The sequence below is a fragment of the Ursidibacter maritimus genome (assembly GCF_009761395.1).
In the GTDB taxonomy this organism is placed as follows: domain Bacteria; phylum Pseudomonadota; class Gammaproteobacteria; order Enterobacterales; family Pasteurellaceae; genus Ursidibacter; species Ursidibacter maritimus.
Genome location: NZ_LEKN01000037.1, coordinates 1 through 56411 on the forward strand (window position 1 = coordinate 1; position 56411 = coordinate 56411).

Genomic DNA, 56411 nt, shown 5'->3' on the forward strand with positions numbered 1-56411 from the left:
CAAATTTTTCTTTAGACATTGCTAATGTTTCCTTTGTTGATATTCCGTAGTGCGAAATACACTACGGATTTTTATTTAACTAATAAATTATTTTTTACGTGCTTCAATTACTGCAGCAGCAACGCTTGATGGTGCTTCAGCATATTTCAATGGTTCCATTGAGTATGATGCACGACCTTGAGTTTGTGAACGAAGATCTGTTGCATAACCAAACATCTCTGAAAGTGGAACTTCCGCATTGATTTTAACAACAAATTCGTTTGCTTCTTGACCGTTTACCATAGCACGACGACGGCTTAAGTCACCGATTACATCACCAACATAGTCAGGTGGAGTTTCAACTTCTACCTTCATAATTGGCTCAAGTAGAACTGGGTTTGCTTTTGCGAACGCAGCTTTAAATGCTAAAGACGCTGCAAGTTTAAACGCTAATTCTGATGAGTCAACATCGTGGTATGAACCGAAGTGTAAACGTACACCTAAATCTACTACTGGGTAACCTGCTAATGGACCAGATTTAAGCTGTTCTTGGATACCTTTATCAACTGCTGGGATATATTCACCAGGAATTACACCACCTTTGATTTCGTTTACGAACTCATAGCCTGGGCCTTCAGCATCTAATGGGTATAAGTCGATAACAACGTGACCGTATTGACCACGACCACCAGATTGTTTTGCGTGTTTACCTTCAACATCATTAACACGAGTACGGATAGTTTCACGATAAGATACTTGTGGTTTACCGATGTTCGCTTCAACTTTGAATTCACGTTTCATACGGTCAACGATAATATCTAAGTGTAACTCACCCATACCTGAGATGATAGTTTCGCCTGACTCTTCATCTGTGTGAACACGGAATGAAGGGTCTTCTTGAGCAAGACGACCTAATGCAAGACCCATTTTCTCTTGGTCTGCTTTAGTTTTTGGTTCTACTGCAACAGAGATCACTGGCTCTGGGAATTCCATACGCTCAAGAATGATTGGTGCATCAATAGAACATAATGTATCACCTGTACCAACATCTTTTAAGCCGATTGCAGCTGCGATATCACCCGCACGAACTTCTTTGATCTCTTCACGTTTGTTTGCGTGCATTTGAACGATACGACCAAAACGCTCACGTTTTTGTTTCACAGAGTTCATTACTGTGTCACCAGAGTTAATTACACCTGAGTACACACGGAAGAAGGTTAAGTTACCTACGAATGGGTCTGTTGCAATTTTGAATGCTAAAGATGAGAATGGCTCTTCATCGCTTGCGTGACGCTCGCCTTCAGTTTCATCTAAGTTGATACCTTTAATTGCTGGGATATCTGTTGGTGCTGGTAAGTAATCAATTACCGCGTCAAGCATTGCTTGAACACCTTTGTTTTTAAATGCAGAACCACAGCAAACAGGAATTACTTCACCTGCTAATACACGCTGACGTAATGCAGATCTGATTTCTTCTTCGCTTAATTCTTCACCAGAGAAGAATTTTTCCATTAACTCTTCTGATGCTTCTGCTGCTGCTTCTACTAAGTTATTACGCCATTCTTCACACGCTTCTAACATATCTGCAGGAATATCTTCATAAGTGAAAGTCATACCTTGGTCTGCTTCATTCCAGTTGATTGCTTTCATTTTGATTAAATCAACTACACCTTTGAAGTTTTCTTCTGCACCGATAGGAAGTTGAAGAGGAACAGAGTTACCGCCTAAACGAGTTTTGATTTGCTCAACAACACGTAGGAAGTTAGCACCTGTACGGTCCATTTTGTTTACAAATGCAATACGAGGTACTTGGTATTTGTTTGCTTGACGCCATACTGTTTCTGATTGTGGTTGAACACCACCTACCGCACAGTAAACCATTACCGCACCATCAAGAACACGCATTGAACGTTCAACTTCGATTGTAAAGTCAACGTGTCCCGGAGTATCGATAACGTTGATACGGTGTTGTGGATATTGTTGTGACATACCAGACCAGAACGCTGTTGTTGCAGCTGAGGTGATTGTGATACCACGCTCTTGTTCTTGTTCCATCCAGTCCATCGTCGCTGCACCATCGTGTACTTCACCGATTTTGTGACTTACACCTGTGTAGAAAAGGATACGCTCAGAGGTAGTTGTTTTACCTGCGTCGATGTGAGCACTAATACCGATGTTACGATAGCGCTCAATAGGAGTTACACGAGCCATTATTATTACCTTATTTGGAATCTAATGTGAATTTATTTATATAGTAAGAGGCTTCATCACAAACTTTGAGATGAAGCCTACAAAATTACCAACGATAGTGAGCAAATGCTTTGTTAGCTTCAGCCATACGGTGAACATCTTCACGTTTTTTCACTGCTGAGCCTTTGTTATCTGCTGCATCTGAAAGTTCGTTAGCTAAACGAAGTGCCATTGATTTGTCACCACGCTTACGAGCAGCTTCGATAATCCAACGCATTGCTAACGCATTACGACGAGTTGGACGAACTTCTACTGGTACTTGGTAAGTAGAACCACCAACGCGGCGAGATTTAACCTCAACGGTTGGACGCACGTTTTCAAGTGCTGCATCAAATGCTTCTAATGCATCTTTACCTGAACGTTGTGCTAAAGTATCTAACGCAGCATAAACGATTGATTCTGCGATAGATTTTTTACCATCTACCATTAAAACATTAATGAATTTTGCAAGCAATTCTGATCCGAACTTTGGATCTGGGAGGATCTTGCGTTGACCTACATCACGACGACGTGGCATTTTAATTTCTCCGTATTATAAATCTTCAGGATATCCAAAACTCATCTTGCGTGATAATTATCACATTTGACTGGAGTTTATGGTTTAAATATTAAATTTAGACGTTTGGCCTTACTTAACGGAGAACCATTAAGATTTAGGACGTTTTACGCCGTATTTAGAACGACCTTGTTTACGGTCTTTTACGCCTGCACAGTCTAATGCACCGCGTACTGTGTGGTAACGCACACCTGGTAAGTCTTTAACACGACCACCACGAATCAATACAACACTGTGTTCTTGAAGGTTATGACCTTCACCACCGATATAAGAAGTAACCTCAAAACCATTCGTTAAACGAATACGGCATACTTTACGTAATGCTGAGTTTGGTTTTTTAGGAGTTGTAGTATATACACGAGTACATACACCACGTTTCTGCGGGCAAGCCTCTAATGCAGGAACGTTGCTTTTTACAACCTTTTTCACACGCGGTTTGCGTACTAGCTGGTTGATAGTTGCCATTAATTAAGCTCCAGTTAAAATTAAAAAATTACAAAAAAGCCTCTCGCCTTTATAGACAAAAGGACGCTAAATTATAAAGAAATTACGATTCCTAGTCAAGAATAAGAAAATTGATAAAGTCAATTACCTTCCTAATCAACAGGCAACAACTCATCTCTAAACTTATCATACCCCTCTGGTGGAGCAAATTTTCCCCTCATACTCTGCTTTTTCGGGGGCAAGCGTGTCAAGCTCAAGGATATTGATCACTACGATTAGGTCATAAAGTTAAGAAAATGCGATCTTCCCCTGATCAGTAAAAGAGATACCTAGACGTCTAGATTGCGATATAAGTCAGTTTTTATTAGAATACCGCCTAATTGTTATTTTAGATCGGGAATAGTGGGAAACTATGGCAGATTGGAACGGCGAATATATTAGCCCTTATGCAGAACACGGTAAGAAAAGTGAGCAAGTAAAGAAAATTACGGTATCTATTCCCGTAAAAGTATTGGAAATTTTAACCAATGAACGCACTCGCCGCCAAATTCGTAATTTGCGCCACGCAACAAATAGCGAATTATTGTGTGAAGCCTTTCTACACGCCTTTACTGGACAGCCTTTACCGACAGATGACGACTTAATGAAAGAACGTAGCGATGAGATCCCAGAAGAAGCAAAAGCCAAAATGCGAGAAATGGGGATTGATCCTGACAAATGGAGTTACTAAACAGTCTACCCCACGTATGTGGGGTATTTTTTTTAAGGAGAGAAAATGAAAAATATACAACAACAGATGGCTCGAGAAGTCCGTTGGGCCTTTTGGCTAACGTTGATTTATTTGGTTGGTTGGATTGTGTGTGCTTATTTTTCACCAAATGGTCGTGGTTGGCTTGGTTTTCCGCTTTGGTTTGAATTGGCTTGTGTTTATTTGCCGATAGCCTTTACTTTATTGGCTTATGGGGTCATTAAAAAAGTCTATAAAGAAATTGTGTTAGACGAAAAACAATAAGAGATGTTGTAATGAATATTGAAATTTTACTTCCGTTAATCGTTTATCTGTTATTTGTGTTCGGCGTGGCGTTTTACGCATATCGTAAACGTCAAAGCGGTAGTTTTCTGTCGGAATATTACGTTGGCGGCCGCTCAATGTCTGGTTTTGTATTAGCAATGACGATTGCGGCCACTTATGTTGGGGCAAGTAGTTTTATTGGCGGGCCTGGTGCAGCTTATAAATATGGGCTAGGTTGGGTATTGCTCGCGATGATCCAAGTGCCAACAGTGATTTTAACTCTCGGTGCATTGGGCAAAAAATTCGCTATGGTTGCCCGTCAAACAAAAAGTGTGACCGTCAATGATATGTTGATGGCTCGTTATAAAAGTCCTGTGGTTGTTTGGCTATCAAGTTTGGCTTTATTGCTCTCATTCTTTGCAATGATGGTGGTGCAATTTATTGGGGCGGGGCGTTTACTTGAAACAACCCTTGGTATTTCTTATACCACTTCTATTCTAATTTTTGCTTTGACCGTTGGTGTTTATACTTTTATCGGCGGTTTTAGAGCGGTGGTTCTTACCGATACAATTCAAGGTTTAGTGATGATGATCGGTACAGTATTATTATTAGGTGGGGTTCTTTATACGACTGGCGGAGTGAACAATGCCATTGATCGGCTTGCTACTATCAATCCACAGTTAATTGAACCTTACGGTATTGACGCACGTCCACTAGACTTTACTTTTATGGCATCTTTCTGGGTGCTTGTCTGTTTTGGTTTAATCGGATTGCCACAATTAGCAGTCAGGAGTATGGCATATCGTGATAGCAAAGCCTTGCATCAAGCAATGGTAATCGGCACTATCGTGCTCACTATCTTGATGTTTGGAATGCACTTAGCGGGTGCATTAGGCCCTGCGGTTACGCCAGATTTAAAAGTGGTTGATCAAGTTATTCCAAGTTTAATGTTACAAGTATTACCACCAGTTGTCGCAGGGATATTCCTAGCCGCACCAATGGCTGCGATTATGTCATCTATTGACTCAATGTTAATTCAAGCTTCTTCAACCATAATTAAAGATCTCTATTTGGCTCTTCGTCCAAATAAGGCGGTAAATGAACACAAGGTTAAGTGGCTCTCAACCGCAACCACCTTGTTACTAACTGTACTTGTGGTGGTTTCAGCAATCAATCCACCTGATATGTTGATTTGGTTAAACTTGCTTTCGCTTGGCGGGTTAGAAGCAACATTCCTTTGGGTAATGGTACTCGGTTTATACTGGGATAAAGCGAGCGCAATAGGGGCTATCTGCTCAATGGTTGCAGGGCTTGGTAGCTATGTGTTAATGACTACTTTCTCTATTAAAATTTTGAGTTTCCACGCTATTGTTCCATCGTTAATTATTGGGCTAGTTGCCTTCTTGATCGGTAATACATTCGGTGGCAAAAAAGCAACGAATGCTTAATTACCCCAATAAACAAGCGGTGAGATCTTTGCAAAACTTTGCAACAATCGCACCGCTTTTTATTTGCTTGCAGCTAGAAACTACCAAATCTGAATACGTTCATTGATTGGTTTAAACATGGCATCGCCTGCTTTTGTACCAAAGGTATTATGGAATCCATTGATATTGAGAACCGTAGCTAATGCTCGATACTCACTTGGTGCGTGCGGATCGCTTTTGACTTGGTGGGTGAGCGATTGTACGGTCGCTTTATTTCGCCACGAGCGAGTCCAGCTCATAAAGAAACGTTGATCGGAGCTTAAATTTTCAATCAGTGGGGCTTTTCCATTCTCTTTTTCATATAATTTTAAGGCATCGTAAGCAATACTTAGCCCACCCAAATCGGCAATGTTTTCACCTAAGGTAAAACGCCCGTTTACAAAGACATTTGGTGCGACTTCAAATTTATCAAACTGTGCCACAAGCTGATCGGCAAGGGCTTCAAATTTTTGACGATCTTCTTTTGTCCACCAATCTTGTAAATTTCCATCGCCATCAAATTTAGAACCACTATCATCGAAACCGTGTGTAATTTCGTGTCCAATAATAGCTCCGATTGCCCCAAAGTTTACCGCAGGGTCAGCGTGAATATCATAAAGTGGTGCTTGTAAAATACCCGCAGGAAAAACAATGCGGTTCATCAATGGGCTGTATGAAGCATTTACCACTTGTGGCAACATTCCCCATTCATTTAAATCAACAGGTTTGCCAATTTTATCAAGGGCTTCTTGGTAGTTCCACGCTGCGACTTTGCGTAAGTTGTCGTAGAGTGTTCCGCCTTCCGCAAGGGATTTCAGCTGTAGCTTGCTGTAATCTTTCCATTTATTTGGGTAGCCGACTTCGGTTATAAATTTATCTAATTTCACTTTGGCTTTCGCTTTGGTTTCAGGCGACATCCACGTTAGATTATCAATGCGATGGTGATAGGCTTTGACTAAATAGCTTGCCATTTCCAATAAGTCTTTTTTCGCACTGGTGGGGAAGAATTTTTCGACATAAAACTGGGCAAACTCTTGCCCGACTTGCCCATTGATTAAGCGTAATGCTCGCTTATCTAGTGGGCGTTGTTGTTTTTGCCCCACTAATTTGTGGCGATAAAACTCAAAATGAGCATCTTCCAAGGTCTTATTTAAGTAAGGTGCTGCATCTGACATCGTGCGGAAACGCAAGTAATCTTTAATTACTGATAAGTTTTGCGGGTTAATTAGGCGGTCAAATTGTTTTAAAAAATCAGGCTCCCAAACAATCACTTCATCGGTATTTACGCCAACAGCTTTAAGATAGTTCGCCAAATTGATATGGCGGCTTTGGTTGGCTAACTCACTGACTTTTATCGGGTTATAGCGTTTTTGAATATCTCTACGTTGCTCGTTAGTAAAGAGCGTTTGAGCAATAGACTTCTCAAAATTGACAATCTCTTTTGCTTTTTGCTTAGGATTTTTTACCTCTGCAAAGGCTAACATTTGGCTAATATAGTCTTGATAAAGTTGTAACGTTTTGCGGTTTTCTGGCGTGTCTTTTTGGAAATAATCGTTACTTAACCCTAAATCGGCGTTACTAAAATAGATCGCATTTTGGCGAGAATTTTTGAGATGAGCAAAAACAGACCAACCAAATAAAACGTCATTACCTTGTTGGGTTTCTGCAATTAGGTAACGTTCTAAATCTGTAAAATTTTGGATTTGATCGATTTTGGTTAAATCCGCTTGAATAGGGGCTAAACCTGATTTTTCTCTTGCAGATAAATCAGTGTAACTTTCATAAAGTGCTTTAAGGCGTTGAGCTTTTGGGTCATTTGCAAGTTTTGGATCGAAAATCACCGCTTGTAGCAATTCTACTGAGCGTTTCTCATTAAGTTCATTGAGTTCAGCTAAAGTCCCCCACGATGTTCTATCCGCAGGAATTTGAGCCGTCGCCAGCCATTTTCCGTTTACATAGCGATAGAAATCCTGTTGCGGTGCAACTTGTGGATCAACCCCTTCCATTAAAGTACTTTGATAGGTTTTCGGGCTACAAGCCGTCATCGCAACAGAAAGAGCGGTTACACTGAATAAAAATGGTTTTTTCATTCTTGATCTCCTTTAAAAAGAAAGCGGTAAGATTATCATTATATTTTGCAAAACAATTAGATAATCTCACCGCTTGATAGTTCAATATATTAGGGTATCGCTTATATACTCCAAATACCTAAATTTTACTTTCAATCAATTTAACCAACGCTTGAATATGATCGGCATTTGCATTAAGAGCAGGAATGTAGCGATAGCTTTCGCCGCCTGCGTTTTCAAAGTTTTCACGATTTTCTTCTGCGATTTCTTCTAAGGTTTCAAGGCAGTCAGCCGAAAAACCTGCACAAATTACCGCAACTTTTTTCACATTTTGGCTTGGGAAATTTGCTAAGGTTTCATCGGTGTAGGGTTGTAGCCACTCTTCATCGCCGAAACGAGATTGAAACGATAAAAACCACTGTTTTTCGGTTAAACCCAGTTTTTCTGCCACGAGTTTTGCTGTTTCTCGGCAGTGCGATGCGTAAAAATCCCCTTCGGTTTCATAACGTTTTGGAATACCGTGAAAAGAGAACAACAGTAATTCATCATCAGCTAATTCAATGCTATTGGCTAAGGCTTGGATATAGAGTGGATTATCGTGATAGCTATGAATAAACTCAAACGGCACTACTTTTTTATGGGCAGTTAATGCTTTTGCAAACGCATCAAACACTGATGCAGTAGTGCTTGAGCTATATTGTGGGTAAAGTGGCAGCACAATAATTTTCTCCACGCCTTGAGCAATTAGGTTATCTACCGCACTTTGCATACTTGGGTTACCGTAGCTCATTCCGAGTTCCACCACGATATTTTTGCCTTTTACATCAAAATATTTCTGAATAATACTCTGTTGCTGACGAGAAATTGCCAACAGGGGCGAGCCATTTTCCGTCCAAATAGATTGATAGGCGTGAGCCACTTTAGGCGAACGTTTTGGCAATACGATAAAGTTTAAAATGGGCAACCATTTCCAACGGGGTAAATCAATTACACGTGGGTCGCTTAAAAACTGTTTTAAATAGCGTTTTACCGCAGGCGTTGTGGGTTCATCTGGCGTACCTAAGTTGGCAAGTAATACCCCAATTTTGCTTGAATTCATTAACATTCTCCAAAAGAATAAGATAGCCTAGTGTAGCAAGCAAATTTAAGTATAAAAAGTGTTGTTTGGCTATTGCAAAAATTTAATTAAAACAGACCGCTTGCACACCATTGTGTAATGCACTATTTCAAATTTGTAAGTTTTTCAGCATTTCCTTGACTATCATTTTTTTACAATACGCAAGGTTTAGTTGGCTGTTTTATTATAAGAATAAGATGTGTCTATATACAGAATTAGAACGATATACAAGGCTTCCCACCACATTCAACAACTTTGGGATATGGATAAGGGTATTTTGGCAGTAAGGGCAATATTGGGGGCATTTTCAAAAACGTAGGTTAAGCATTTTAGTATAAGGCTTGACTACAATTTTCCCAGATTTTTTCCATTACACCTCCTTATATTGATAGAATAAAAAATAGCGTATAATCCATCGCCTATACGCTATTTTCATAATTGTTGTTTTTCAAAAATTTTATTTATTCTTCAATAGAGCGAAGTAGCTCATTGATACCTACTTTGCCACGTGTTTTTTCATCAACTTTCTTCACGATTACCGCACAATATAGGTTATATTTACCACATTTTGATGGTAAGCTCCCTGATACAACAACAGAACCAGCCGGTACACGTCCGTAGTGAATTTCACCTGTTTCACGATCGTAAATTTTTGTTGATTGACCAATAAATACGCCCATTGAAATTACGCAACCATCTTCAACGATAACACCTTCAACAACTTCAGAACGAGCACCAATAAAGCAGTTGTCGCCAATGATTGTTGGATTTGCTTGTAATGGCTCCAATACACCACCAATACCTACACCACCAGAAAGGTGAACATTCTTACCGATTTGTGCACAAGAACCTACGGTTGCCCAAGTATCTACCATTGTACCTTCACCAACATAGGCACCGATATTCACGTAAGACGGCATTAAAACGGTATTGTTAGCAATGTAAGCCCCTTTACGAACTGTTGCAGAAGGCACGACACGGAAACCTTCTTTTTGGAAACGTGCTTCGTCATATTCGGCAAATTTAAGTGGAACTTTGTCGTAATATTTTGTTTCTGCCCCATCAATAATTTGGTTATCGTTGATACGGAATGATAATAACACCGCTTTTTTCAACCATTGATGAGTTACCCAATCGCCATCAATTTTTTCTGCGACACGATATTTACCGCTATCTAACCCTTCAAGAACCTCTTCAACGGCAGCTTTTGTTTCTGCATCTACTGTACTTGGTGTAATTTCTGCACGACGTTCAAAAGCGGTCTCAATAATTGCTTGTAATGACATTTGCATTTCCTTTTTATAAGTAAACATAATGATGAACGACTTTTTAGCATATAAGCGGTGGGATTTCTACTAAATTTTACCTATTGCTTTATTTCTATTCAGGGCAACTTATATGTTGCCCATGTTTCAACCTATTATACCAAGCAATAGCTCATCTCTAAATTCATCCTCCCCTCCAATGTGAGCTTTCCTCCCATACTCTGCTTTTTTCAGTTCACTCGTGGCACCAATTTCCAAGATAATCTCTGTTACTAAATCCGTAGCCTCTGCACTTTACCTTGATAAAAATCAGTTAAGGTGCAGAGTTAGTATTTTTATAGTGATTACAACCACCCTTTCCGTTTAAAATAAAGATAAGGCGTGGCAGCAGCACAGATCATCAAGCCGATTGCCATTGGGTACCCATACTGGAAATGTAACTCAGGCATAAACTCAAAGTTCATCCCATAAGTCGATGCAACAAGTGTTGCGGGTAGGAACATAACGGAAACCAATGAGAAGAATTTCATTATTCGGTTCTGTTCAATGTTGATGAAACCCATTGCAGCTTGCATCAGAAAGTTTACCTTTTGGAATAATGATTCATTATGCGGTTGAAGGGATTCAATATCTCGCATAATATCACGTGCCTGTTCTAATTGGTTATTTGGCAAACGTGTTTTGCGTAATAAAAAGCTCAAGGCTCGTTGGGTATCCATCAAACATAAACGCACTTTAGAACTCATATCTTCTAATTCTGTTAAATCTGATAACGCATCATCAAATTCCGTTCCGTTTCTTTTTTCTTTTTCACTTTTATCTTGAGTGCTTAATACGACTCGACTCAGCTTTTCTAAATCTGCATAGATATTTTCAATAACATCCGCTAATTGCTCAATTTTGGTTTCAAATAAATCGAGTAATAATTCATAAGCGTTGCCATCCATCATTTTTTCTCGGCGTGAACGCATTCGGTATAAGCGAAAAGCAGGCAGATCTCGGTCTCGTAAAGTAAATAAACGCCCATCACGAATAGTAAAGCCAACAGTGGCAATATCTGCATAGTCTTCATCATCTAAGCAGTAAAAGAATGAGTGAAGGTGTAATCCATCTTCGTCTTCAAAAAAACGAGCGGAGGCTTCTAAATCTTCTAATTCACGTTCTTCGGCAAGGGTTTGATCTAAACGGTGTTCGAGAACTGTACGTTCATCATCACTAGGATCAATAAGATCGATCCAAATAGCATCGTTTAAGGTGTTTGGGTTGGTTTCATCAACGCTGATGATTAGGCGATCGTTATTTAACGAGAAAGCTCTGATCATTTCATACTCCTAATAAATGGTATGAGGCGATGAACACAAATGAACAAAAATAAGATACTGAACAGACCGACTCTCGTCGGCAAAGGAGTTTTGGACGAGGGGAAATTAACAAACTGATGAGTATCGACTGTGACTGTCCAAAATGCTGTATCCTCAAGGTAAAAAAACGGGCGAATGGTAACGATTTAGCTCTTATTCGTCAAGGAATTATCTGAGCAAGGGGTAGGATTTACTCTTTCATTGCGGTATTATTTATCTGTTTTTAGATAATTTCATTCTGCTCCCTCCAATTACTCTACATGGCTCTATAGTGAAGGGTAAATTTAACCGTTTTCATAATATACCATTTCACCAACATTAAATTGAATAAAATATGGTTACATATTGCCTTTCTTTTATACAACAAGTTATGCTAAAAAAGCAGTTTTAGGCAGAATTTGTTATGATTCTGCCATTTTTCACACAGGAGAACACAATGCAAAACCAACATTTCATCGGCTTAGGCGTTGCAGGCAACTTTGCGGGGCATTTAGAACAAGCAGGAGAAGCGGCTGATTTCTTACAAGTAAAAACAGCCGAAGCGATTCAGCCTAAAGCAATCTTTCCTTTTTATGTTCCTAGCAAAACATTATCTGAAACCTACCGCTTTCTTGCCACTTACCCACTATCAGCCGACACCATTACCTTTCCTAATGACGCAGATAATTTACAAATTGAACCTGAAGTGGCACTGATTTGCGATATTGAGTATTCAGATAAAAAGGTTATTGCCCTAACGCCAACGCATTTTGCTGCTTACAATGACTGCTCTATTCGCCGACCAAATGCTCGTAAAATTTGTGAGAAGAAAAATTGGGGAGAAAATTCTAAGGGGCTTTCCAACACCTTTATTGCATTAGATCATTTTAATCAAGGTGGGAATTTAGATAATTACAATATCGCTTGCTTTCATAAACGTAACGGCGAGCTAAATGAGTATGGCGTTGATAGCCAAACTGTTGGTTATAGTTACTTTCATCAAAAGTTATTAGATTGGATTGTCGATAGAATGAATAGTCAACCGGATGAAGGCCCAATGAACCATATTGCCGAACTGCTACAACAAGCAGATTATCCAACCAAAGCGGTTATTAGCATCGGAGCAACACGCTATACCGATTTTGGCGAACATAATTTCTTACAAAAAGGCGATACCAGTATTGTTGCAGTTTACCCTCGAGAGCGGTATTCACATCAACAAATTGTCGAAATGGCACAAAATGAGCAATTCGCTGAAAATATTTCTGCATTAATTCAGCAAGTAAAATAACAAGCGGTCAGTTTCAGCCAACTTTTTGCAAATTTTAGTATAAAGTGATGTAAAGAGTTGTGATGAAAGGTGAGATAGGCGACAATAACCGCCATTTTGAAACGAATTAGAGTATAACGAATGTCATTAAATGATTATCCACAAGAAGTGAATAAACGCAGAACGTTTGCGATTATTTCCCACCCCGATGCAGGTAAAACCACCATCACCGAAAAAGTATTACTTTACGGTAACGCCATTCAGAAAGCTGGCTCAGTCAAAGGAAAAGGCTCGGCACAGCACGCCAAATCCGACTGGATGGAAATGGAAAAACAACGTGGTATTTCAATTACCACCTCGGTGATGCAATTTCCTTATAATGATTGTCTAGTGAATTTACTGGATACCCCAGGACACGAAGACTTCTCGGAAGATACCTATCGAACATTAACTGCCGTTGATAGTTGCTTAATGGTTATTGATTCAGCAAAAGGGGTTGAAGAACGAACTATCAAATTGATGGAAGTTACCCGTCTGCGTGATACGCCAATTCTGACATTTATGAATAAACTTGACCGCGATATTCGTGATCCGATGGAATTGCTTGATGAAGTAGAAAGCGTATTAAAAATTAACTGTGCACCTATTACTTGGCCTATCGGTTGTGGAAAACTATTTAAAGGTGTTTACCATATCGCTAAAGATGAAACCTACCTTTACCAAACAGGGCAAGGACATACAATCCAAGATGTGCGTATCATCAAAGGATTAGACAACTCTGAATTAGACACTGCCGTAGGGGACGATTTGGCTCAACAGTTGCGTGATGAATTGGAGCTTGTTCAAGGTGCAAGCCACGAATTTGAGCTAGAAGCTTTCTTAAACGGTGAATTAACGCCAGTCTTCTTTGGTACAGCATTAGGCAATTTTGGTGTCGATCACTTCTTAGATGGTTTAACCGAATGGGCTCCAGCACCACAGCCTCGTCAATCTGATGAGCGTACTGTTGAAGCAAGTGAAGAAAAATTTAGTGGCTTCGTATTTAAAATCCAAGCCAATATGGATCCAAAACATCGTGACCGAGTTGCATTCTTACGTGTTGTCTCAGGAAAATATGAGAAAGGAATGAAGTTAAAACACGTTCGTATTGGTAAAGATGTCGTCATTTCTGATGCTTTAACCTTTATGGCTGGCGACCGTTCTCACGCAGAAGAAGCCTATGCAGGCGATATTATCGGCTTACATAATCACGGTACGATCCAAATTGGCGATACCTTCACACAAGGTGAAAATATCAAATTTACAGGCATTCCAAACTTTGCACCGGAATTATTCCGCCGTATCCGTTTACGCGACCCACTTAAACAGAAACAGCTACTCAAAGGATTAGTCCAACTTTCAGAAGAAGGGGCTGTGCAAGTATTCCGCCCACTAATGAATAATGATTTGATTGTTGGTGCTGTGGGGGTATTACAGTTTGATGTGGTTGTTTCTCGCTTAAAAACGGAATACAACGTAGAAGCCATTTATGAAACCGTAAATGTGGCAACAGCTCGTTGGGTTGAGTGCAAAGATGCCAAGAAATTTGAAGAATTTAAACGCAAAAATGAGCAGAATTTAGCCCTAGACGGTGGTGATAACCTAACCTATATTGCTCCGACAATGGTTAATCTCAACTTAGCACAAGAGCGTTACCCTGATGTTACGTTCTTCAAAACAAGAGAACACTAAAGATATCGTACGAGACATAACTTATGAGTGAACAAATTTACGGTATTCACGCCGTTAAAGCCTTCTTAGATAACGCGCCAGAGCGTTTAATTGAAGTCTATGTACTAAAAGGGCGTGAAGATAAACGTTTAAATCCACTATTAAACGAACTGCAACGCTTAGGAATTGCAATTCAGCAGCTCAATCGCCAAAGCCTAGATAACAAAGCTCAAGGTGAAGTGCATCAAGGGATCATTGCTAAAGTGAAACCTGCAAAAGAACTTAATGAACAAGATCTTGATCAGATCTTGGCGAGTAAAACTAATCCATTATTGTTGATCTTAGACGGCATTACTGATCCACATAATTTAGGAGCTTGTTTACGTACCGCAGATGCTGCTGGAGTTGATGTAGTGATTGTTCCAAAGGACAAATCTGCCCAGCTCACTTCTACTGCGCGTAAAGTAGCTTGCGGAGCGGCTGAAGTCATTCCATTAGTACGAGTCACTAACCTTGCCCGTACAATGCGAGAGTTGCAAGAAAAAAATGTCTGGATTATCGGCACTGCTGGTGAAGCAACAGAAAGTCTATATCAAGTAAAAATGACAGGAGCAATTGCGCTCGTAATGGGGGCTGAAGGCGATGGCATGCGTCGTTTAACGCGTGAACATTGCGATCAGCTTGTCAGTATTCCTATGGCTGGCTCTGTATCATCATTAAACGTTTCAGTTGCCACAGGCGTATGCCTATTTGAAATAGTCCGCCAAAAATTAGCTCAATAATCCTCAGATAAAAATGGGTCTTCCGCCCATTTTTATGTTCTGTATGAAAAACAACCTTGCCTTTTCCTCTTTTCCATACCTTGCCTAACTTATTGTTTTATTTGAATAAAATAGCGATAAAAAGATCTTATTTTAAGTTACACACGATCTTTTTTCAGATCTATAACAATTCTATCCACAGATCATGGGGATAATTCTATCCTTATGTGAATAATGTTGATCAATCTCACCGACAAGTTGATATTTATACCCATAATGATGCCTAATTCCACAAAATAATGTTCATAAACACAGCTCTTTTTTAGATAAAAGATCCCGATTATTTCACCCTATCTGGAATAATACCCCATTATTCCCTTGTTTTACCCAAAAAGTTATCAACAAATTTTCAACTTATCCACAGAGTTATACACAATTGGTAAAATATTGCAGATAACCGACCGCTTACTTTCGCTTTTGGTTGTTCAAAAGGCTGAATTATGAAACAATTCACCTATCTAACACTTTATAAAGAAGGCGGTCTAAATTGATCGATTTTGATGGTTACCGCCCAAATGTTGGTATCGTGATCTGCAATAAACAAGGACAAGTTCTTTGGGCAAAACGGTTTGGTCAAAACTCTTGGCAATTTCCACAAGGGGGAATTAATGAGGGTGAAAACATTGAAACAGCAATGTACCGTGAGCTCTATGAAGAAGTCGGTTTATCGAGAAAAGATGTACGAGTACTCTGGGCATCAAAATATTGGCTAAAATATAAACTTCCGAAACGGTTAGTGCGAATGGAAAATGCACAACCTGTGTGTATTGGACAAAAACAGCGTTGGTTTTTGTTACAGTTAGTTTCCGATGAAAGTTTAATCAATCTAAAAACATCCAAAACACCAGAATTTGATGGCTGGCGTTGGGTGAGTTTTTGGTATCCTGTGCGTCAAGTGGTTTCGTTCAAGCGAGATGTCTATCGCAAAGTAATGAAAGAATTTGCACAAATTCTAATAAATGAGAATGAGAAGGTATCATCTCAATCTGATAACAAAGAGCCTCGTGAACGACGAGAGTATCGTAAATCTTATCGCACCAATAACTATAAGGGGAAAAAACGTGATTGAGATCTTTTTAAGTTGCCTAGTATTAGGAGCTGTTGTTGGTTTTCTTGCAGGTTTATTTGGTATTGGGGGAGGATTAATTATTGTACCTTCGCTAGTATATCTGTTCTCTCTGATTGATATTCCTAATGAATACATTATGTCAATGGCACTTGGGACCTCATTTTCCACAATTATTGTGACGGCATTTTCAGCGGCACATCGCCACCATAAATTAGGTAATGTAGATTGGCAAGTCAGCAAATACTTTATTCCAGCTTTGATGATTTCAGTCTTTTTGGCAGGCTTTGCGGTTGTAGATATTCCTAAAACTATAATGTCTAAATTGTTTGCGGTGATTGTAATTTTCCTTGCGTTAAAAATGCTTTTTTCACTCAAGAAAAAAGAGAGCGTAGCCAAAACAATCACACCAAGTTCTACCTTAATTGCAGGCTCACTGATCGGCACGATTTCCAGCATGGCTGGAATTGCAGGAGGTGCTTTTATTGTTCCTTACCTCAATGGACGAGGCTTAGAGATGAAACGAGCAATTGGTACGTCATCTTTCTGCGGTGCGCTACTCGGGTTAGCCGCAACAATAAGCTTTATCACAAGCGGTTGGAATGTACCGAATTTACCCGAATATTCTCTCGGTTATGTTTACTTGCCCGCACTATGTGGCATTACATTAACATCATTTTTTACCTCCAAATTAGGTGCAAATGCAGCGAATGTTCTACCAGTACCCACATTAAAGAAAGCTTTTGCGGTACTGCTCGTCTACATTGCAATCAATATGTTTTTTAAATAGAGGCAATATGAACCAATCATTTTTTGTTTTCCCCAATATCGATCCAATTTTTTTACAATTAGGCCCAATTTCAGTGCATTGGTACGGCATTATGTACCTATTAGGTTTTGGTTTTGCCTATTGGCTTGGTGTAAGACGAGCAAAAAACTCCAATGATGTTTGGACACCTGAACAAGTCGATCAGCTACTCTTTAACGGTTTCTTTGGTGTTGTTCTAGGTGGACGCATTGGCGATGTTTTTTTCTATAATTTTGATCGCTTAATGATCGATCCGCTTTATCTTTTCCGTATTTGGGAAGGGGGAATGTCTTTTCACGGCGGACTTATTGGGGTCATTATCGCAATGATTTGGACATCTCACCGCCAACAACGTAGCTTTTGGCAAACAGCTGATTTTGTTGCACCGCTTATTCCATTTGGCTTAGGAATGGGACGTATCGGCAACTTTATCAACGGAGAATTATGGGGACGAGTAACAGATGTACCTTGGGCTATGATCTTCCCACACGTTGATTCACTACCACGCCACCCATCGCAAATTTATCAAGCCTTACTAGAAGGATTAGCACTATTTTTATTGCTAAATTTCTTTATCCGCAAACCTCGCCCAATGGGGTCGGTTGCAGGATTATTCTTAGTCGGTTACGGTATATTCCGCTTTATCGTTGAATATGTGCGAGAGATTGACCCTGGCGTCAATACCACAACGGATATGATTACTCGTGGGCAACTGCTTTCATTACCAATGGTGATCGGGGGCATTCTTATCATGTTAATCGCGTATAAAAAAGCAAAATAACTGCAAAATCTTACCGCTTATCAGGAGCTAAAATGACTAAAAAATTCAAACTTATCGGATTTGATTTAGATGGCACACTCGTAAATAGCCTACCAGATCTTGCACTCTCACTTAACTCAGCTTTTGCGGAAGTCGGCTTACCGCAAGCACCTGAAGAATTAGTACTAACGTGGATTGGCAATGGTGCCGATGTGCTATTTGCCAAAGGGCTAGAATGGACAGGGCGAGCTAACGAGTTTTCCGAAGAAGAATTAAAGCAGATTAAACGTCGTTTTGGACATTTCTATGGCGAAAACATTTGTAATATCAGCAAGTTATATCCCAATGTGAAGACGACATTAGAAACCTTAAAAGCACAAGGATATATCCTAGCGGTTGTGACCAACAAACCCACAAAACACGTTCAGCCTGTGTTAAAAGCCTTTGAAATAGACCATCTATTCAGCGAAGCATTAGGCGGGCAATCTTTACCTGAAATTAAACCACACCCAGCACCGCTTTATTACCTTTGCGGAAAATTTGGACTATATCCACAGGAATTATTATTTGTCGGTGATTCCAAAAACGATATTTTAGCCGCTCAAAATGCAGGTTGCCAAAGTGTCGGTTTAACTTACGGCTATAATTACAACATTCCGATTGGCGACTCTAACCCTGACTATGTATGTGATGACTTTGCTGAAATTTTAGAGATTGTGGCAAACAATGCGTCCCAAATTTCTTAAAACACTCTCTTTTAATTGGTTAAATACCAATATTATTGGGACACTACCGATCTTCTTTGCCACCAATTTGGCGGCATTAACAGTCTGGCAGTTGAATATTTCCGAGCATACTATGGCGTTAGTGCTTGGAATTATTGCTGGTGGGCTTTCGGATTTAGACAACCGCTTAACTGGGCGACTAAAAAATCTATTTTTTACGTTGATCGCTTTTGCGATTTCTTCACTCAGTTCACAATTAGCGTTAAGTTATGGCTGGCTGTTTATTCCCCTGATTACCATCATTACCTTTATCGTGATTATGCTTGGGGCAATCGGTCAGCGTTATAGCACGATTGCATTCGGTACATTATTAGTCGCTATTTACACCACATTGACATACACGCCACAATCAACTTGGTATGGCAATACCTTATTGATCTTATTCGGGACGTTAATTTATGGATTAGTGGCAGTTATTGTGTATCTCTGCTTTCCAAACCGAACGATGCAGGAAAATATTGCTCAGTATTTTGATGCTCTAAGCCACTATTTACAGATTAAAGCAGACTTTTTCGATCCTGACGATACGGAAAACTTACCCGCCAAACAACTTGCTCTCGCTAAAGCAAACATTGCAGTGATGAGCGCATTTGATAAAGCAAGGGTTTCCCTGTTTTATCGGCTACGAATGCAACATCGCCATTTGCGTACCCAAAAAATGCTACGCTACTATTTTACCGGGCAAGAGATTTGGGAACGAGCTAGTTCAAGCCATTCTCAATATGTCGCTTTATTTAATGAATTACAAAATACTGATTTAATTTTCCGTTTTCAGCGTTTGCTTGAATTACAAGCGATTGCTTGTCAGCAAGTCGCCACCGCTTTACGCCATAATGAACATTATCAGCACCCAAATCGTGGAGAAAGAGTCCTGTTAGGGCTAACACAATCTCTCGCCTTTCATCGTGAAAAAGGGATTAAACATTTCTCACAACTACACTCCATTGCGGATAATTTACGTAATATTGAAGGGCAATTAGCACAGCTGGCGGACAACCATTCCAATCAAGAAATTGGTAAAAAACCAGCAAAATCTGCCCGCTTGATCGCAGAAAATGTCTCAAATATTCGAGATATGATCCCAGCTATTCGCTCCCAATGTCATTTTGGTTCCCCACTTTTCCGCCATGCAGTGCGTTTATCTATTGTTGTCTTTGTGTGTAGCTTAATCGTGGAATGCTTTCAGGTTGAACAAGGTTATTGGATTTTACTGACCGCCATTTTAGTCTGCCAACCTAACTATTCTGCGACCAAAACACGTTTAGTCCAACGAGTTATCGGTACTATTTTAGGGGTTGTGGTTGGATTATCTTTTAACTATCTCTCCCCAACATTAGAAGCACAGTTAGGCTTAATTGTAGCATCTAGTAGCTTATTCTTTCTATTTAGGACGAATAATTACAGCTTCTCAACATTCTTTGTTACAATTCAAGTGTTAATCAGCTTTGATGTAGTGGGGGTTGGTGCAGATGTTGCAATGTTACCAAGAATTATTGATACCCTAATTGGGGCAAGTCTTGCTTGGTTAGCCGTGTCTTATTTATGGCCTGATTGGAAATACCTAAATTTACAGCAGAGTTTAAAAAATTCTATCAAAGAGAATGCCAACTATCTACTACATATTATTGCTCAATTACAGTTTGGTTATCGTGATCAATTCACTTACCGCATTGCAAGACGTTCGGCACAAAATGCACTGGCGACTTTAAGCATTACAGTTTCCAATATGCTGAGTGAACCGAAAAAATACCGAAGCACGACAAAATTTGCACCAAACTTATTGGGATTAAGCTACACCTTAATGAGCTATATTTCGGCATTAGGGGCACATCGTATTGCAAGTCACGAGCTAAATCACCATATCGAATTTGCAGCAATATTCTTCAAGCACGCCAAACAAGTTGCACAACTGTTGCAACAAATCGCATCAGGTAATTTCAATCCATCAAAAATCAATGAGATCGAGCAACAATTACAGCAATTTGAGCAACAATACCAAACAGAAATTGATGAAAAAAGCCTTGTTCTGTTACAACAACTACGTTTAATCATACAACTGTTGCCACAGTTAGAAGAATTTGTAGGAAAAGAGTAGCGTATTATCCCAGTGCTAAAACAGTTTAGATTGACTAATTAAGGATAACCGCTACAATCGGGCAATTTCTTATTTTAAAATTTTTATACAGTTAAAGGGCAACAAATGAACCTATACAACATCAAGCATCCAGAAGAACAAGTTAATTTTGCACAGGCGGTTCGCCAAGGTTTAGGTAAAGATCAGGGGCTATTTTTTCCTGAAACAATTCCAACATTAACCAACATTGATGAATTACTAGCATTACCTTTGGTGGAACGTAGCCAACAAATTCTTGCTGCATTGATTGGTGAAGAAATTCCCACAGAAACGTTAAATGCAATGGTAAAAAATGCCTTCACCTTTCCTGCACCGTTAGCAAAAGTGAATGATGCTATTTATGCATTAGAATTGTTTCATGGTCCAACTTTAGCATTTAAAGATTTCGGTGGGCGTTTTATGGCTCAGGCACTCGCTGCAGTGCGTGGAGAGGGAAAAATTACCATTCTTACCGCAACATCTGGAGATACTGGTGCAGCGGTTGCTCACGCATTTTACGGATTAGAAAATATCAATGTTGTGATTTTGTATCCAAAAGGCAAAATCAGCCCGCTTCAAGAAAAACTGTTCTGCACGCTTGGTGGCAACATTCGCACAGTAGCGATTGAATCTGACTTTGATGCGTGCCAGGCTCTTGTAAAACAAGCCTTTGATGATGAAGAACTTCGTCAAGCTATCGGCTTAAACTCTGCGAACTCGATCAATATCAGCCGTTTATTAGCACAAGTTTGCTACTATTTTGAAGCGGTTGCACAACTGCCGAAAGAAAAACGTGAAAATGTAGTGGTTTCTGTACCAAGCGGCAACTTCGGTAACTTAACTGCAGGCTTAATTGCCAAAACATTAGGTTTACCAATTAAACGTTTTATCGCTTCAACTAATGCTAATGACACCGTACCACGTTATTTACGTTCAGGTCAGTGGGAACCCAATGCAACCGTTGCAACACTCTCTAATGCAATGGACGTTAGTCGCCCTAACAACTGGCCACGAGTGGAAGAATTATTTAAACGAAATGGTTGGAATTTAGCCGATTTAGGTTCTGATGCCTTAAATGACGCAGAAACAGAACAAGCACTCCAAGCTCAAAATGACGAAGGCTATTTATGTGAACCACATGGAGCGATTGCTTACCAAGTATTAAAAGACCAACTTCAAGCAGGTGAAACAGGAATTTTCCTATGCACCGCCCACCCTGCGAAATTTAAAGAAAGTGTTGAACGTATTTTAGATATCGAATTACCATTACCTGAAGCTTTAGATAAACACAATAAACTACCGTTGTTATCTGATGTAATGGAAAATGATTTTGCCAAATTACGAGCGTACTTGTTGGCAAAATAAGAGTGAAAAATCAGCCTACCAAATAAGCGGGGCGATGTGATAAAAATTTTACAAACAGGCATTATCATAAAACTGATAATGCCTGTTTTATTCTATGGCAACTAATCCCGCCAAAACGTTGGGCTGAATATAACCAACAAGGTAAAGACTTCTAAACGTCCGCAGACCATTGCAAAAGTAAGCACCCATTTCGCACTATCTGGTACTTGAGTGAAGTTACTGCTGACAGAGCCGAGTGCAGGCCCTAAATTGTTCATACTTGCAATAACCGCATTGAGAGCATCAAAAGTTTCCATTCCGCAAGCAATCGTCACTAACCAACAGACGACAAACACGAAGAAATAAGCAGAGAAGAAAGCCCAAACACCTTCAACAATTCGTTCAGAAAGCACATACTTACCGAGCTTAATCGGCTGAATAACATTCGGGTGAATAAAGCGGTGGACTTCTCGTTTGCCTTGCAAATAGAGCAATAGCACACGAAACATTTTTAAACCGCCTCCCGTTGAACCAGCACATCCACCAATAAAAGAAGCAAGTACAAGTAATAAAGGCAGAAATGAAGGCCAGCTACTGAAATCATTGGTGGTAAAACCTGCTGTTGTCGAGATCGACACCGACTGAAAAAATGCCTGTGAGAGCGTGGTTTGGGTATTATCAAAATAGCTGTATGCCCACAGCACTAAGAAACAGATTAAAAAGAGAGAGAACTGTATCAAAATAAAGAAACGAAACTCATAATCTCGCCAATATAAACGCAAAAAACGATTGCGGGCTTGTCCTTTATATCTGCCGTGAAATTGGTCAAAAAAAGCGAAATGCAACGCAAAGTTGCAAGAAGAAATCAGTAAGAAAAAGACGGTAATGTAGTTAATTATCTCACTGTTAAAATAGCCGATACTTGCATCGTGAGTAGAAAAACCACCAATTGCTACTGTCGCAAAACTATGACAAATCGCATCAAAACCACTCATTCCAGCCAGCCAATAAGCCAATGCACATAAAATCGTTAATGAAAGGTAAATCAGCCATAAGGCTTTCGCGGTTTCCGCAATGCGTGGTCGCATTTTCTGCTCTTTTAATGGGCCAGGCATTTCAGCTCGATAGAGTTGCATTCCGCCAATTCCTAAGAGTGGAATAATCGCCACAGCAAGCACAATAATCCCCATTCCACCAAGCCATTGTAAAAATTGGCGATAAAATAAGATCGCTTTCGGCAAGCTGTCTAGCCCTGTAATAACGGTCGCTCCCGTTGTGGTTAGCCCTGAAAATGATTCAAAAATCGACTCGGAGAAATTCAAATCAGGCTGTTCAAGCAAAATAAAAGGCACAGCCCCAAGCGAGCCTAACACCACCCAAAACAGCACTACAATCAGAAAACCTTCTCGTGAACGTAATTCATATTTATGATGACGACAAAACCACCATAACAGTGTGCCGACACCAAAATTCAGTAAAAAGGCTTCTAAAAAAGCACGTCCGCCACCATCACCATAGAGCAACGCCACAAACGCAGGTACTAACATTGTGAACGAAAAACACATTACCAAAATGCCCACAATGCGAATAATCGAGAAAAATTGCACGTTAAATCCTTAAAATTCAATAGTTCGTAAATGGTACTCCGCTTTTGTGTACAGTCAAATTTTTTCTCTCGCACGGCTATCTGCTATAATGTGGCACTTTTACAACGACAAGCGGTAAGATTTTATGGAAAATTTGCAAAATGAACAGATAGACTGGAAACCGTCAGCACCTATTCAAAACCTACTGAAACGATCCAAAATTATGGGTGAAATTCGCCAGTTCTTTACAGAACGTGGTGTGCTTGAAGTAGAAACGCCTGCAATGAGTGAATTTTCAGTAACAGACATACATCTCTCCACCTTTAATACGCAATTCTTATCGCCTTTTGCAAGCCAAGCGAAAACCTTGCATTTAATCACTAGCCCTGAATACCATATGAAACGCTTGCTGGCGAGTGGAAGCGGTGCGATTTTCCAAATTTGTCGCGTATTTCGCAATGAAGAATCAGGCAAAAGACACAACCCTGAATTTACAATGTTGGAATGGTATCGTCCCCATTTTGATATGTATCGCTTAATCAATGAAGTTGATGATCTACTCCAACAAATTTTAGATTGTGAACCTGCGGAGTCGTTTAGTTATCAATTTGTATTTCAAACCTATGTCGGTTTAGACCCTCTTTCTGCCAGCAAAACACAACTTGTGGCGAAGGCGAAAGAATACGGATTGCAATGCGATGAAAATGAGCAACGAGATACCTTGTTGCAATTTTTATTTAGTGAAGTGGTAGAAGCCAATATCGGCAAAGAGCGTCCAACCGCCGTTTATCACTTCCCTGCAACGCAAGCGGCACTGGCACAAATCAGCACAGAAGATCATCGTGTCGCAGAACGCTTTGAGTTCTACTACAAGGGGTTAGAATTAGTCAATGGTTTTCACGAATTAAGTGATGCGAAAGAACAAATCCGCCGTTTTGAGCTGGATAATTTACAACGTAATGAAATGGGCTTACCGCCCCAACAGCTTGATTATCGTTTTTTAAATGCCCTCAAAGCAGGGATTCCCAATTGTTCTGGTGTTGCTTTGGGCGTTGATCGCCTGCTGATGATTGCAATGAATGCAGAGCGCATTGATGAAGTAATGGCTTTCGGGGTTGAAAGAGCTTAGAATTGCAAAACTTTTTACAAAAAAGAGCGCTTATTTGCGTTTATTTTAGGAAATTATGTCAAATAACTTATTTATTATTGATTCGCACTGTCACCTAGACAGTTTAGACTACGAAACTCGCCATAAAGATGTTGATGAAGTGATTGAAAATGCGAAAAGTCGTGGTGTGCAGCATATGATATCAATCTCTACGACCATTGGTCGCTTTGAGGCGATGAAACAGCTTACAGCACATCGTTCAGAAGTTTCACTTTCTTGTGGCCTTCACCCTCTAAATGTGGAAGATGAAGCTTTTGACTACGATAAATTACTGGCTTATGCACAAGATCCCCGCGTGGTTGCGATCGGCGAAACGGGCTTAGACTACCACTACACGCCTGAAACTAAACCGCTACAACAATCAGTCTTTGCACAACAAATTGAAATTGCCAACCAAGTCAAAAAACCGCTGGTTATTCATACTCGTTCAGCCAGAGAAGATACAATGCAACTGCTTGAAAAAGGTAATGCACAAAATTGTGGCGGCGTGCTACATTGCTTTACGGAAGATTGGAATATGGCAAAAAGAGCCTTAGACATTGGGTTTTATATCTCTATTTCGGGGATTATCACTTTCCGTAATGCAGACGAATTGCGAGATGTTGCTCAAAAAGTACCGCTTGATCGCTTATTGGTTGAAACCGATTCGCCTTATCTTGCCCCCATTCCATATCGTGGTAAACCTAACCAACCTGCTTATGTGCGAGAAGTGTGTGAATATTTAGCAACATTAAAAGGCGTTTCGATGGAACAAATGGCGGACATTACCACTCAAAACGTACAACGTTTATTTAATTTAAAATTATAGGAGCTGTTATGAAAGCAATCTTAAAATATTTCCTGATTTTAGTGATGTTATCGCTACATATTGTACTAGTTGGTGCGGTAAATTATGCCTTCCCAAGCTATGACCAAACTATCATCACTGGTATGGAAGTTCGCCGAGTGGACAAAGATGGTCCAATTAGTAAATCTAACCCACAAGATGGCCCAGTAAGAGACGTGTATTATATTTTTACTGAAGATCCAGCAAGCAAAAAAGTAATGACCTATCGCAATGAAGATACAGGTTGGGGCTTACCATTTTATTTTAAATTTGACTCTGCATTAACCCAAGCGAAAGCCCAAGCATTTGCAAATGAGAAAAAAGTTGTGCAAATTAAATACTATGGTTGGTATGTTAGTTGGTTAAATGAGTTTAGAAACGTTGTTTCGATCAAAGAATTAGCAGAAGGGGAAACAAAAGCGAATCCTTGGTTTAGCTATATTTTCTACGCATTCTTTGCATTAACCTTCTTCCTTTCGGTACAACTTGTACGCGGTTGGTTTGATAGTTCTAAATAATCACAATTCAGGGCGTCTAGCACGCCCTTTAATCTATTATGACCACATATTTTATTGCAGACTTGCATCTTAACGAGCATCAACCCGGCATCACTGACTTATTTTTGCAATTTATGTCAGAAAAAGCACCGCTTGCGGAGGCTGTTTATATCTTAGGCGATTTTTTCGACTTTTGGATTGGTGATGACGAAAATTCACCTTTAATTGAGCAAGTCAAACAAGCCATTCAGAATGTAACGCAACAAGGTATTCCTTGCTATTTCATCTGTGGTAATCGTGATTTCTTACTCGGCAAACGCTTTGCAAAAGAAACAGGGCTAATCTTATTGCCTGATTATCACAAAATCGATCTCTACGGGCATTCCACGCTACTCTGCCACGGCGATACACTCTGTACTGATGATGTGACATATCAACGTTTTCGCCAAAAAGTCCATCAAAAATGGCGACAAACACTCTTTCTCTTACTGCCACTCCGTTTGCGATTACATATCGCTCAAAAAATCCGAGCCAAAAGCCGACAAGATAAACGCACAAAACCGGCTGAAATTATGGACGTAAATCCACAATTTACCGCTCAAATTGCTGAACAATATCAAATTGAATGGCTAATTCACGGACATACTCACAAACAAGCGGTACATTCTTGCCAAAAATTTGCAACATCTGACCGCTTATTTACCCGCATCGTGCTTGGCGATTGGGGCAAAACAGCCTCTATCTTAGCCGTAGATAAGCAAGGCTTTCAGTTTAATTTGGAGCGTGAATGATTGATGTCATTATCCCCTGCTATAACGCAGAAAAAACCTTACAACGAGCAGTGCAAAGTGTATTAGATCAAGCAGAATTAGGTACATTATGGCTTGTTGATGACGCTTCAACAGATAACACTTTCGCACTTGCTCATCATTTTGCAAACCAAGTGCCGAATAAAATTCGAGTGGAGAAAATGCCACAAAATAGTGGTGTGGCAAAAGCAAGAAATTGGGGGGCATTGCAAAGTGACGCTGAATTTATTGCGTTTTTAGATGCTGATGATGCTTATGAACCACAAGCCTTGCAAGTGGCTCAAGCGATTTTTCAATTCCACCCTAAAACCGCACTCGTCCGTTTACGCTTAAAACCAGTGGATTTAGCAGAACGTTATGCAACTCATCCACAATTTGCTCACGCTTGGCAATATATGCAGATGACTTGTGGTGGCAATGTCGTTTTCCGCCGAGCGTTTTTCCTTGCCTGTGGCGGTTTTCCCCAACAAGCGTTATTTAGAACATTGGGGGGCGAAGATGGTGCTTTGGGCATCGCGACAACTAAAATAGCAAATGTGGCAACTGCATTTAATGACCCAGGGGTCTTGCACTTTTGCCGAGAAGGAATGCACGCCGAATATTTGCTTGATTCGGTATTATTCCAAAAGCCTCGACAAAATGTTGGAGAAGAAGAAATGGCACAAGCCAATGCTGCAACAGAAAAAATCTGTGACCAAGTTATTCAGTTGCAACAATGTTTAAATAGCACTAAAACAGGTGTTCACCCGATGAATTTGCAATGGGAGTAAATTACTTCTCGCTCGAACATTGAAAAATCACTCAAATCAGCATATTATCAGCCTTTGCGATTTATTCTCACTTGGTTTATGAAAGCGATTTATATTATTTTAGGTTTTATCAGCGTTGCGTTAGGTTTAGTCGGCGTTGTTGTACCTGGTTTACCCACTACCCCCTTTCTCTTATTAGCCCTTTACTGTTTTGGCAAAAGCTCTGAACGCTTAAAGCAATGGTTTATGGGAACAAAAATCTACCATAAATATCTTAAAGAATACGACCAAAAACGTGCAATGACGATGAAACAAAAAATCGCTATTCTCGCCTTTTCTGCTCCTTTCTGCATTTTTGCCTTTTTTACCTTACCGAACATTTGGGGGAAATTGGCGTTGGTGATCACAGTCATCGTTCAGTATTATTATTTCTTCTTTAAAATTAAAACGTTGGAAAAGTAGCCTTGCAAGGTTAGAATAACAGGCTGTTTAATTTTGTAAAAAAGTGAGAAGAAATGACCGCTTGTTTAAGTAAAGATACCCTAAAAATCGGTTTGGTTTCTATTTCCGACCGAGCATCTCAAGGTGTATATGTCGATCAAGGTATTCCAGCCCTACAAAAATGGTTAGAAACTGCACTTTGTGAGCCATTTGAAGTAGAAACTCGCCTTATTGCTGATGAGCAAGATGTCATTGAGCAAACGCTCATTGAATTAGTCGATCAACACGCTTGCCATTTGGTGCTAACTACTGGCGGAACAGGCCCTGCCAAACGTGATGTGACCCCAGATGCAACACTCGCGATTGCGCATCGTGAAATGCCCGGCTTTGGCGAACAGATGCGTCAAGTGAGTTTGCATTTTGTACCGACAGCCATTCTCTCACGTCAAGTGGGCGTTATTCGCCACAGCTCACTTATTTTAAATTTACCAGGACAACCCAAAGCCATTCAGGAAACTTTAGAAGGTGTTAAAGGTACTGATGGTGCTGTTATCGTGCGTGGTATTTTCAGTGCAGTCCCTTACTGCTTACAACTGCTAAGCGAAATTTATATTGAAACACGCCCTGAAATTTGTGAAAGTTTTAGACCCAAATCAGCAAGGCGTTAAGGAATAATTTATGCAAACCTACTTAAAAGATTTACGTTGGGGAAGATTTAATCTTATCCAGGGTGATATGATTAGTGAAATTGCTGCTCATTATGGCGAGTGGTCTGATGTTGAAGTCGCAATTTTCCATTCTCTATTAACTCCGAATGCTAATGCCATTGAAGTTGGCTCAAATATAGGTATGCACGCAGTGCCTATTGCCAAAGCGATCCCACAAGGGAAATTACTCTGTTTTGAACCACAACGGATTATTTTTCAACAACTTTGTTGTAATCTTTCGTTAAATAACCTAACAAACGTGGAAACCTATCGAATGGGCGTTTGTGATGTGTCCGAAAAACGTTGGATTGAAAGTTGTGATTATAGCCAACCTTGGAATTATGGTAGTTTTTCGCTAGATAAAGGGTTTAGTACTGAAGCACAATTTAATGGTTCATTTACACAAGAAGAAATTGAAACAGTACGTTTAGATGATTTTGCCCCAGCCCAACGCTTAGAGCAGTTAAGCTTGCTAAAAATTGATGCAGAAGGTTTTGATATTCCTGTACTAAAAGGTGCTACAAAACTTATTGAGCGATTAAAACCAGCCATTTTTATTGAAGTACATCCGCACTCTGTTGAAGATACCTTAGCAATTATTCATCAACTAAACTATGAAGCCTATTGGGTTGCATCGCAGCGTTATCAACAGAATAACTTTTATAATGCAGAAAAGTTAAATGATGGATACGATCTCAATTTAATCTGTTTTCCAAAGGATGATACTAGTACACAGAACAGAACAGCACAGCACAGCACAGCACAGCACAGCACAGCACAGCACAGCACAGCACAGCACAAGATATTTGCATTAAAACAATTATTGGTCAAAGCAATGTCACTAGAACAATTAACTAACGGTGAAGTACCATTTTTATTAAAGGAAGAAAAATGAAAAAAATTGAAGCCATTATTAAACCCTTCAAATTAGATGATGTGCGTGAAGCATTAACCGATGTTGGCATAACAGGGATGACCGTTACTGAAGTAAAAGGCTTTGGGCGTCAAAAAGGGCATACGGAGCTTTATCGTGGTGCGGAATATGCGATTGATTTTCTCCCGAAAGTCAAATTAGAGATTATCGTTACTGATGAACAAGTTGATGAATGTATTGAAACGATTATTGATACTGCACAAACAGGTAAAATCGGCGATGGAAAAATCTTTGTTTATGATGTTGAGCGTGTGATCCGAATCCGCACAGGCGAAGAAAACGAAGAAGCAATTTAATTCGGTAAACTACAAGGAAATTCAATGAAAAAAACAGGCCTAGTGTGGCTATGGGTTAGCTTAGTTACGCTCATTGTCGATTTATGGACAAAATATATTGTGGTAAAAAATTTTGAACTACACGAAAGTATCAATATTTTACCCGTATTTAACCTTACTTATGCCCGTAATTATGGCGCAGCTTTTAGTTTTTTAGCCGATCATTCCGGTTGGCAAAAATATTTCTTTTTAGGTTTAGCGATTGTGATCTCTAGCGCATTAGTGGTTATGCTTTATAAAAATAAAGCGGAACTCAAGCTACAAAACTGTGCTTATGCGTTAATTATTGGTGGTGCAATTGGTAATGCCATTGACAGAGCATATAACGGCTATGTCGTTGATTTTTTACATTTTTATTGGGATATTTATCATTATCCTGTGTTTAATGTTGCCGATATTGGCATTGTGGTCGGTGCAGGCTTATTGATTTTAGAGTCTATTTTAGAGCATCGAAAAACGAAAAAGAGTGATTAAATGAATATTATTTTAGCGAATCCTAGAGGATTTTGTGCTGGAGTTGATCGTGCGATTTCGATTGTCGAACTTGCCCTTGAAATTCATGGTGCACCGATTTATGTCCGCCACGAAGTTGTACATAACCGCTTTGTTGTCGATGGTTTAAAAGCCAAAGGGGCAATTTTTGTGGAAGAGTTAGATGAAGTACCCGATGGTGCAATAGTCATCTTCTCGGCTCATGGTGTTTCTCAAGCGGTACGCCACGAAGCCAAACGCCGCGAATTGAAAGTGTTTGATGCAACTTGTCCGCTTGTGACTAAAGTGCATATGCAGGTGGCTCGAGCCAGTAAAAAAGGCACGCAAGCCATTCTTATTGGACACGAAGGACACCCTGAAGTCGTAGGCACAATGGGGCAATATGACAACCCAGAAGGGGGGATTTTCTTAGTCGAAGATGTGGAAGATATTGCAAAATTAGGGCTAAAAGACGATCAAAATTTAACGTTTATGACCCAAACTACGCTCTCGATTGATGATACGAGTGATGTGATTGAAGCACTGAAACAGAAATATCCTGCAATCCAAGGGCCCCGTAAAAATGATATTTGTTATGCAACGACCAACCGCCAACAAGCCGTCAGAGAGTTAGCCAAACTGGCTCAATTAGTCCTTGTTGTTGGGTCTAAAAACTCATCAAATTCCAACCGTTTGGCTGAATTGGCATCACGCATCGGCACACCATCAAAATTGATTGATGGACCACAAGATATTGACCCAACGTGGTTAAATGGCGTAAAAACCATTGGTATTACTGCAGGTGCATCTGCTCCAGAAGTATTGGTTCAATCGGTAGTCGAGCATCTCAAAACCTTAGGCGTAACTGAAGTGAGTGAATTAGAAGGTTGCGAAGAAAACACCGTCTTTGAAGTGCCACGAGAATTACGCATTACGGAGGTGCAATAATGAACCGTTTTAAAATTGAGTGGGAATGTCGCCGTGGAATGCGTGAGTTAGACAAAATGATTATGCCATTCTACCAACAATATTTTGATGAACTCACGCCAACTCAACAACAAACATTTGTGGAAATGTTGGGATATAGCGATCCTGAGCTATTCCGTTGGTTTATGAACCAACTCCCTGCACCAACAGCCGAATTTCAAGCGATGGTAGATCTTATCCGCTCTAAACTTAGTTACTAGATTCCTTGGGGTAATGGACAAAATGGTTGCTGATTTATCCATTACTCCTATTTTTTAAGTTTCCTTTAACTACTCGCCCTAGCATATTCCGCCGCTTCAGCGATAAGTGCATCATCGGGGCGTTGTCCTGTATAAAGCTCAAATTGTTCAACCGCTTGTAACACAATTACTTCCGCACCTGAGATTACTTGCTTACCTTGATTGGTCGCATAGGTAATAAAAGGGGTATTAGCAGGCTGTGCCACGACATCAAAGCCGACTTTCGCTTGATCAATAAGTGATATTGGGAAAGCCATATCATCAGCCTCTTTTGCTCCTGCCATTCCGATTGGGGTAACATTGACAAGAATATCAGCGGTTAGATTTTCAAGTGTTGGGAAATAATCGAAACCATATAAATCCGCCAAATGTTTTCCTGTTTTAACATTGCGAGCAACCACTTTCACATTGTCAAACCCTGCATCACGAAAGGCTGCCACTACTGCTTTTGCCATTCCACCACTACCTTGTACGATAACAGAAGCGGTAGGATCAAGTTGATTTTTTGCAATCAGTTTAGCAATTGCAATGTAGTCAGTGTTATAGGCTTTGAGATAGCCATCGCTATTCATAATAGTATTAACCGACTGAATAACTTGAGCAGATGGTGCAATCTCATCTAAAAATGGCATACAACTCTCTTTAAAAGGCATTGAAACCGCACAGCCACGAATACCTAATGCTCGAACACCTTTTACTGCGTGTTCAATATCGTCTGTGGTAAATGCTTTGTAGATAAAATTTAAGTCTAGTTTTTGATATAGGTAGTTATGAAAACGTGTGCCGAAATTCCCAGGTCTGCCTGAAAGTGATATACAAAGTTGCGTATCTTTATTGATGAGCATAGTTCCTCCTTATTAGCAAGGAATGAAGTAAAGGGTTACTATCTTACTACAAACTTGTTACCAATGAATATATAGAGTAAAGTGGTTATAATTTGGTAGTTTTTATTATCGGAGTTTGTTATGCACGCATTTTCTCATTACCTTCCCGAATTTTTACAACACCAACTATTCTGGGTTCTTGCATTACTCGTTTTTTCCATTTGGCAATTTATGAGTAATAAGCTCAGAATGGATATTGTTGCTTTATTGGTGATTACATTCTTTAGCCTGAGCGGTATTTTAACCACAAAAGAAGTATTTGCTGGTTTAAGCGATCCCAATGTGGTGCTAATTGCCTTGCTCTTTATTGTGGGTGAAGGCTTAGTCAGAACAGGTATTGCTTACCAAGTTAGTGAATGGTTAATGCGAGTAGCTGGAGCAAGTGAAACGCGTGTATTGATTTTGCTAATGCTCTCTATTGCTGGGCTTGGCTCATTTATGAGTTCAACGGGGATTGTGGCTATTTTTATTCCTGTAGTTTTAGCAATCTGCTCTGGAATGGGGATATCGCCAAAAAGATTGATGATGCCATTAAGTGTTGCAGGTTTAATTAGTGGAATGATGACGCTAATTGCTACTCCACCAAATCTAGTGGCACATTCGGAATTAGTGAAAGCGGGTTTTGATGGCTTCGGTTTCTTTAGTTTTACGCCTGTGGGCGTTGCAGTGCTAGTGCTTGGGATTGGTTATATGTTAATTGCTCGCCATTGGCTAGATAATGGCGAGAATGTGAGTGCTGAACGTAATGCTCGTTCGTCAATGCATCAATTTATTGATGAATATCAGCTGACAGGGCGAGCCAAAATGGTTGTGATCACCGCTAATTCTCTTTTGGTTGGTAAGACTATCAATGAACTCAATCTACGCGATGAATATGGCTTAAATATTGTTGCCATTCAGCGAGTAAAACGTTTCCGCCGAATCACATTAAGTGCTTATGGCACAGTGACCCTGAAAGATAAAGATATTTTACTGCTTGATGTCGAAGTGGATAGCGAAACCTTTTTTCATCATTGTGAACAATTTGGGTTAAAAAATATTGAATTAAAAGGAGAATATCTTTCTGACCACGCTCGATCGGTCGGAATGGCAGAACTTTCCATTTTGCCAGAGACTGGCAGTATCGGTAAAAGTATTAATGAGTTACGTTTCCGTTCCACTTATGGATTAACCGTAGTGGGAATAAAACGTGATGGTGAAATTCTGCAAGATAATATAATCCATACACCATTAAAATTTGGTGATGTGTTATTAGTAATGGGCGTTTGGCAGCAAATTTTAGAAATGGATAAAGCCAGTCGCGATTTCTTTTTATTAAACACGCCTGAAGAGAGTAAAAAAGCCGCCCCTGCATTAAGCCAAGCTCCGCATGCACTTTTCTCGGTATTTACCATGGTGGCGTTGATGATCACAGGTATCGTACCAAACGTAATTGCCGCACTTATTGCTTGTTTGATGCTAGGAAAATTCCGCTGTATTGATATGAAAAGTGCTTATGAATCTATCCATTGGCCAAGCCTAATTTTGATTGTAGGAATGATGCCATTTTCTATCGCATTACAAAAAACAGGGGGAATTGATTTAATTGTCGGAATCTTGCTCAACCTAATGCAAGGAATGGACGTGCACTTTGTGCTTATTGTGCTATTTATCTTCACTGCCATTATCAGTGCCTTTATTTCTAATACCGCGACTGCGATTTTAGTGATGCCGATTGCGATTGCCATTGCTCAACAGCTCAATTATTCCGCTGCACCTTTTGTAATGATTGTGGCAATTTCAGCATCAGCTGCCTTTATGACACCGGTTTCTTCGCCTGTAAATACAATGGTGCTTGCACCTGGTGGGTATAAATTTATGGACTTTATTAAAGTTGGTGTGCCATTCACGATTTTAGTGATGCTATTGTCAGTATTCCTTGTGCCGATGTTATTTCCACTGTGATCCACTTGCCACTGGAATATGCAAGCGGTAAGATTTCGATAATATTTTACAAACTAAATTGGAGAACAATATGCGTTGGTTTATTCACGCTTTTAAAAATATTTTTAATTACAGAGGACGTGCAAGACGTGCAGAATATGGTTGGTTTATGTTGATAAACTTGCTCATACAGCTCGCGGGATTCTTAGTTTTTTGGGTCGTTATCGCAGGTCTATCTTTAAATACCACAGATATTAGTCTAGTCTTAGGTTCAATCGGCATAATTTATTATATCGCATCATTTATCTACAGTATTCTCGCCTTTTTTGTGAGCCTAAGTTTAACTACACGCCGTTTACACGATTTGGGCAGATCGGGTTGGTGGCAATTATTCATTTATCTATTGCCTTTATTCCTACTCGGTGCAACCTTTGTGTCTCTACCAATTTTAGAAGAAGGGACACCATCAACCCCGATTGTTGCCATAAATATAATGACCACCGTAGCTTCGCTGATTTATCTTATTTTTTTCTTAATACTTTTATTTAAAGATGGTCAGAAACAAACTAATAAATATGGTGAAAGCCCGAAATATCCAAGTCAAGTGGAACAGAATAGTAATGAGAGAATTGAACCTAGCTTATAAGCGGTAAGATTTTTGATATTTTTTGCAATTTATCGACAAAAATCCCAGTCAATGACTGGGATTTTTTATTCATTAAAGATCTCGGTCATCGACGCCTACAAGCAAATAGTTGCCATCAATGTCAGCTAGACTTCTAAAGCCGATATTATAAATATCACAGGATTTATTACGATTAAGCGAACTGTAATCAAAATTATCGTGATGATGCCCATGGAAGATTTTTTTTACGCCCATTTTGCGAGCAAGTTGATTTATCGTCGCAAATCCTTGTGGGTGAGGTTTTGGTGCTTCGTGAGTAATTAAAATATCCGCTTGTTGATTTTCCAACATTTCTACATCTGAAGGGAAAATGGAAGAACGGTGTCTTAATGGCACACCACCACGCCAAATACGCTCTTGTGGCGAGTATTGGCAATAATGAATGGGATCAAAAAACATTGGTCGATGTGGCGGCATCCAAATATGCCCACGGAATACCCCACCGAGTCCAGCAATTTTTACGCCTTCAATTTCTGCCACTCTACCATGAAGATTACGCTCTTTCCAAGCGCTACCCCAGATAGCATCAAAGGATGCTACTGTTTTGCTATCGTGATTGCCGTGAATAAACCAAATATCACAATAATGAGCAAGATTGTCTAACTCGGCTGTAGTTGTGAGCTGTAAATCGCCGAGAATGAGAAGTGAAACATTCTCTCGTTCTTTTACAAAAGGATAAAGATGGGCGTAACTTCCGTGTGGATCACCCGCAAAAAGTATTGTCATTTAATTCTCGTTATGTTTTTTTACCGTTAATCGGATAGGTTCTTCACTTAAAATTGCTTCGACCACTTCTTTGGTTTGGTTATAGCGATCTAAATAGCTTGGCGACTCAATTTCAATGTAAGGCACGTTATATTTTTCAAGGAGCTTTTTCAGAAGCTGTTGAAAACGCTGACGTTGTTTAGTTGAGCCTAAGCTACGTAAACCATCATCAACCCACTTAGTATTGTTAGATAACAATATGGTTACATCAAACGGGTATTCCTTTATCATTGAATCCAAAAACGGATGAGCTTTACCCTCATATTGAATACAAAATGCTTGTGTCGTGATGTAATCTGTATCAATAATGGCGACTTTATGAGCGTGTTTCATTGCATAATCGACATAACGTTTGTGTCCTAATGCAATTTGCGGATAGTCAGAATATTGCATCGCTTGCTCATTGCCACCCAACTGTTCAAAAACAAACTCTCGCCCATATTCCCACGCAGATGTGGTATTAAACACATTCGCTAACTTGCTCACAAGCACGCTTTTTCCGCTACTTTCTCCACCTAAAATCGCAATAGTTTTGACGAAGAAAGGACGCACTTCTTTTGGAATAAAACGCCAGTACTGGAATGGGTTATTACGAATTTTAGTTGCCGATACATTAAAAGAGTTACGTTCAGGATCAACCAGATGAACCTCTAAATTCAAATATTTTTCGTAAGGCTCTTTATCTTGTACTTCACTACTAAACACAATACTTGGCTGAATATTTTTCTCAACAAAGAGAGCTTTCACTCTTTCTGCCCAACCTTCCCAGCCATTTGGATAACTTGGGATACCATCTTCAATTAAGTGATGAATAAAAATCTGCTTTTGCTGATATTTAAAGATCTGTTGCATCCAACGCAGGCGATCTTCATTCGTTGGCATTCGCTTCATTTTACTATCGTTAAAAAGCTGAATATCTCGCTCGGTATCTGTACAGACAATCACGTGTAGCATATCTACCTTACTAAAGGCTTCATAAATCATATTGATATGCCCTGTATGCACAGGATAAAACTTACCAAAAATCACACCAATGCGTTGGTTTTGTTCTTCTACAATGCCTAACGCCTTATGTAGTGCTTTTAATTTTGCCGCACTCGGGTTTTTTATCTTCCCAGTTACTAACTGATTAAAGTAAGCTCGAGTTACATTAGCTTGTTCGCAGATATCATTGACTTTGAGTTTAAGCTGTTTGCGTTTTTGTTGAAGATAAGCAAAATTTGTCATCGGATGTCCCTCAAAATAGAGCCTGAATGATAGGGGAAATTCACTATTTTGTCATTGTTTTCGCTGAAAAAAGGCTCAAAATAGAATAAGAGTTGCTTGAGTAAGCGGCTACTTCTTTAGGATTTTTTGCAAAAAAAATGTATAGGGGCTTTCTACTTTTGCAGAGAAAGGTATAATCGCTCCCATTTTTATACATCAAGGGAAACAATGGCGTTACTGATCACTCACAAATGTACCAATTGCGATATGTGCGAGCCAGAATGTCCTAATCAGGCAATCTCAATGGGCGATGAAATTTATGTGATTGACCCCGATCTCTGCACAGAATGTGTAGGGCATTATGAAATCCCTACTTGCCAGAAAGTTTGCCCAATCAACAACTGCATTATTACCGACCCTGATCATATCGAAACCAATGAGCAACTTTGGGAGCGTTTCGTCATGATTCATCACGCAGATCAACTGTAAATAATCGCTCACCAAGGAGCGACATCAAATTTGAAAAATATCTGAAGAAAAATACCGCTTATTTGGTTGTTTTGTCGATTACTCAGCTAATGCTTGACGCTGTGCTACAAAAAGTTGCTCGCAACCGCCTTTAGCTAAATCAAGTAAAGTGAATAATTCCGTATGGTTAAATGGTTCACCTTCAGCTGTACCCTGTACTTCAACTAACCTACCATCTTCGACCATTACTACATTCATATCTGTTTCAGCATTTGAGTCTTCAACATACTCTAAATCACATACGGCTTCGCCTGCTACAATCCCTACTGAAATTGCAGAAACTAATCCTTTCAACGGGCTTTGTTTAAGAGTTCCGTCAGCTAGCAACTTATTGATAGCATCGTGTAATGCCACACAAGCCCCAGTAATAGAAGCTGTACGAGTGCCACCATCGGCTTGGATAACATCACAATCCACAGTAATTGTTCGCTCACCTAAGGCTTTTAAATCTACAATCGCACGCAAAGAGCGAGCAATTAAACGCTGAATTTCCATTGTACGCCCACCTTGCTTCCCTTTCGCCGCTTCTCGCTGAGTACGACTATGGGTTGCTCTCGGTAACATACCGTATTCTGCAGTTACCCAACCTTGCTGTTGCCCCTTCAAGAAACGAGGTACTGTATCTTCAATGGTTGCATTACACAGCACTTTTGTTTCTCCAAATTCAATTAGCACCGAACCTTCCGCATAGCGTGTGTAATGGCGAGTAATCTTAATTGGGCGAGTTTGCACATTAGGGCGATTATTTGGACGCATAATAATTCCTTTGTTAAGATAAAATTTTCCCTATTTTAACAGAATAACCAGTACAATATGGCAAATTTTACCAACCAAGAGAGATGTATATGATTTATAGTATGACCGCTTTTTCACATTTGGAGTTGAAAAAAGAGTGGGGAAATGCAGTATGGGAAATTCGTTCAGTTAATCAACGTTTCTTAGAAACCTATTTCCGTTTACCCGAAGCTTTTCGCAATCTAGAAATGACCTTAAGAGAACGTTTACGTTCGTCTTTAACACGTGGAAAAGTAGAATGTAGCTTGCGAATTGAGCTAAATAATAACCAAAACAATGGATTAGCTTTAAATCAAGAATATGCAAAACAAGTTATTAGCTCATTACAATGGCTTAAAGAGACTGCGAATGAGGGTGAAATTAACCTTGTAGATATTTTGCGTTTTCCCGGTGTAGTTGATGTGCAAAATCAAGATCTTGACCAAATTTCGCAGGACTTATTAGCTGGTTTTGAACAAATTTTAGCAGACTTTATTGCTATGCGGGGACGTGAGGGTGAAAACTTACAACAACTAATTCAACATCGTTTAGATGCGATTGCAGAAGAAGCAAGTAAAGTTCAAGCACAAATGCCAACTGTCCTACAATGGCAAAAAGAGCGTTTACAACAACGCTTTGACGAATTAAACCTACAAATTGATCCACAACGATTAGAACAAGAAATGGTTCTTCTTGCCCAACGAGTAGATGTTGCCGAAGAGCTTGATCGATTACAGCTACACGTTAAAGAAACGACATCTATTTTAAAGAAAGGTGGTGCAGTAGGGCGTAAACTTGATTTTATGATGCAAGAACTTAATCGTGAAGCAAATACATTGGCATCAAAATCAATTAATGCGGATGTGACTAACTCTGCCGTTGAGTTAAAAGTATTAATTGAGCAGATGCGTGAACAAATTCAAAATTTAGAATAGTCATTCACTAAAAAGACATACCAACACAAAATAATAAAAAAAGCCCGAAAATTCGGGCTTTTATATTTCATATTAAATTATTCTGCTGCTTCTTGAGCCGCTGCTTCAGGACGCTCAACAAGCTCAATGTAAGCCATTGGAGCATTATCGCCTGCACGGAAACCACATTTTAAAATACGAGTATAACCACCCGCACGTTGTGCAAAACGTGGACCTAATTCATTGAATAATTTAGCAACTGTTTCAATGTTGCGTGTACGAGCAAAAGCTAAACGACGATTAGCTACGCTATCAACTTTTGCTAAAGTAATTAACGGTTCAACTACACGACGTAACTCTTTCGCTTTTGGCAATGTAGTCTTGATAATTTCATGACTAATTAAAGCACTTGCCAAATTACGGAACATCGCTTGACGATGGCTACTGTTACGGTTTAATTGACGTCCACTCTTACGATGGCGCATAACCTATTCCTTCTAAGAAAATCTAAACCTAAAACTAGTCTTCAGCAATACTTGCTGGCGGCCAGTTCTCAAGGCGCATACCCAGTGATAAGCCACGAGAAGCGAGAACATCTTTAATCTCTGTAAGTGATTTCTTACCAAGATTTGGGGTTTTTAATAACTCAACTTCTGTACGTTGTACTAAATCACCGATATAGTGAATTGTCTCTGCTTTCAAACAGTTAGCAGAACGAACTGTCAACTCTAAGTCGTCTACTGGACGCAGAAGAATCGGATCAAATTCCGGTTTTTCTTCTTTAACTTCTGGCTGACGAACATCACGCAAATCAACGAATGCAGCTAACTGTTCTGCTAAAATCGTTGCAGCACGACGGATGGCTTCTTCAGGATCTAAAGTTCCATTCGTTTCCATCTCAATAACGAGCTTATCTAAGTCTGTACGCTGTTCCACACGCGCAGCTTCTACATTATATGCAATGCGGTCTACTGGGCTAAAACGAGCATCAACTAATAAGCGACCAATTGGACGATCATCATCTTGTAAATGTACTCGAGCAGATGCTGGTACATAACCACGACCACGCTGAACACGGATACGCATACTAATAGATGCGTTTTTATCCGTCAAATTACAAATAACGTGTTCTGGATTTACAATTTCTACATCACCATCGTGTGTAATGTCTGCTGCAGTTACAGGGCCAATTCCAGATTTAGTGAGAGTCAAAATAATATCATCTTTATTTTGAACTTTTACCGCTAGACCTTTAAGATTTAACAACACTTCAAGAATATCTTCTTGAACGCCTTCTTTGCTGCTGTATTCATGTAATACACCATCAATTTCTACTTCTGTAACTGCACAACCAGGCATAGACGAAAGTAAAATGCGACGAAGTGCGTTACCTAACGTGTGGCCAAAGCCACGCTCTAACGGCTCTAATGTCACTTTGGCGTGAGTTGAACTGATTTGTTCAATATTCACTAAATGTGGCTTTAAAAATTCTGTCACAGAACCCTGCATTTTATCCTCTCTTTGCTTTTAAGCGCTATTTATTATTTAGAATAGAGCTCAACGATCAGATGTTCATTAATATCTGCTGATAGATCAGAACGTTCAGGAGTACGTTTAAATACACCTTCCATCTTTGTAGCATCAACTTCTAACCAAGTTGGTTTCTCACGTTGAGTTGCTAATTCTAATGATGCTTTAATACGTGCTTGTTTTTTAGATTTCTCACGAACAGCAATAACATCATCAACAGAAACTTGATAAGAAGGGATGTTCACAACACGTCCGTTTACCACGATAGATTTATGGCTTACAAGCTGACGTGCTTCAGCACGAGTTGCAGCAAAACCCATACGATAAACAACGTTATCTAAACGGCCTTCTAACAATACTAATAAGTTCTCACCTGTATTGCCTTTTAAGCGGTTAGCTTCTTTATAGTAATTACGGAATTGACGTTCCAAAATACCATACATACGGCGAACTTTTTGTTTCTCGCGAAGCTGACTACCATAGTCAGATAGGCGAGGTTTACGAGCACCGTGTTGACCTGGTGCTGTATCAATTTTACATTTTGATTCGATCGCGCGAACACCTGATTTAAGGAATAAATCGGTACCTTCACGACGGCTTAGCTTGAGCTTTGGACCCAAATATCTTGCCATTTTCTTTCTCCAATTATTCTAACGTCAATTAAACACGACGTTTTTTCGGTGGACGACAACCATTATGAGGAATCGGAGTCACGTCAGTAATATTCGTGATACGGAAACCCGCTGCATTTAATGCACGGATTGTTGATTCACGACCTGGACCCGGTCCCTTAACCATAACTTCTAAATTCTTTAAACCAAACTCTTTTACAACTTCAGCACAACGTTCTGCTGCAACTTGAGCTGCAAATGGTGTTGATTTACGAGAACCACGGAAACCTGAGCCACCCGCAGTTGCCCAAGCTAGAGCATTACCTTGACGGTCAGTAATGGTTACGATTGTATTATTGAAAGATGCGTGGATATGCGCTACGCCATCTGCGATCTGTTTTTTTACACGTTTACGTGCACGAACTGGTGTTTTAGCCATTTTATTTATCTACTCCGATTATTTTTTGATCGGTTTGCGTGGACCCTTACGAGTACGCGCATTAGTCTTAGTACGTTGACCACGTACTGGTAAACTACGACGATGACGTAAACCACGGTAGCAACCTAGGTCTAAAAGACGTTTGATGCTTAAAGTTACTTCACGACGTAAATCACCTTCGACAGTAAATTTACCAACTTCTTCACGCAGTTTTTCAATCTGCTCTTCAGACAATTCTCTGATCTTCACATCTTCAGCAATACCCGTTGCAGCGCAAATCGCTTTTGCACGAGTTTTACCGATGCCATAAATAGCAGTTAGTGCGATTACGGTATGTTTTTGATCAGGAATGTTAATGCCTGCAATACGGGCCACTATGCACTCCTATTTAACTAAAGTTATTGATATGCTGATCTTGAAAAGCCCGTTTCAGGATACTCAAACAGCATATCAGGACGAAATGAGCTGAGCAGTATAACCGCTCAGCTGGTTCTTTGCAAGAAAGAATATCAATTAACCTTGACGTTGTTTATGTTTAGCGTCGCTACAAATTACGCGCACTACGCCTTCACGCTTAACAATTTTACAGTTACGACATAATTTCTTAACTGAAGCACGAACTTTCATTGCTTATCCTTTTTCTATCAAAGGGCTATTGCCCTAAGCCTTTCAAATTGGCTTTCTTCAACACAGAATCATATTGTAAAGACATTAAATGACTTTGAACCTGAGCGATGAAATCCATAATAACTACCACAACGATCAATAATGAAGTACCGCCTAATTGGAAAGATACTTTCCATACTGATGTAATGATATAAGGAACCAAACAAACAAAAGCAATATATAACGCACCAATTAAGGTTAAACGCGTCATTACTTTATCAATATAACGAGATGTTTGCTCGCCTGGTCGATAACCTGGTACAAACGCACCTGATTTTTTCAAATTATCCGCTGTATCACGAGGATTATACTGCATTCCAGTATAAAAGAATGCGAAGAAAATTACAGCAGCTGTAAATAAAATTATATATAAAGGCTGACCTGGTTGTAATAACTGAGATATATCAAATAACCATTCAAATTTTTCACTCTGCCCAACCCATTGACTAATACTCGCAGGGAACAAAATAATGCTAGAGGCAAAAATTGCTGGGATTACACCAGCCATATTAACTTTTAACGGTAAATGAGATGATCTTGCAGGTGCCATCATTCTTCCTTGTTGGCGACTTGCATAGTTTACAACAATTCTTCTTTGTCCTCGTTCAACAAATACAACAAAATATGTTACTGCGAACGCAATTACAGCAATTAGCAATAAAACAAGCGGTGAAATCTCTCCTTGACGTGCTTGTTCAATAGTTTGTCCTATTACTGACGGAAGGTCAGCAACAATTCCTGCAAAGATAATTAATGAGATACCATTCCCAATGCCACGTTCTGTGATTTGCTCACCTAACCACATCAAGAACATTGTACCTGTTACTAAACTAATTACAGAAGTTGTATAGAATAAGAAACCAGGATTAGGAACTAATCCTTGAACCATATTCGGTAGGGCAAATGAAATACCAAAAGACTGAATTAATGCTAGTCCTAAAGTTGCGTATCGCGTATATTTGCTAATTTTACGTCTGCCTGCCTCACCCTCTTTTTTGAGTTCCATTAAAGCCGGATGAATTGCTGTCAATAATTGAATAATAATTGACGCAGAAATATAAGGCATAATACCTAAAGCAAATATAGATGCTCTACTTAAAGCACCACCAGAGAACATATTAAACATATCAATGATGGTGCCTTGCTGCTGTCGAACCAGCTCGGATAATACAGAAGCATCAATACCAGGCACAGGAATAAAAGAACCGATACGGAAAACGATTAAAGCTCCTAAAACGAACAATAATCTAGATTTTAATTCACCAGTTCCTTTTTGAGTATTACCTTGATATCCTGGTTGTTTAGCCATTTACTATTCCTCGATAGAACCGCCAGCAGCTTCGATAGCAGCTTTTGCACCTTTAGTTACGCCTAAGCCTTTAATTACTACTGCTTTTTCAACTTTACCAGAAAGGATCACTTTAGCTGATAAAACATCTTTAGTAACTACATTAGCAGCTTTAAGAGCGTCTAAAGTAACAACATTACCATCTACTTTCGCTAAATCGTTTAAGCGAATCTCAGCCACGTGTAATGCTTTTAGAGAAGTAAAACCAAATTTTGGCAAACGACGGTATAAAGGCATTTGACCACCCTCGAAACCACGACGAACACCGCCGCCTGTACGAGATTTTTGACCTTTATGACCACGACCACCAGTTTTACCTAAACCAGAACCGATACCACGACCAAGACGTTTCTCACTATGCTTAGCGCCTTCAGCTGGGGATAGAGAATTTAAACGCATTCTATTACTCCTCAACTTTAACCATATATGAAACTTGATTGATCATACCACGTACTGCTGGTGTATCGATCAATTCTACTGTGTGTCGAATATGACGTAAGCCTAAGCCTTTTAACGTTGCTTTATGCTTCGGTAAACGAGCAATTGAGCTACGTGTTTGAGTTACTTTAATTGTTTTTGCCATATTCAATTACCCCAAAATTTCTTCAACGGTTTTACCACGTTTAGCAGCAACCATTTCTGGTGATTTCATATTAGCAAGTGCATCAATAGTAGCACGAACAACGTTAATTGGGTTTGTTGACCCATAAGCTTTTGATAATACGTTATGTACACCTGCAACTTCTAACACTGCACGCATTGCACCACCAGCGATGATACCAGTACCTTCGCTTGCTGGCTGCATAAATACGCGAGAACCAGTATGAGAACCTTTAACAGGGTGTTGTAATGTACCTTCATTTAAGGCTACATTAATCATATTGCGACGAGCTTTTTCCATCGCTTTTTGGATAGCTGCTGGAACTTCACGAGCTTTACCGTAACCAAAACCAACACGACCATTACCATCGCCCACTACTGTTAAAGCAGTGAAACTCATAATACGACCACCTTTTACGGTTTTAGACACACGGTTAACCGCGATTAGCTTTTCCTGCAGTTCACCAGCTTGTTTTTCGATGTTTGACATCTCAAATTCCTCTATTAGAACTGAAGACCAGCTTCACGAGCAGCATCTGCTAATGATTGTACACGACCATGGTATTTGAAACCTGAACGATCGAATGCAACCGCTTTAATACCTTTAGCTAAAGCGCGTTCTGCAACTAATTTTCCAACTACTGCAGCTGCGTCTTTATTACCAGTATATTTAACTTGCTCTTTAATTACTTTTTCAACAGTTGAAGCTGCTACTAGTACTTCTGAGCCATTAGGTGCAATAACCTGCGCATAAATATGACGAGGTGTGCGATGCACAACCAAACGGGTTGCACCTTGCTCTCTCATTAAATGACGTGCACGGCTTGCACGACGGATACGAGCTACTTTCTTATCCATAGTGTTACCTTACTTTACTTTTTCTTCGCTTCTTTTGTACGTACAACTTCATCAGAATAACGTACACCTTTACCTTTATAAGGCTCTGGACGGCGATATGCACGAATATCTGCTGCTACCTGACCAATTAACTGTTTGTCAGCACTCTTAAGAATAATTTCTGTTTGAGATGGACATTCACCAGTTACGCCAGCTGGCAACGTATGTTCAACTGGGTGTGAGAAACCTAAACTTAAAGCAACTACGTTACCTTTCATTTGTGCTCTATAACCAACACCAACTAATTGCAATTTCTTAGTAAAGCCTTCAGTAACACCAATAACCATAGCATTAACAAGTGCACGTGCAGTACCTGCTTGTGCATCTGCATTTACAACACCTGCTTTAGGTGCAAAAGTTAATACGTTAGCTTCGTAATTTACTTCAACTGCATTATGAATTTCACGAGATAACTCGCCGTTTTTACCTTTAACTGTTAATAGCTGACCGTTGAGTTTAACTTCAACACCGGCAGGAACATTAACAGGTGCTTTTGCAACACGAGACATTCTTCCTACCCCTCTATTATGCTACGTAACAGATAATTTCACCGCCTAGACCTGCTTGACGTGCAGCTCTATCGGTCATTACACCTTTAGATGTAGAAACAACTGCGATACCTAAACCACCCATTACTTTTGGTAATTCGTCTTTACGTTTGTAAATACGAAGACCTGGACGGCTTACGCGTTGGATACTTTCTACAACTGGTTTATTTTGGAAATATTTTAAAGTGATTTCCAATTCAGGTTTTGAACCTTCAACAACTTTGAAGCTCTCAACATAACCTTCTTCAGCTAAAACGCTTGCAATAGCAACTTTTAACTTAGATGAAGGCATACTGATTGCAACTTTATTCGCAGCTTGACCGTTACGAATACGGGTCAGCATATCTGCGATTGGATCTTGCATGCTCATGTATTTACTCCCATGATTCCAAATTAAAAGAGGTTATTACCAGCTTGCTTTCTTAAGGCCTGGAATTTCGCCACGCATTGCAGCTTCACGAACCTTAATACGGCTTAAGCCAAACTTACGAAGTACACCATGTGGACGACCAGTTTGACGGCAACGATTACGCTGACGACTTGGACTAGAATCACGTGGAAGTGTTTGTAATTTTAAAACAGCATCCCAACGCTCTTCGTCTGAAGAATTTACATCAGAAATAATTTTCTTTAATTCTTCACGTTTCGCGTAAAATTTATCAGCTAATTTCGCACGTTTTACATCACGTGCAATCATTGATTGTTTTGCCACGATAACCTACCTTATTTACGGAATGGGAAATTGAAAGCCGCTAATAAAGCTTGGCCTTCTTCATCAGTTTTCGCAGTTGTGGTAATAGTAATATCTAAACCACGAACACGATCTACTTTATCGTAGTCGATTTCTGGGAAAATGATTTGTTCACGAACACCCATACTGTAATTACCACGACCATCGAAAGACTTCGCATTTAAACCGCGGAAGTCACGGGTACGTGGAACAGCGATAGTAATCAATCTTTCAAAGAATTCCCACATACGTTCACCACGTAGGGTTACTTTGCATCCGATTGGATATCCCTGACGGATTTTAAAGCCTGCAACAGATTTGCGTGCTTTTGTAATTAAAGGTTTCTGACCGCTAATTGCTGCTAGATCTGCTACTGCATTATCTAACAATTTTTTATCGGTCAATGCTTCACCCACACCCATATTCAGGGTTATCTTTTCGATTCGTGGGACTTGCATGACAGATGAGTAGTTGAATTTAGTTTTTAATTCATTAACTACTGTATCTCTGTAGTAATCATGCAGTTTCGCCATCGCATTACTCCAGTTAATTAAATTGTTTTCTCGTTAGATTTGAAGAAACGCACTTTTTTACCTTCTTCGAATCTAAATCCTACACGGTCAGCTTTATTTGTTTCAGGGTTGAAAATTGCAACATTAGAAACATCAATCGCAGCTTCTTTTTTCACTAAACCACCTGGTTTACCTAAAGCAGGAACTGGTTTTTCGTGTTTAGTTACAATATTGATACCTTCAACAAAAACTTTACCGTTTGGTAACACTTTAGTTACCTTACCACGCTTACCTTTATCTTTACCGGTAAGAACAATAACTTCATCGTTTTGACGGATTTTTGCAGCCATTACATTCTCCTTACAGTACTTCTGGAGCTAAAGAAATGATCTTCATAAACTTCTCAGAACGAAGTTCACGCGTCACAGGTCCAAAAATACGAGTACCGATTGGTTGCTCTGTGTTATTGTTTAAAATTACACAAGCGTTGCCATCGAAACGAATAACCGCGCCATCTGGGCGACGAACACCCTTCTTGGTGCGCACAACAACTGCTTTTAACACATCACCTTTTTTAACTTTACCGCGTGGAATTGCTTCTTTTACAGTAACTTTGATGATATCGCCAATAGCAGCGTAACGACGGTGCGATCCACCTAGAACCTTGATACACATTACGCTACGAGCCCCTGAGTTATCAGCAACATCCAGCATAGTCTGTTCTTGGATCATATTAGTGCTCCGTTAAAATAAAAAACACCCTTTCGGGACGAACCTATTTGCCCTATGCAAATAGGTGGCGGATTATATCGCAAAGAGGATACTAAGATCAACCGAAATTTGAACATTTGAGTAGCCATACTGATTTGCAAAACTTTTCCAAAAAAAGACCGCTTGTATTGTGACAAGCGGTCAGTTTTCAATATAGATTTACTGCTTTAGTCATTGTTTAAAAAATAAATTATGATTTTTTAAACAACTCTTTTCCTTGCAACCATAGATAACAATCAATCTGTTTTAGGTCAAATTTTTCCAAGCCAAAATGTTTTTGAAAATCTAATAATACACTTTTAAAAGTTTGATAGTTTCTCAAGTCTGCTCTTTTAAAAGATGAAAATTGATATTCTTTATTGAGAGAACAGAGAAGTCTATCAACATAACTATCATAAATCGGAAATTCATTTGGATTATGGTGAGAACAATACTTTGTTGCAAAAGAATAAAAATTTTTCTTTTTGTCATTTATGATTACTCGCTGTATATCATCAACTAAAGTAACATCTCCCTTTGCTAGACGCTCATCAATCTTTAATGAATGAATATGTTTTGCCACCGAATACACAGAGAAAATATTGGTGCTATAAAAGTCATTTAGCGTTGATGCTTTTAATAAAACATCACTTAATAACTCATTCTTAGGCATAAGCTGACCAAAAAGTTTATTTAACGCTTCCTCTTGAGCAGTATAATTTTCAAGTGTTTTCCAGTAGTTAAGATATTTTTCTACTTCCACGACACTTGGTTTAGGAAGATTTTTTTCGCTGGAAATGGTTTTCATATATTCTCCATAGTTATTCCAACAAGCCGAACCTTTTTTAGTAGTTCGGCTGTTATTTATATTATGATAAATGTGAACCAGATTCTTCAAATAGTGCTTTTAATTTTGTGTATTCTTCACGTTCTTTAAGTTCATCACCCCAAGATGTAATACCTAAATATAAAGAATCTTTCTTAGCAAAGATCTCTAAGCAACCAAACTGCTCTACGGTAATATTATTTCCAGAGAGAGATAAGTGGCTTAGTTTAGGCAGTTGTGCTAATAAAGCCACCTCAGCCCAGCTAATATCAATAGATGTATTGATTAACCTAAGGCTCTCTAAACTTGGAAGTGTTGCAATTTTAGCTAAAGCTGCGGCACTTACAGGTCTATCGCTTAAGTCTAAAGAGCGAAGATTAACTAGTGCTTCACAATCAAATTGCTCAATAGCATTACTACCTTTTATACCATCTGAACCATTTAATTTTAGAGTTTCCAAACTTGAAATTTTAGCTATCTCAGCTAGTGAATTGACGGAAATATCTGCGTATTCTAAAGTCAGTTCTTTAAGATGAGTTAACTTACTCCATTTTGTTTCTTCGAAGTCTGATCTTATCTTTTCTCGATAATAACCACACCCATCTATAGTTAGCTTCTCTAAATTTGGAATAGTGACGATGGCTGATAATAATTCTACGCTTATAGATTTACCCTCTAGCACCAGCTCTTTTAGCGATGTGAACTGGCTTAAGTCTAAATCACGCTTCACCACTGCAACCTCATTACCAGATAAATCAAGCTTACGTAACTCAGTGCAAGAAGATAATGCCTTCAATAGATCATCTGTAATAGTCACACAATATCTAAGATTTAATTCAAGTAATTCGGGCAAACGACTTAATGGTGAAAAATCGTGACCATCCAATGCATTAAAAGATAAATCAAGATCCTCTAAACTCTCTATCTGAGCAATTTTTTCCAAGAAACCTTTAGCATTTTCACCAATGTTATTACTGGATAAGTCTAGTGTATTAAGCTGACTTAACTTAGTTAATGGCTCATAATCCTCTGCCGTCCCAGCCAACAGATTACTTGATAAATTAAGCACTTGTAAATTATTAGCCAAGGATGATAATTCACCTAATGTATCCGCTGTAATCTCGTTACGACTAAAATCAAAATCAGTAATGGTTGTCAGTTTTCCAACACACTCTGGAATCGACTCAATGTTCACATAACTGAAAGAAATCCCTTCTAAAAATTTTAAATGGGTCAATTTCTCAATACCACTGTAATCAAATACCTCATCAGGGAATGAAACACTTATCAGTATATCACTATGGTCAAGGTTACCTTCTTCGTCATAATAACCTGTGAAATTTGTCGCAACAAAATTACCCATTATGGATCTATCATTTAAATCAATTTCACAAGTTATCTCATCATCTACCAATGTTGGGAAATCTTCCTCAAACTCATCTTCAAATCTCCATTCTCCGTTGCTTTTGAGCAACATATATTTTAACGAATCAGACAAACTTACCCACCAGTTCCAATCCTCATCAGAAATCAGATTATTTTCATCAAATTCTTTTTTGGCAATATCTTTGTTAGATGATTTTACTTTTCTTGTGGTATCTCCCTCATTGATAAAGTTAATGACTTTGTTGCCTAAATATTGGGTATTCCAGTCTGATTCATACACCATTCCAATTTCACCAGAAATTTGGCGTAGTCCTTCTTTTGTGTTATCACAAGTAATAGAAATACTATTATTCTCGGCTTGCTCAATCACAAAATTACCGTATTTGGCGGATTTTTTCACCCCTTCAGCACCTTCCATTTGCACATTACGCGATACGCCATTGATATGGTTAATCAATTTGCTACCTAAAGATTGCGTATTCCAATCTGATTCATACTCCATTCCTAGCTTATCAGCAATCTCTCGCAGAGCTTGCTTCGTATTCTTAAGCGTAATAGAAATTTTGTTATCATTACCTTGTTCAATCACAAAGTTCTCATAACTTGCACTTTTTTTAATTTTTGACATAAATATCCCTTATTAATAAATAAAAAGAAATGTTGGGGGGGTATAAAAAAGGCAGTTCCTTTAAATAAGAACTGCCTTAGAAAGAAAATTAAACGTAGTGACTATCAACTTTAATCCCTTTTTCATTGTAAACATAAATCATAATCCCCTGTTTTATACTTACGCTCGTTGAAGTATACCCAACTAAAACTCCATTTGGTGCAAGTATCTGGAATAATTTTTTGCTACCATCATAAGCAACAAACGCCGAAGAACCTTGTTTAACAACTGTAGTAATAGCCATAATTAAATCCTCTAATGTAATTTTTTACCAAGATAAAGATGCCTTTATGGCAACATAAAGGCATAAGAAGGATATCATTCTTGCGAAAATAGATATTTAAACACGATAAATCACATAAGATGTGGGGGGGGATTAGCTAGAAAACCAAAGCGAAATAAATGGATATAGAGAAGAAATAAAAGCGGTGAGATTTTAGGAAAATTTTACAAAAAAATCCCCAGCATTGCTGCTAGGGATTTCTTATTTGAACTGAGTTAATTAAGCAACGATTGCTTTTTCAACTACACGAACTAAAGTGTGTGATTTAGTTTTAGAGAGTGGGCGACACTCTTTAACTTCTACTACATCGCCTAATTTAGCTTCGTTATTTTCATCGTGTACGTGAAGTTTAGTAGTACGACGGATAAACTTACCATAAATAGGGTGTTTAACTGTACGTTCAATAGCGATTACGAATGATTTATCCATTTTATCGCTAACTACTTTACCTTGTACTGTACGAATTTTATCAGTCATTACTCACCCGCCTTCTCGGTTAATACAGTTTTTACTTGTGCAATGCTACGACGCACTTGTTTTAACTGATGGGTTTGTTGAAGCTGACCGGTGGCTGCTTGCATACGCAACTTGAACTGCTCACCTAAAAGGTTTACTAATTCACCATTCAGCTCTTCAATACTTTTTGCACGTAATTCTTGAGCTTTCATTACATCACCGTCTTAGTTACAAATGTGGTTTTAAACGGAAGTTTAGCTGCTGCTAATGCAAATGCATTGCGTGCAACTTCTTCTGAAACACCATCCATTTCATAGAGAACTTTACCCGGTTGGATTAAGGCTACCCAGTACTCAACGTTACCTTTACCTTTACCCATACGGACTTCTAATGGTTTTTCTGTGATTGGTTTGTCTGGGAATACACGAATCCAGATTTTCCCTTGACGTTTTACCGCACGGCTCATCGCACGACGAGCTGCTTCAATTTGACGCGCAGTTAAACGGCCACGACCAACCGCTTTTAAACCGAATGAACCGAAGCTCACTTCTGTACCGCCAGCTAAACCGCGGTTACGACCTTTGTGAACTTTACGGAATTTTGTACGTTTTGGTTGTAACATTCAGTGATCTCCTTATTTACGACCTTTGCCACGTGGCGCCTTTTTAGGCTGTGCCGCTGGTTCTTTCTCAGATTCAATCACTGCAGCCATACCACCAAGAATTTCACCTTTGAAGATCCACACTTTAATACCGATTACACCGTATGTAGTGTGTGCTTCTGCAGTGTTATAATCGATGTCAGCACGAAGAGTATGTAGAGGTACACGACCTTCACGATACCATTCTGAACGTGCGATTTCTGCACCACCTAAACGACCGCTAACTTCAACTTTGATACCTTTAGCACCTAAACGCATTGCGTTTTGTACTGCACGTTTCATTGCGCGACGGAACATTACACGACGCTCAAGTTGAGATGCGATGCTATCTGCAACTAATTTTGCATCTAGCTCTGGTTTTTTCACTTCAGCAATGTTGATTTGAGCAGGAACGCCAGCAATTTTAGATACTGCGTTTCTTAATTTTTCAACATCTTCGCCTTTTTTACCGATTACGATACCTGGACGAGCTGTGTGAATAGTTACACGAATGCTTTTTGCTGGACGCTCAATAGTGATGCGTGAAACAGAAGCGTTCGCTAACTCTTTATTTAAAAATTGACGTACTTTGAAATCGCCTTCTAAATTGTCTGCGAAATCTTGTGTATTCGCGAACCAAGTAGAGCTCCAAGGTTTAACAATACCAAGGCGAATACCATGTGGATGTACTTTTTGACCCATTTGTTATTCTCCTACTGATTAACGATCTGACACAACCACAGTGATGTGGCTTGTACGTTTTAAAATACGATCTGCGCGACCTTTAGCACGTGGCATTACACGTTTCATGCTTGGACCTTCATCAACGAAAATCTTCGCAACTTTAAGATCATCGACATCTGCACCGTCATTGTGCTCTGCGTTTGCAATAGCTGACTCTAAAACTTTCTTAACTAAAGCTGCTGCTTTTTTGTTTGTGAAAGTTAAGATTTCTAATGCTTGCGCAACTTTTTTACCGCGAATTAAGTCAGCAACTAAGCGAGCTTTTTGTGCAGAAGTACGAGCGTAACGATGTTTTGCAATAGTTTCCATCTTTTACCTCTTATTTCTTAGCTTTCTTATCTGCGGCGTGACCGCGGTATGTACGAGTCGGTGCAAATTCACCTAATTTATGACCGATCATTTCATCAGAAACATAAACTGGAACATGCTGACGACCATTATGGACTGCGATGGTCAATCCGATCATTGATGGAATGATCATTGAACGACGGGACCAAGTTTTGATTGGTTTTTTATCCCCGCTTTCCACCGCCTTCTCTACCTTCTTCAACAAGTGTAGGTCAAGGAAAGGACCTTTCTTGAGAGAACGTGGCATGGCTTACCTCTTTTTAATGAATAAAATTATTTACCACGACGACGTACGATGAATTTATCAGTACGTTTGTTATGGCGAGTTTTCTTACCTTTGGTTTGAACGCCCCAAGGTGTAACAGGGTGTTTACCGAAGTTACGACCTTCACCACCACCGTGTGGGTGGTCAACTGGGTTCATCGCAGTACCACGAACTGTTGGACGAATACCTCTCCAACGGTTTGCACCTGCTTTACCAAGAACGCGAAGCATATGTTCTGAGTTACCTACTTCACCAATAGTTGCAGAACACTCAGCTAATACTTTACGCATTTCACCTGAGCGAAGACGTAAAGTTACATAGTTACCTTCACGAGCAATAATTTGCACATATGCACCAGCAGAACGAGCGATTTGACCGCCTTTACCTGGTTTTAATTCAACGTTATGAATTGTTGAACCAACTGGGATATTGCGCATTGGTAATGAGTTACCTACTTTAATTGGAGATGAAGCACCCGCTTGAATTTGATCACCAACAGATAAACCTTTTGGTGCAAGAATGTAGCGACGCTCACCATCTTTATAAAGTACTAATGCAATGTTTGCAGAACGGTTTGGATCGTATTCTAAACGCTCAACAACAGCTGGAATGTCTAATTTATTACGTTTGAAATCGATTAAACGATAGTGTTGTTTATGACCACCACCGATGTGGCGAGTGGTAATACGACCTAAGTTGTTACGACCACCAGTTCTAGATTTAGTATCTAAGAGTGCTGCAAAAGGTTTACCTTTGTGAAGCTCTGGATTAACAACTTTAACTACATGACGACGACCAGCGGAGGTCGGCTTACATTTAACGATAGCCATAGTTTTCTATTCCTCCGAATTACTCTGCCGCACCTTCAACAAAGTCAAGAGATTGACCTTCCTGAAGTGTCACGTACGCTTTTTTCCAATCACTACGACGACCTGATTTAGCACCGTGACGTTTAGTTTTACCTTTAACAACCACTGTACGAACAGAATCTACTTTAACTTCGAAAAGTTGCTCTACTGCATTTGCAATTTCTACTTTATTTGCATCTAAAGCGACTTTGAAAACGATAGTATTGCCTTTTTCTGCGTTATTTGTTGCTTTCTCAGAGATATGAGGTGCTTTAAGCACTTTTAGCAAACGTTCTTGTTGAATCATGCTAACATCTCCTCAATTTGTTTTACTGCATCTACAGTAACAACCACTTTATCGAAAGCGATTAAACTTACTGGATCAATTCCTTGAACATCACGCACATCTACTTTATATAAGTTGCGTGCTGCTAAGAATAGATTTTCATCTAAGCTCGCAGTAATGATAAGTGCGTCAGTTAACGCCATATCTTTTAATTTTTGTACTAAAACTTTAGTTTTTGGTGCGTCAATTTCAAATTTATCAACAACAACTAAACGATCTTGACGAACAAGTTCAGAAAGAATGCTTTTGATTGCACCACGGTACATTTTCTTGTTCACTTTTTGGCTGTGATCTTGTGGCTTAGCTGCGAAAGTTACACCACCAGAACGCCAGATTGGTGATTTAACATCACCTGAACGAGCACGACCAGTACCTTTTTGACGCCAAGGTTTTTTACCTGAACCAGACACTTCAGCACGAGTTTTTTGAGCACGACTTCCTTGACGAGCACCTGCTGCATACGCAACAACTACTTGGTGGATTAACGCTTCGTTAAACTCACGTCCGAAGGTAGTTTCAGAAACAGTTAGTGCGTTTGCACCTACAACTTGTAATTCCATCTCTATCTCCTAGACTTATGCTTTAACAGCTGGTTTTACGATAACATCACTATTAGTTGCACCAGGTACAGAACCTTTAACTAATAATAATTTACGCTCAGCATCTACACGAACAACTTCAAGTGATTGAACGGTTACACGCTCAGCACCTAAGTGTCCAGCCATTTTTTTACCTTTAAACACACGACCTGGAGTTTGGTTTTGACCAATAGAACCAAGTACACGGTGTGATAAAGAGTTACCGTGAGTAGCATCTTGAGTACGGAAGTTCCAGCGTTTAACACCGCCAGCAAAACCTTTACCTTTAGAAGTACCAGTAACATCTACTTTTTTAACATCTGTGAAGATGTCTACGTTGATTTCTTGACCTAAAGTGAATTCTTCACCTTCAGTACGAAATTCCCATAAACCGCGACCAGCTTCAACACCTGCTTTAACGAAATGACCTGCTTCAGGCTTAGTTACACGATTCGCTTTTTTCGAACCAGTTGTAACTTGAACTGCAGTATAGCCATCGTTTTCAAGAGTTTTAACTTGAGTCACACGGTTGGCTTCGATTTCGATTACGGTAACTGGAACTGACACGCCATCTTCTGTGAAGATACGGGTCATACCAACTTTACGACCGACTAAACCAATCATTGTAATAACCTCTTAATTAACCTAGGCTGATCTGCACGTCAACGCCGGCAGCCAAATCTAAACGCATTAATGCATCAACAGTTTTCTCTGTTGGCTCAACAATATCAACTAAACGTTTGTGAGTACGAATTTCATATTGGTCACGCGCATCTTTATTAACGTGTGG

The 56411-nt window shown here is 39.4% G+C and carries 71 protein-coding genes (1 of these 71 running past the window's edge); 28 read left to right on the forward strand and 43 right to left on the reverse strand.

Annotated elements, in window-relative coordinates:
- Positions 1–87 precede the first annotated feature (87 nt).
- From fusA to rpsL, 3 genes are all read right to left on the reverse strand, one after another.
- Entirely contained in the window at positions 88–2190 is a 2103-nt protein-coding gene (gene fusA / locus A1D26_RS08405; RefSeq protein WP_157403595.1) for an elongation factor G, read from the reverse strand.
- An 85-nt stretch (positions 2191–2275) separates the two neighbouring features.
- The gene (gene rpsG / locus A1D26_RS08410) at positions 2276–2746 is read right to left on the reverse strand and encodes a 30S ribosomal protein S7 (protein ID WP_157395264.1); all 471 of its coding nucleotides are present in this window, start codon (positions 2744–2746) and stop codon (positions 2276–2278) included.
- Between the two features lie 129 nt (positions 2747–2875).
- Positions 2876–3250, reverse strand: coding sequence for a 30S ribosomal protein S12 (rpsL, locus tag A1D26_RS08415; RefSeq protein WP_005708967.1), 375 nt, complete (start codon positions 3248–3250; stop codon positions 2876–2878).
- Between the two features lie 391 nt (positions 3251–3641).
- On the opposite strand from rpsL, the gene metJ reads away from it, so the two are divergent.
- From metJ to panF, 3 genes are read left to right on the forward strand one after another with little or no spacing between them, the layout of a single operon-like run.
- Positions 3642–3959, forward strand: coding sequence for a met regulon transcriptional regulator MetJ (gene metJ, locus A1D26_RS08420; protein WP_157403596.1), 318 nt, complete (start codon positions 3642–3644; stop codon positions 3957–3959).
- A 45-nt stretch (positions 3960–4004) separates the two neighbouring features.
- On the forward strand, positions 4005–4241 hold the full coding sequence (locus A1D26_RS08425) for a YhdT family protein (protein ID WP_198303151.1): 237 nt from the start codon (positions 4005–4007) through the stop codon (positions 4239–4241).
- Between the two features lie 11 nt (positions 4242–4252).
- Complete coding sequence (gene panF / locus A1D26_RS08430) at positions 4253–5689, forward strand: sodium/pantothenate symporter (RefSeq protein WP_157403597.1); 1437 nt, start codon at positions 4253–4255, stop codon at positions 5687–5689.
- A gap of 80 nt (positions 5690–5769) precedes the next feature.
- On the opposite strand, the gene A1D26_RS08435 is transcribed toward panF, so the two are convergent.
- The 4 genes from A1D26_RS08435 to corA form a co-directional block, all read right to left on the reverse strand.
- Positions 5770–7797: a M13 family metallopeptidase gene (locus A1D26_RS08435; RefSeq protein WP_157403598.1), complete on the reverse strand. Its 2028-nt coding sequence runs from the start codon at positions 7795–7797 to the stop codon at positions 5770–5772.
- A 118-nt stretch (positions 7798–7915) separates the two neighbouring features.
- A complete protein-coding gene (gene hemH / locus A1D26_RS08440) occupies positions 7916–8875 on the reverse strand; it encodes a ferrochelatase (RefSeq protein ID WP_157403599.1) in 960 nt (319 codons plus the stop codon).
- 479 nt (positions 8876–9354) lie between these two features.
- Positions 9355–10179 carry a 2,3,4,5-tetrahydropyridine-2,6-dicarboxylate N-succinyltransferase gene (dapD, locus tag A1D26_RS08445; RefSeq protein ID WP_157403600.1) on the reverse strand — a complete coding sequence of 275 codons (825 nt, stop codon included), beginning with the start codon at positions 10177–10179 and terminating at the stop codon, positions 9355–9357.
- A 323-nt stretch (positions 10180–10502) separates the two neighbouring features.
- The gene (gene corA, locus A1D26_RS08450) at positions 10503–11480 is read right to left on the reverse strand and encodes a magnesium/cobalt transporter CorA (protein WP_157403601.1); all 978 of its coding nucleotides are present in this window, start codon (positions 11478–11480) and stop codon (positions 10503–10505) included.
- A gap of 475 nt (positions 11481–11955) precedes the next feature.
- Here corA and A1D26_RS08455 point away from each other — a divergent pair, with 475 nt between their 5' ends.
- The 9 genes from A1D26_RS08455 (at position 11956) to thrC (ending at position 22196) form a co-directional block, all read left to right on the forward strand.
- Positions 11956–12789, forward strand: a complete 834-nt coding sequence (locus A1D26_RS08455; protein ID WP_157403602.1) for a DUF5718 family protein — start codon at positions 11956–11958, stop codon at positions 12787–12789.
- Between the two features lie 120 nt (positions 12790–12909).
- The gene (gene prfC, locus A1D26_RS08460) at positions 12910–14499 is read left to right on the forward strand and encodes a peptide chain release factor 3 (protein WP_157403603.1); all 1590 of its coding nucleotides are present in this window, start codon (positions 12910–12912) and stop codon (positions 14497–14499) included.
- Between the two features lie 23 nt (positions 14500–14522).
- Positions 14523–15260 (forward strand): 23S rRNA (guanosine(2251)-2'-O)-methyltransferase RlmB, encoded by a 738-nt coding sequence (rlmB, locus tag A1D26_RS08465; protein WP_157403604.1) that lies wholly within the window; start codon positions 14523–14525, stop codon positions 15258–15260.
- A gap of 526 nt (positions 15261–15786) precedes the next feature.
- Positions 15787–16368 carry an RNA pyrophosphohydrolase gene (rppH, locus tag A1D26_RS08470; protein ID WP_157403605.1) on the forward strand — a complete coding sequence of 194 codons (582 nt, stop codon included), beginning with the start codon at positions 15787–15789 and terminating at the stop codon, positions 16366–16368.
- Positions 16361–17155 (forward strand): sulfite exporter TauE/SafE family protein, encoded by a 795-nt coding sequence (locus A1D26_RS08475; RefSeq protein WP_157403606.1) that lies wholly within the window; start codon positions 16361–16363, stop codon positions 17153–17155. Before rppH ends, A1D26_RS08475 begins: the two co-directional genes overlap by 8 nt.
- Before the next feature lie 7 nt (positions 17156–17162).
- Entirely contained in the window at positions 17163–17954 is a 792-nt protein-coding gene (gene lgt, locus A1D26_RS08480; protein ID WP_157403607.1) for a prolipoprotein diacylglyceryl transferase, read from the forward strand.
- Positions 17955–17986: 32 nt separating this feature from the next.
- Positions 17987–18679: a phosphoglycolate phosphatase gene (locus tag A1D26_RS08485; protein WP_157403608.1), complete on the forward strand. Its 693-nt coding sequence runs from the start codon at positions 17987–17989 to the stop codon at positions 18677–18679.
- Positions 18660–20813 (forward strand): YccS family putative transporter, encoded by a 2154-nt coding sequence (gene yccS, locus A1D26_RS08490; protein WP_157403609.1) that lies wholly within the window; start codon positions 18660–18662, stop codon positions 20811–20813. The genes A1D26_RS08485 and yccS overlap by 20 nt, the downstream gene beginning before the upstream one ends.
- A 105-nt stretch (positions 20814–20918) precedes the next feature.
- Entirely contained in the window at positions 20919–22196 is a 1278-nt protein-coding gene (gene thrC, locus A1D26_RS08495; RefSeq protein ID WP_157403610.1) for a threonine synthase, read from the forward strand.
- Positions 22197–22297: 101 nt separating this feature from the next.
- Here thrC and A1D26_RS08500 read toward each other — a convergent pair whose 3' ends face one another.
- Complete coding sequence (locus A1D26_RS08500) at positions 22298–23782, reverse strand: TrkH family potassium uptake protein (RefSeq protein ID WP_157403611.1); 1485 nt, start codon at positions 23780–23782, stop codon at positions 22298–22300.
- A 124-nt stretch (positions 23783–23906) separates the two neighbouring features.
- On the opposite strand from A1D26_RS08500, the gene epmA reads away from it, so the two are divergent.
- From epmA to A1D26_RS08565, 12 genes are all read left to right on the forward strand, one after another.
- Positions 23907–24890, forward strand: coding sequence for an elongation factor P--(R)-beta-lysine ligase (gene epmA / locus A1D26_RS08505; protein WP_157403612.1), 984 nt, complete (start codon positions 23907–23909; stop codon positions 24888–24890).
- Positions 24891–24945: 55 nt separating this feature from the next.
- Complete coding sequence (locus A1D26_RS08510; RefSeq protein WP_157403613.1) at positions 24946–25737, forward strand: TatD family hydrolase; 792 nt, start codon at positions 24946–24948, stop codon at positions 25735–25737.
- Positions 25738–25745: 8 nt separating this feature from the next.
- Positions 25746–26273 carry a DUF1523 family protein gene (locus tag A1D26_RS08515; protein WP_157403614.1) on the forward strand — a complete coding sequence of 176 codons (528 nt, stop codon included), beginning with the start codon at positions 25746–25748 and terminating at the stop codon, positions 26271–26273.
- A gap of 38 nt (positions 26274–26311) precedes the next feature.
- Positions 26312–27043, forward strand: a complete 732-nt coding sequence (lpxH, locus tag A1D26_RS08520) for a UDP-2,3-diacylglucosamine diphosphatase (protein WP_157403615.1) — start codon at positions 26312–26314, stop codon at positions 27041–27043.
- Positions 27040–27831 (forward strand): glycosyltransferase family A protein, encoded by a 792-nt coding sequence (locus A1D26_RS08525; protein ID WP_157403616.1) that lies wholly within the window; start codon positions 27040–27042, stop codon positions 27829–27831. Before lpxH ends, A1D26_RS08525 begins: the two co-directional genes overlap by 4 nt.
- A gap of 78 nt (positions 27832–27909) precedes the next feature.
- Positions 27910–28272 (forward strand): YbaN family protein, encoded by a 363-nt coding sequence (locus A1D26_RS08530; protein WP_157403657.1) that lies wholly within the window; start codon positions 27910–27912, stop codon positions 28270–28272.
- Between the two features lie 53 nt (positions 28273–28325).
- Positions 28326–28919: a molybdopterin adenylyltransferase gene (mog, locus tag A1D26_RS08535; protein ID WP_157403617.1), complete on the forward strand. Its 594-nt coding sequence runs from the start codon at positions 28326–28328 to the stop codon at positions 28917–28919.
- A 10-nt stretch (positions 28920–28929) separates the two neighbouring features.
- Positions 28930–29853, forward strand: a complete 924-nt coding sequence (locus tag A1D26_RS09595; protein ID WP_198303152.1) for an FkbM family methyltransferase — start codon at positions 28930–28932, stop codon at positions 29851–29853.
- Complete coding sequence (gene glnB, locus A1D26_RS08550; protein WP_157403618.1) at positions 29850–30188, forward strand: nitrogen regulatory protein P-II; 339 nt, start codon at positions 29850–29852, stop codon at positions 30186–30188. Before A1D26_RS09595 ends, glnB begins: the two co-directional genes overlap by 4 nt.
- A 24-nt stretch (positions 30189–30212) precedes the next feature.
- On the forward strand, positions 30213–30701 hold the full coding sequence (gene lspA / locus A1D26_RS08555) for a signal peptidase II (RefSeq protein ID WP_157403619.1): 489 nt from the start codon (positions 30213–30215) through the stop codon (positions 30699–30701).
- Entirely contained in the window at positions 30702–31646 is a 945-nt protein-coding gene (gene ispH, locus A1D26_RS08560) for a 4-hydroxy-3-methylbut-2-enyl diphosphate reductase (RefSeq protein ID WP_157403620.1), read from the forward strand.
- Positions 31646–31885 carry an FAD assembly factor SdhE gene (locus tag A1D26_RS08565; RefSeq protein ID WP_157403621.1) on the forward strand — a complete coding sequence of 80 codons (240 nt, stop codon included), beginning with the start codon at positions 31646–31648 and terminating at the stop codon, positions 31883–31885. The genes ispH and A1D26_RS08565 overlap by 1 nt, the downstream gene beginning before the upstream one ends.
- A gap of 65 nt (positions 31886–31950) precedes the next feature.
- On the opposite strand, the gene A1D26_RS08570 is transcribed toward A1D26_RS08565, so the two are convergent.
- Entirely contained in the window at positions 31951–32769 is an 819-nt protein-coding gene (locus tag A1D26_RS08570) for a shikimate 5-dehydrogenase (protein WP_157403622.1), read from the reverse strand.
- A 120-nt stretch (positions 32770–32889) separates the two neighbouring features.
- Here A1D26_RS08570 and A1D26_RS08575 point away from each other — a divergent pair, with 120 nt between their 5' ends.
- Together A1D26_RS08575 and A1D26_RS08580 are read left to right on the forward strand one after the other, a co-directional pair.
- Entirely contained in the window at positions 32890–34752 is a 1863-nt protein-coding gene (locus A1D26_RS08575; RefSeq protein WP_157403623.1) for an SLC13 family permease, read from the forward strand.
- 70 nt (positions 34753–34822) lie between these two features.
- Positions 34823–35377, forward strand: coding sequence for a DUF805 domain-containing protein (locus tag A1D26_RS08580; protein WP_157403624.1), 555 nt, complete (start codon positions 34823–34825; stop codon positions 35375–35377).
- 72 nt (positions 35378–35449) lie between these two features.
- Here the strand turns inward: A1D26_RS08580 and A1D26_RS08585 are convergent, their stop codons facing one another.
- Together A1D26_RS08585 and nadR are read right to left on the reverse strand one after the other, a co-directional pair.
- Positions 35450–36142, reverse strand: coding sequence for a metallophosphoesterase family protein (locus A1D26_RS08585; RefSeq protein WP_157403625.1), 693 nt, complete (start codon positions 36140–36142; stop codon positions 35450–35452).
- Positions 36143–37408, reverse strand: a complete 1266-nt coding sequence (nadR, locus tag A1D26_RS08590; protein ID WP_157403626.1) for a multifunctional transcriptional regulator/nicotinamide-nucleotide adenylyltransferase/ribosylnicotinamide kinase NadR — start codon at positions 37406–37408, stop codon at positions 36143–36145.
- A 207-nt stretch (positions 37409–37615) separates the two neighbouring features.
- Between nadR and A1D26_RS08595 the strand changes: the two genes are divergently transcribed.
- Positions 37616–37876, forward strand: coding sequence for a YfhL family 4Fe-4S dicluster ferredoxin (locus A1D26_RS08595; RefSeq protein ID WP_157395293.1), 261 nt, complete (start codon positions 37616–37618; stop codon positions 37874–37876).
- 78 nt (positions 37877–37954) lie between these two features.
- Here A1D26_RS08595 and rph read toward each other — a convergent pair whose 3' ends face one another.
- Entirely contained in the window at positions 37955–38671 is a 717-nt protein-coding gene (gene rph, locus A1D26_RS08600) for a ribonuclease PH (protein WP_157403627.1), read from the reverse strand.
- A gap of 89 nt (positions 38672–38760) precedes the next feature.
- On the opposite strand from rph, the gene A1D26_RS08605 reads away from it, so the two are divergent.
- Complete coding sequence (locus tag A1D26_RS08605) at positions 38761–39624, forward strand: YicC/YloC family endoribonuclease (RefSeq protein ID WP_157403628.1); 864 nt, start codon at positions 38761–38763, stop codon at positions 39622–39624.
- 77 nt (positions 39625–39701) lie between these two features.
- On the opposite strand, the gene rplQ is transcribed toward A1D26_RS08605, so the two are convergent.
- The 31 genes from rplQ to rpsJ all read right to left on the reverse strand — a co-directional run.
- Complete coding sequence (rplQ, locus tag A1D26_RS08610; protein ID WP_157403629.1) at positions 39702–40088, reverse strand: 50S ribosomal protein L17; 387 nt, start codon at positions 40086–40088, stop codon at positions 39702–39704.
- Between the two features lie 34 nt (positions 40089–40122).
- On the reverse strand, positions 40123–41112 hold the full coding sequence (locus A1D26_RS08615) for a DNA-directed RNA polymerase subunit alpha (protein WP_157393729.1): 990 nt from the start codon (positions 41110–41112) through the stop codon (positions 40123–40125).
- Between the two features lie 32 nt (positions 41113–41144).
- Positions 41145–41765 carry a 30S ribosomal protein S4 gene (rpsD, locus tag A1D26_RS08620; RefSeq protein WP_123957321.1) on the reverse strand — a complete coding sequence of 207 codons (621 nt, stop codon included), beginning with the start codon at positions 41763–41765 and terminating at the stop codon, positions 41145–41147.
- 28 nt (positions 41766–41793) lie between these two features.
- Complete coding sequence (gene rpsK, locus A1D26_RS08625; protein ID WP_123957322.1) at positions 41794–42183, reverse strand: 30S ribosomal protein S11; 390 nt, start codon at positions 42181–42183, stop codon at positions 41794–41796.
- An 18-nt stretch (positions 42184–42201) separates the two neighbouring features.
- Positions 42202–42558 (reverse strand): 30S ribosomal protein S13, encoded by a 357-nt coding sequence (gene rpsM / locus A1D26_RS08630; protein WP_005599322.1) that lies wholly within the window; start codon positions 42556–42558, stop codon positions 42202–42204.
- Positions 42559–42696: 138 nt separating this feature from the next.
- Positions 42697–42810, reverse strand: a complete 114-nt coding sequence (gene rpmJ, locus A1D26_RS08635; protein ID WP_123957323.1) for a 50S ribosomal protein L36 — start codon at positions 42808–42810, stop codon at positions 42697–42699.
- A gap of 25 nt (positions 42811–42835) precedes the next feature.
- Complete coding sequence (gene secY, locus A1D26_RS08640) at positions 42836–44158, reverse strand: preprotein translocase subunit SecY (RefSeq protein ID WP_157393728.1); 1323 nt, start codon at positions 44156–44158, stop codon at positions 42836–42838.
- A gap of 3 nt (positions 44159–44161) precedes the next feature.
- Positions 44162–44596: a 50S ribosomal protein L15 gene (gene rplO, locus A1D26_RS08645; protein ID WP_157403630.1), complete on the reverse strand. Its 435-nt coding sequence runs from the start codon at positions 44594–44596 to the stop codon at positions 44162–44164.
- A 4-nt stretch (positions 44597–44600) separates the two neighbouring features.
- Positions 44601–44780 (reverse strand): 50S ribosomal protein L30, encoded by a 180-nt coding sequence (gene rpmD / locus A1D26_RS08650; protein ID WP_005599315.1) that lies wholly within the window; start codon positions 44778–44780, stop codon positions 44601–44603.
- Positions 44781–44786: 6 nt separating this feature from the next.
- Positions 44787–45287, reverse strand: a complete 501-nt coding sequence (gene rpsE, locus A1D26_RS08655; protein WP_005625147.1) for a 30S ribosomal protein S5 — start codon at positions 45285–45287, stop codon at positions 44787–44789.
- 14 nt (positions 45288–45301) lie between these two features.
- On the reverse strand, positions 45302–45655 hold the full coding sequence (rplR, locus tag A1D26_RS08660) for a 50S ribosomal protein L18 (protein WP_157393726.1): 354 nt from the start codon (positions 45653–45655) through the stop codon (positions 45302–45304).
- A 14-nt stretch (positions 45656–45669) separates the two neighbouring features.
- On the reverse strand, positions 45670–46203 hold the full coding sequence (gene rplF, locus A1D26_RS08665) for a 50S ribosomal protein L6 (RefSeq protein WP_157393725.1): 534 nt from the start codon (positions 46201–46203) through the stop codon (positions 45670–45672).
- Positions 46204–46219: 16 nt separating this feature from the next.
- Positions 46220–46612 (reverse strand): 30S ribosomal protein S8, encoded by a 393-nt coding sequence (gene rpsH, locus A1D26_RS08670; RefSeq protein WP_005705955.1) that lies wholly within the window; start codon positions 46610–46612, stop codon positions 46220–46222.
- 36 nt (positions 46613–46648) lie between these two features.
- The gene (gene rpsN, locus A1D26_RS08675) at positions 46649–46954 is read right to left on the reverse strand and encodes a 30S ribosomal protein S14 (protein ID WP_157393724.1); all 306 of its coding nucleotides are present in this window, start codon (positions 46952–46954) and stop codon (positions 46649–46651) included.
- A gap of 11 nt (positions 46955–46965) precedes the next feature.
- Positions 46966–47505: a 50S ribosomal protein L5 gene (rplE, locus tag A1D26_RS08680; protein ID WP_157393723.1), complete on the reverse strand. Its 540-nt coding sequence runs from the start codon at positions 47503–47505 to the stop codon at positions 46966–46968.
- 17 nt (positions 47506–47522) lie between these two features.
- Positions 47523–47834, reverse strand: coding sequence for a 50S ribosomal protein L24 (gene rplX / locus A1D26_RS08685; protein ID WP_157403631.1), 312 nt, complete (start codon positions 47832–47834; stop codon positions 47523–47525).
- Positions 47835–47844: 10 nt separating this feature from the next.
- Positions 47845–48216, reverse strand: coding sequence for a 50S ribosomal protein L14 (rplN, locus tag A1D26_RS08690; RefSeq protein WP_005711998.1), 372 nt, complete (start codon positions 48214–48216; stop codon positions 47845–47847).
- A gap of 229 nt (positions 48217–48445) precedes the next feature.
- Entirely contained in the window at positions 48446–49042 is a 597-nt protein-coding gene (locus tag A1D26_RS08695; protein WP_157403632.1) for a hypothetical protein, read from the reverse strand.
- 61 nt (positions 49043–49103) lie between these two features.
- The gene (locus A1D26_RS08700) at positions 49104–51074 is read right to left on the reverse strand and encodes a hypothetical protein (protein ID WP_157403633.1); all 1971 of its coding nucleotides are present in this window, start codon (positions 51072–51074) and stop codon (positions 49104–49106) included.
- Between the two features lie 88 nt (positions 51075–51162).
- Positions 51163–51357 (reverse strand): hypothetical protein, encoded by a 195-nt coding sequence (locus A1D26_RS08705; protein ID WP_157403634.1) that lies wholly within the window; start codon positions 51355–51357, stop codon positions 51163–51165.
- 258 nt (positions 51358–51615) lie between these two features.
- Complete coding sequence (rpsQ, locus tag A1D26_RS08710) at positions 51616–51873, reverse strand: 30S ribosomal protein S17 (RefSeq protein ID WP_157403635.1); 258 nt, start codon at positions 51871–51873, stop codon at positions 51616–51618.
- Positions 51873–52064 (reverse strand): 50S ribosomal protein L29, encoded by a 192-nt coding sequence (gene rpmC, locus A1D26_RS08715; protein ID WP_157394310.1) that lies wholly within the window; start codon positions 52062–52064, stop codon positions 51873–51875. The genes rpsQ and rpmC overlap by 1 nt, the downstream gene beginning before the upstream one ends.
- Positions 52064–52474 (reverse strand): 50S ribosomal protein L16, encoded by a 411-nt coding sequence (rplP, locus tag A1D26_RS08720; RefSeq protein WP_157394309.1) that lies wholly within the window; start codon positions 52472–52474, stop codon positions 52064–52066. Before rplP ends, rpmC begins: the two co-directional genes overlap by 1 nt.
- Before the next feature lie 12 nt (positions 52475–52486).
- Complete coding sequence (gene rpsC / locus A1D26_RS08725; RefSeq protein ID WP_157403636.1) at positions 52487–53194, reverse strand: 30S ribosomal protein S3; 708 nt, start codon at positions 53192–53194, stop codon at positions 52487–52489.
- Positions 53195–53212: 18 nt separating this feature from the next.
- Positions 53213–53545 (reverse strand): 50S ribosomal protein L22, encoded by a 333-nt coding sequence (rplV, locus tag A1D26_RS08730; RefSeq protein ID WP_005599292.1) that lies wholly within the window; start codon positions 53543–53545, stop codon positions 53213–53215.
- Positions 53546–53555: 10 nt separating this feature from the next.
- Entirely contained in the window at positions 53556–53831 is a 276-nt protein-coding gene (gene rpsS, locus A1D26_RS08735; RefSeq protein WP_005539416.1) for a 30S ribosomal protein S19, read from the reverse strand.
- A 26-nt stretch (positions 53832–53857) separates the two neighbouring features.
- Positions 53858–54679: a 50S ribosomal protein L2 gene (gene rplB, locus A1D26_RS08740; RefSeq protein WP_157394307.1), complete on the reverse strand. Its 822-nt coding sequence runs from the start codon at positions 54677–54679 to the stop codon at positions 53858–53860.
- A 19-nt stretch (positions 54680–54698) separates the two neighbouring features.
- The gene (gene rplW, locus A1D26_RS08745) at positions 54699–55004 is read right to left on the reverse strand and encodes a 50S ribosomal protein L23 (protein ID WP_005599290.1); all 306 of its coding nucleotides are present in this window, start codon (positions 55002–55004) and stop codon (positions 54699–54701) included.
- The gene (gene rplD, locus A1D26_RS08750) at positions 55001–55603 is read right to left on the reverse strand and encodes a 50S ribosomal protein L4 (protein WP_157394306.1); all 603 of its coding nucleotides are present in this window, start codon (positions 55601–55603) and stop codon (positions 55001–55003) included. Before rplD ends, rplW begins: the two co-directional genes overlap by 4 nt.
- A gap of 15 nt (positions 55604–55618) precedes the next feature.
- Positions 55619–56245: a 50S ribosomal protein L3 gene (gene rplC / locus A1D26_RS08755; protein ID WP_157394305.1), complete on the reverse strand. Its 627-nt coding sequence runs from the start codon at positions 56243–56245 to the stop codon at positions 55619–55621.
- A gap of 16 nt (positions 56246–56261) precedes the next feature.
- A protein-coding gene (rpsJ, locus tag A1D26_RS08760; protein WP_001181005.1) for a 30S ribosomal protein S10 crosses the window boundary here: on the reverse strand, positions 56262–56411 show its final stretch. 162 nt of this gene lie beyond the right edge of the window; only the last 150 of its 312 coding nucleotides appear in the window; its start codon lies off the right edge, out of view — the gene reads right to left on this strand; its stop codon occupies positions 56262–56264.

Coding starts and splice junctions, on each gene's coding strand:
- A1D26_RS08705 (WP_157403634.1), bottom strand. CDS start 51,357: ATGGCTATTACTACAGTTGTTAAACAAGGTTCTTCGGCGTTTGTTGCT.
- rpsG (WP_157395264.1), bottom strand. CDS start 2,746: ATGCCACGTCGTCGTGATGTAGGTCAACGCAAGATCCTCCCAGATCCA.
- panF (WP_157403597.1), top strand. CDS start 4,253: ATGAATATTGAAATTTTACTTCCGTTAATCGTTTATCTGTTATTTGTG.
- A1D26_RS08570 (WP_157403622.1), bottom strand. CDS start 32,769: ATGCTCATCAATAAAGATACGCAACTTTGTATATCACTTTCAGGCAGA.
- rpsE (WP_005625147.1), bottom strand. CDS start 45,287: ATGTCAAACATCGAAAAACAAGCTGGTGAACTGCAGGAAAAGCTAATC.
- rpsL (WP_005708967.1), bottom strand. CDS start 3,250: ATGGCAACTATCAACCAGCTAGTACGCAAACCGCGTGTGAAAAAGGTT.
- rplE (WP_157393723.1), bottom strand. CDS start 47,505: ATGGCGAAACTGCATGATTACTACAGAGATACAGTAGTTAATGAATTA.
- prfC (WP_157403603.1), top strand. CDS start 12,910: ATGTCATTAAATGATTATCCACAAGAAGTGAATAAACGCAGAACGTTT.
- rplD (WP_157394306.1), bottom strand. CDS start 55,603: ATGGAATTACAAGTTGTAGGTGCAAACGCACTAACTGTTTCTGAAACT.
- rplN (WP_005711998.1), bottom strand. CDS start 48,216: ATGATCCAAGAACAGACTATGCTGGATGTTGCTGATAACTCAGGGGCT.
- A1D26_RS08455 (WP_157403602.1), top strand. CDS start 11,956: ATGCAAAACCAACATTTCATCGGCTTAGGCGTTGCAGGCAACTTTGCG.
- A1D26_RS08605 (WP_157403628.1), top strand. CDS start 38,761: ATGATTTATAGTATGACCGCTTTTTCACATTTGGAGTTGAAAAAAGAG.
- A1D26_RS08530 (WP_157403657.1), top strand. CDS start 27,910: ATGAAAGCGATTTATATTATTTTAGGTTTTATCAGCGTTGCGTTAGGT.
- rplB (WP_157394307.1), bottom strand. CDS start 54,679: ATGGCTATCGTTAAATGTAAGCCGACCTCCGCTGGTCGTCGTCATGTA.
- A1D26_RS08485 (WP_157403608.1), top strand. CDS start 17,987: ATGACTAAAAAATTCAAACTTATCGGATTTGATTTAGATGGCACACTC.
- A1D26_RS08695 (WP_157403632.1), bottom strand. CDS start 49,042: ATGAAAACCATTTCCAGCGAAAAAAATCTTCCTAAACCAAGTGTCGTG.
- rplX (WP_157403631.1), bottom strand. CDS start 47,834: ATGGCTGCAAAAATCCGTCAAAACGATGAAGTTATTGTTCTTACCGGT.
- lspA (WP_157403619.1), top strand. CDS start 30,213: ATGAAAAAAACAGGCCTAGTGTGGCTATGGGTTAGCTTAGTTACGCTC.
- A1D26_RS08615 (WP_157393729.1), bottom strand. CDS start 41,112: ATGCAGGGTTCTGTGACAGAATTTTTAAAGCCACATTTAGTGAATATT.
- rlmB (WP_157403604.1), top strand. CDS start 14,523: ATGAGTGAACAAATTTACGGTATTCACGCCGTTAAAGCCTTCTTAGAT.
- A1D26_RS08435 (WP_157403598.1), bottom strand. CDS start 7,797: ATGAAAAAACCATTTTTATTCAGTGTAACCGCTCTTTCTGTTGCGATG.
- rplW (WP_005599290.1), bottom strand. CDS start 55,004: ATGATTCAACAAGAACGTTTGCTAAAAGTGCTTAAAGCACCTCATATC.
- rpmD (WP_005599315.1), bottom strand. CDS start 44,780: ATGGCAAAAACAATTAAAGTAACTCAAACACGTAGCTCAATTGCTCGT.
- A1D26_RS09595 (WP_198303152.1), top strand. CDS start 28,930: ATGCAAACCTACTTAAAAGATTTACGTTGGGGAAGATTTAATCTTATC.
- rpsQ (WP_157403635.1), bottom strand. CDS start 51,873: ATGACTGATAAAATTCGTACAGTACAAGGTAAAGTAGTTAGCGATAAA.
- hemH (WP_157403599.1), bottom strand. CDS start 8,875: ATGAATTCAAGCAAAATTGGGGTATTACTTGCCAACTTAGGTACGCCA.
- yccS (WP_157403609.1), top strand. CDS start 18,660: ATGCGTCCCAAATTTCTTAAAACACTCTCTTTTAATTGGTTAAATACC.
- rplP (WP_157394309.1), bottom strand. CDS start 52,474: ATGTTACAACCAAAACGTACAAAATTCCGTAAAGTTCACAAAGGTCGT.
- mog (WP_157403617.1), top strand. CDS start 28,326: ATGACCGCTTGTTTAAGTAAAGATACCCTAAAAATCGGTTTGGTTTCT.
- A1D26_RS08510 (WP_157403613.1), top strand. CDS start 24,946: ATGTCAAATAACTTATTTATTATTGATTCGCACTGTCACCTAGACAGT.
- fusA (WP_157403595.1), bottom strand. CDS start 2,190: ATGGCTCGTGTAACTCCTATTGAGCGCTATCGTAACATCGGTATTAGT.
- nadR (WP_157403626.1), bottom strand. CDS start 37,408: ATGACAAATTTTGCTTATCTTCAACAAAAACGCAAACAGCTTAAACTC.
- A1D26_RS08700 (WP_157403633.1), bottom strand. CDS start 51,074: ATGTCAAAAATTAAAAAAAGTGCAAGTTATGAGAACTTTGTGATTGAA.
- A1D26_RS08575 (WP_157403623.1), top strand. CDS start 32,890: ATGCACGCATTTTCTCATTACCTTCCCGAATTTTTACAACACCAACTA.
- A1D26_RS08595 (WP_157395293.1), top strand. CDS start 37,616: ATGGCGTTACTGATCACTCACAAATGTACCAATTGCGATATGTGCGAG.
- metJ (WP_157403596.1), top strand. CDS start 3,642: ATGGCAGATTGGAACGGCGAATATATTAGCCCTTATGCAGAACACGGT.
- thrC (WP_157403610.1), top strand. CDS start 20,919: ATGAACCTATACAACATCAAGCATCCAGAAGAACAAGTTAATTTTGCA.
- secY (WP_157393728.1), bottom strand. CDS start 44,158: ATGGCTAAACAACCAGGATATCAAGGTAATACTCAAAAAGGAACTGGT.
- rpsS (WP_005539416.1), bottom strand. CDS start 53,831: ATGCCACGTTCTCTCAAGAAAGGTCCTTTCCTTGACCTACACTTGTTG.
- rpsK (WP_123957322.1), bottom strand. CDS start 42,183: ATGGCTAAAACACCAGTTCGTGCACGTAAACGTGTAAAAAAACAGATC.
- ispH (WP_157403620.1), top strand. CDS start 30,702: ATGAATATTATTTTAGCGAATCCTAGAGGATTTTGTGCTGGAGTTGAT.
- rplR (WP_157393726.1), bottom strand. CDS start 45,655: ATGGATAAGAAAGTAGCTCGTATCCGTCGTGCAAGCCGTGCACGTCAT.
- A1D26_RS08425 (WP_198303151.1), top strand. CDS start 4,005: ATGAAAAATATACAACAACAGATGGCTCGAGAAGTCCGTTGGGCCTTT.
- rph (WP_157403627.1), bottom strand. CDS start 38,671: ATGCGTCCAAATAATCGCCCTAATGTGCAAACTCGCCCAATTAAGATT.
- lpxH (WP_157403615.1), top strand. CDS start 26,312: ATGACCACATATTTTATTGCAGACTTGCATCTTAACGAGCATCAACCC.
- glnB (WP_157403618.1), top strand. CDS start 29,850: ATGAAAAAAATTGAAGCCATTATTAAACCCTTCAAATTAGATGATGTG.
- rpsD (WP_123957321.1), bottom strand. CDS start 41,765: ATGGCAAGATATTTGGGTCCAAAGCTCAAGCTAAGCCGTCGTGAAGGT.
- dapD (WP_157403600.1), bottom strand. CDS start 10,179: ATGTCATTACAAGCAATTATTGAGACCGCTTTTGAACGTCGTGCAGAA.
- rpsH (WP_005705955.1), bottom strand. CDS start 46,612: ATGAGCATGCAAGATCCAATCGCAGATATGCTGACCCGTATTCGTAAC.
- rplC (WP_157394305.1), bottom strand. CDS start 56,245: ATGATTGGTTTAGTCGGTCGTAAAGTTGGTATGACCCGTATCTTCACA.
- rplV (WP_005599292.1), bottom strand. CDS start 53,545: ATGGAAACTATTGCAAAACATCGTTACGCTCGTACTTCTGCACAAAAA.
- rpsC (WP_157403636.1), bottom strand. CDS start 53,194: ATGGGTCAAAAAGTACATCCACATGGTATTCGCCTTGGTATTGTTAAA.
- A1D26_RS08585 (WP_157403625.1), bottom strand. CDS start 36,142: ATGACAATACTTTTTGCGGGTGATCCACACGGAAGTTACGCCCATCTT.
- rplQ (WP_157403629.1), bottom strand. CDS start 40,088: ATGCGCCATCGTAAGAGTGGACGTCAATTAAACCGTAACAGTAGCCAT.
- A1D26_RS08515 (WP_157403614.1), top strand. CDS start 25,746: ATGAAAGCAATCTTAAAATATTTCCTGATTTTAGTGATGTTATCGCTA.
- epmA (WP_157403612.1), top strand. CDS start 23,907: ATGGAAAATTTGCAAAATGAACAGATAGACTGGAAACCGTCAGCACCT.
- rplF (WP_157393725.1), bottom strand. CDS start 46,203: ATGTCTCGTGTTGCAAAAGCACCTGTTAATGTTCCTGCCGGTGTTGAA.
- lgt (WP_157403607.1), top strand. CDS start 17,163: ATGAACCAATCATTTTTTGTTTTCCCCAATATCGATCCAATTTTTTTA.
- rpmC (WP_157394310.1), bottom strand. CDS start 52,064: ATGAAAGCTCAAGAATTACGTGCAAAAAGTATTGAAGAGCTGAATGGT.
- A1D26_RS08580 (WP_157403624.1), top strand. CDS start 34,823: ATGCGTTGGTTTATTCACGCTTTTAAAAATATTTTTAATTACAGAGGA.
- rpmJ (WP_123957323.1), bottom strand. CDS start 42,810: ATGAAAGTTCGTGCTTCAGTTAAGAAATTATGTCGTAACTGTAAAATT.
- A1D26_RS08565 (WP_157403621.1), top strand. CDS start 31,646: ATGAACCGTTTTAAAATTGAGTGGGAATGTCGCCGTGGAATGCGTGAG.
- corA (WP_157403601.1), bottom strand. CDS start 11,480: ATGATCAGAGCTTTCTCGTTAAATAACGATCGCCTAATCATCAGCGTT.
- rplO (WP_157403630.1), bottom strand. CDS start 44,596: ATGCGTTTAAATTCTCTATCCCCAGCTGAAGGCGCTAAGCATAGTGAG.
- A1D26_RS08525 (WP_157403616.1), top strand. CDS start 27,040: ATGATTGATGTCATTATCCCCTGCTATAACGCAGAAAAAACCTTACAA.